We start from the raw sequence: 57,671 nt of genomic DNA on the forward strand, positions 1-57,671 counted from the left end.
CCTTCGCTACTTTGAGGAAAATCAATAGCTGTAGGATATTGAAACGACTTATAGTTCTCTATGGTTAGTTTGTTAAATTTCATACTCTTTATATTTGACCATTACCTCTTATTACTCTAATTCCGTTTTGATCCAAGTCTTTAAAAAGACCTTTTACTGCGTAAACTCTATCTATTTCTGCCAAAACTAATTGATCACCTTTAAAAACTTCGGACCATATAGAATAATGACCACTCAATAAAGCACAATTAGCAATAACTTTTGCCATTTGAATTATTGGTGCTTGTACCCAGTTGTTATAATTTTCTTTAGCCTTGTCCCACACTTCTTTTCTAGACCTCCATCTAGTATCTGCTTCAGTAGGACTTTTTATTCCTCCTGGTATTCTATTTAAACCCATAAGATTAATTGTAGAAACTGCTTTAATATTTAAAGCTGCAGTTAATATGCCTTTTGGCTTAATAACATCTACTTCTGAATATTCAAAAGCTAAATCTGTATTATCTATATCAGGCCAGATATAGTCCGTTGTATTGGCATTGTGATCACTCTTTATGGTATTACAGTACTTACAAGACAATAAAAAATTATTCCAATCTACTACTGCACCTCCTTGGTTTTGAGGCAAAATATGCTCTACTTCAATTGAATTAAATACTTTCATTTCGCAATAAGAGCAATAATAACCAAGTCTTTCCGCTAAATCGTGTCGTGCCTTTCCGTAATCCGTGTACACTTTAGGCGCTATTCCTTTATCTACAGGCCTCATTGTTTATTTTTTTTATATTCCTGTATAATTTTTTCTTGTTCGATAATGGCATAAAAGGCAGTGTCTAAAGAAAAAGGTTTCATAGCTTCATCTAATTCAGCCTTCATTTCTGCAGTATCAGTTCCTTCTTTAACTGCTTTATAATATTTACTAGCGACTTCAAACATTTCTTGTCTAGACTTACTCCATTGTGGATTGTCAACTTCTTGTAATTCTTCCGCTATATCTTCAATACTTAAATTTATTCCACTAGTAACTTGATTTACTGCGTTTTCTTTAAGTACTATTAATTCTTCTTCACCAGTTTCTTGAATTATAAAAGGCGAGTGTGTAGTTACTATAAATTGAATATCTGGAAATGTATCTTTTAAAACGTGTACAATTTTCCTTTGCCATTCTGGATGTAAGTGTAAATCCAATTCATCTATTAGTACAATTCCTTTTGTTTCTGTTAAAGCATTTTCTTGAAGATGAGGATTTAGTGTTACACATTTAAAAGCTATATCTGCCACTATCGCAAAGAAGTTACGTGTACCATCACTTAACATATTAAAAGGTAGTACGCGACCATCTTGTAATTCAATTTTTAACCCTTGTGGTTTATCAGGATCAAATTCAAAAAATATGTTTTTGCAATTAGGTATATTATCTACAATGGCTTTTTTTACAACATCTAAACTTGTTTCTGTTTGACCTCTTTGTATTCTTGCCAACTCTTTACCTCTAAACCATTTTTGAAAATCCTTGTGAGTAGATTTAGCTTCTAAACATCTGCTATAAGCCCTAAATCTAGAAGCAATAGGTGCTTTAATTGTTTCTGACTTCTCTTTACCATTCATATTTCTTGCTTCATCAAAAAGACGACCAGTTGCATAATATGTTAATAATGGTAAATTTTCTTGCTCTCCCTCTCTAACTTTAGCTTCTATGCGCTTTCCTATTCGTTTGAGTTCTTCTGCTTCTGTAGTAGTGGTCCTATTTTTTGTTCCATTTAATTCTCTAGCCCAATTAACATTGTTTTCTAAAACAATACCTGACGCTTCAACACGAACAGGAAATAAATACTCTTCACTATAGTCATAATTAGCAATATGTATATCTTTTTTATAGATACTTCGTGCATTAGTGTTTCTAATACCCAAGAAAAAAGATCCCATTGCAACCGTTAGAGCTTCTAAAAGTGCTGTTTTACCGCTACCATTTTCTCCAATTATTAAATTGAATTTTGGGTTGAAGTTTACTACAAACTCTTTATAGCCTCTAAAATTCTGAAGTTTTAATTCGCTAATTTTCATTGCTTGCTTTTTTAAGGTCTGACTTAATAATATCTTTTAAGGCATCATAAACCCCTCTACGGTTGTCTTTAAATTGATACTCTTTTACCGTAGCTAATAATTTTTCTACCTTATCAAACCCAACATTGTATTGGGTACAGAGTTCTTGCAATAATTCTTTGTCTGTTTGTGCCATAGTATATTTATTTTGTCGCTGCTACTTCTATTAATTCTTCAACTCTGTTTTTGGCTTTGAGCAATAACTCTTCAGATTTCGCAAGGGACTTTAATGATGTTCTTAATAAGTTTTCAATTTTATCTTCTTGTAAAGAATCAATTCTGGGAACAATAATTTTTCTTACATCTGACGGACTTAAATGTCCATTTGTAGAACCAGTAACCCATCTATTGAATTGTGTCTGCCCTATTGGACTTGATAAAACAGCTAACAAATACCAAGGTGAAATCTTCTCTTTATTTACAGACAAGCCTAATATATCACCAGAAAAACTAATAGAAGGATACCTATTAACAATCCCTATCTTACCAATGGTAGCTCCAGTAACAGCTAAAAGTAAATCTTCATTAATAGCTTTTGATAATGGAATAGAAACATTTCCTTTTGCTATTACATCTATCCCTGATATATCCTTAATACTAACATATGGCTTATCTCCTTTTGAACTAATAAACTGTTGATTACCTTTTAAGATTCTATTTAAAAGTTCTGATAAAGTATTGTGTTTATTATTTTCTCGTATAAATAACTCATACTGAAGAAATTCTGGCTTAAAACATTGAGCATCAAATCTTCTTGAACCACTTAGTTCAGTTAACCGAGTTACTCTAAATTTACTATCATCTTTTTGAAAGTCATTTAAACCTAATTCACTTTCTAAAATTTCAGATGATTTTTGTTTTTGTTTATAAGCTTCTTGTTGTAGCTCAAAAGCCTTTCTTAAATAATCTCCAATTTCTTGTTGATGCGGGAATAAACATTCTGGTATAACAAATTTAGAAATATCATAAGGGTAAATTTCTATTTGCCCACTTGAACCTCTAAAGTTTTGATCGAACTGTATTAAACCATATTTAGAGTTTAAAAAAGCTGTAATAAAATAAGGGTCAACACTACCATTTCTTAAAATAGTAATATGCCCATCACAATATGCTTTATCATTATAAAACCAAACACTTGTTCTGCCTAATGTTCCAACTCCTGTAGATGTAATTAATACATCTTCTTTTTGTACTTGACCTCTATTGTTAGTTTCAAAAAAAGAATCTGTTACGTATTCTTGTCTGGTTTCATTAAAATTCATAAAACCAACATTAACACTGCGCAATGCTTTTATAGTTCCATTATTAGAATATAGTGGTTGAGATCCTCTTTTAATATATTTGAATAATCGGCTAAACTTATAAGTATCACCTGTTTTTTTAAGATAAGAAAGGTTATCTTGATAATCTTTTCTAAAATACTCTGCATCAAACCTATCAGGCTTAATATCTGTGAGATTTACTGTGTTCCAAACTGCCATAGGTTCTTTTAATTTTTCCAAAAATCAAAACCTTGCTCCTTACAAAACTTAACAAATGCTTCCGCTATGTTTAAGTCTGCTTTTTCAAAATCAAAGTCTGGGGTTAATAAATCTTCTCTTGTAATGCTATGGTTTACTAAATCTTGATCTATCTCTGGGTTACCAAAAGTATCTTCTATCAGGTTGCCATCATCATCTAACATATATTCGTAATCACCACTATTGTTTTTACCACCTCTTTCGCTTACTGCCATAAAAATAGGGTAGTCTAATTGTTTGGCTACTTCTGCATCTATGTAGCGGTTTCTTATTTTTTCTATACTATCCTCATTATTTAAGAGTAATTGTAATTTTCCTTTGTTGGTTAACAAAAGTTTTTCTTCTTCTGCAAGTGGTATTTGTTTATCGTAGTTTTTAATCTCTGCTTTAAGTTGTTTTGCTTTTTCCTTTTGGCTGTCTTTTAGGGTTTTTATGGCTACTTTATGCTGTTCTTTAATAGGCTTAAAAGCTGCATTAAATTCTTTCATTGTGCCATCACGGTTTTCTTTAGCTATTTCAATTTCTGCCTTTTGGGTTAATTGCATAGCTTCTACAACATCTACTAAGCCTGATAATTTACCTTTTGCTTTTAAGAGACCATTTTTTAAATCACTTATTTTATCTTCAATGATTTCTAACTTATCATCTAAAGATAACGGTTCGTTGCTTTCTTCATCCTCTTCATCTGATTCTGTTTCGTCAGTTTCCTCTTCTTCAATTTCAGGTTCAGGATATTCTTCTAAGAGTAACTCAAAAATTTCTTCTGCAATGTTTTCTTCAGGAATATCTAACTCATCTTCAAACTGTGCTAATACCTCTTCTATTTGTTTTGCATAATCAGGACATTGGTTTTCGACTTCGTTTTGAACCTTGATAATATCAGCCAATTCTTCATCTGTATATTTCTGAATGAATAGTACTGATGTTTTAGTACCTGTGTGTGGTTTAAAAGAATTGCCGTGTAAACCAACAACCCCTAACAAACGAGCTTTACGCAATATCCATTCTCTAATAAACGCTAAAGAAGAGTTATTGAATTTACCTTGTGGCAATACAATTGCAGCTCTACCACCAGGGCGAAGCATTTTTACAATACGCTCTATAAATAAAACGTCTCGTTCTTCTTTGGGTGTTTTATCTTTTGCTCTTTTTAACGCTGGTTTTGCTAAATCGTATTGAATGAGCATTTTCCTTTCCTTCATTTCACCAGCAAACGGTGGGTTAGCAAGAATTACATCAAAATTCATTTCACCAAAGTACTCCCAGGCTTTATCACTATCAGTAAAATTTTCGCCTTGAGGTATTTTCGCTTTAAGTAGTTTTGTCTTACTTAACTCTGTCATTAAATATTGACCAGATTTATTGGTATACCAATCTCTTGGATCAAGACTGCTTACATCTGGACCAAAGATATTTGTATGGCCATCACCTGCAATTAACATTAATGCACGTGAGGTTTTGGCAGCTCTTGCTTCAATATCAATGCCCCAAAGATATTTTCCAGCATATCTTGATTTTCTCAATTCTAATTCATCAGTACCTGAAGCTGGATACGCCCAATCCATTGTATGTAATAAAAATCCTGCTGAACCACAACTTGGATCCATCACATAATCATCACTTTGTGGGTTTAGCATACGCACACACATTTCGATAACGTGACGAGGTGTAAAAAACTGCCCTTTCTTTTTCTTTGCTTCTGTAGGCAATAAATACTCGAAAGCATCATCCATAATACGCAAATTAGAACCCATCAAACGAACAGGTTCTATAGGTCCTATACATACTTGTAAGTGGTCTTGTTTTAATTCGATATTCTCATTATCCTTAAATATTCCTTGCCACTCAATACAAGCCTTCCTAAATAAGCCATTAATTGTAGCATAAGTCAATGAAGGGTCTTCAAACTTTTTGAACTCAACCTCTTTATGAGGTCTTGTTTTCTTGTTAGAATCAGCCTCTTTCTCGTCCCATATTTTTGCGAAAATAAGTTTAAATATCTCATTGAACTCGTCAGCTCCACTATTTGCTAAAACCAATTCTTCTAGGTCTTGAATAATTTTTTTGAAGTTGAATGATTGCTTTAATTGTGTTAATGTTCTTTTTATTTCAAGTACATCTTTTTCCTCTTCATTGACTTTGGGTACTTCTGAAAGGGTATCAAAATCTTTGCTTTGAGGTTTGTATAAAATTAAACGGTCTGTACCATTAGACCATATACCAATTGGATTTCCTTTTGCTCCTAAATAACTTTTAAGCTGCTCAATACCGTCTTTACGTTTTGGTTTTTTAATTTCAAAAAGTAGTTTGACCGTTTCCTTAGATTCGTCTCTATAAACTGCAATATCTGCGTGTTTTGTATTCACCTCTACGCCAAATTGAACTGGAATTTCACAAACTATTTGTTCAGGCTTATAATTGTAAAAATTGATTAATTTATACACCCACAATTGTCTTACAATTTCTTCAGCAGCAGATTTACCACCTTCTACATAGACTTGAATTTCTTCTTTTTCAGAATACATTGAAGCCAAAGGTTTGATGTAGTATATTTTTTTACCTGTTTGCTTTCCTGTTCCATTTTTAGAATAGATGTTAATCATATCGTGGATAGAAATGCCCAAACCTTCAAACTCTGAAAGCTCATATTTTACTGCTGGGTCTTTGAATATTTTATCTATTACTTGTTGTGTGGTCATTATTTCTTGTTTGATATTATCAATTCTTTTACGTCAATGTCAAGTATCACTGCAATTTTAATAAGTGTTTCTAATCTCGGTTGTTGTCTATTTTGCGCATAAGCATTAACCATATTGTAACTTTTCCCTAACTTCTCGGCAAGCCAAATCTGTTTTATACCTTTTTCTTCCAACACTTCCTTGATTCTGTTCATTTTCAGACGTTGTTTATTCAGGAACTAATGTAAGTAGATTTTTCATTTTATCTCATAAAGTTGTGAGTTTTATACTTTTTTTTCACTCTGTTTATATTTGACGTTAAGATAGTCTAAGTACTTTTATTTTTTTAGGATACATCCATCTACAAAATGTCTAATAACTAAGGATTAATCGTTAAGTAAAATTAAACAGGAAATTTTCATGATTACTTTAATGAAAAATAAAATACAACTCCATTAACAGTATTATTTTAACGATATGAACATAATAGTATAAGAATCTAATATAAAATAAAGGTAAAAATGCTAACTTAAGTAACAAGTTGTGTCTTCAAAAAAAATATTTTAAGTTAAATAGAAATAATGTTTGGAAATTAATAAACAGACATTAATTATACGATTAGTAAATTGCTTTTCCTTGAGCAATGAAATAATTAACTTTTAAAACAAACATTAAGAAGTGATTTTTTGAGGTTATCACTAAATTAATTTAGATAGGATGTGGTTTAGTAGAACTGTCAACGTTACTGTCAACTTAAAAAGCAAAGCCCCGTAAACATTACGTTTACGGGGCTTTTAGCGGAGAATGAGGGATTCGAACCCCCGGAGGTGTGACCCTCAACAGTTTTCAAGACTGCCGCATTCGACCACTCTGCCAATTCTCCAAGTGTCTCATCAAGTATGCCCTGATTGCGGGTGCAAATATAGAATCCTTTTTAGACTATTTCAAATAAATCTACGCCTTTTTTTATTTTATTTTATTTTTAATCATTATCTCCTTATTAATAAGTTAGTTATCGATTATTTTTCTAATTACATTATCTTTTAAAATAATCAAATAGTACTTTTGCACACTAAATTAAAGAGTAATGGAAATAATAGAGCAGTTAAATTGGCGTTATGCCACTAAAAAATTCAATAAGAATAAACAGCTTTCCGCTCAGGATATACAACAATTAAAAGAGGCGTTTAATTTAACCGCGACTTCTTACGGCTTACAGCCTATTAAATTAGTTATCCTTAGTAATAAAACACTGCAAAAGGAATTGGTAGCGCATACATTCAATCAGCCGCAAGTAGAACAAGCTTCTCATGTGCTTGTGTTTTGTATCGAAACTAAAATTGACACTAATTATATAGAAACGTATTTTAAAAGGATTAAAGCCATCAGAAACACGCCAGATGCGATTACAAATCCGTTTAAGCAGTTTTTAATTGAAGATTTTGATAAGAAATCGCAAGTGGACATTGAATCGTGGGCAGTAAAGCAAGTCTATTTAGCGATGGGAAACCTATTAACGGTTTGCGCCCTTCATAAAATTGATGCGTGTCCTATGGAAGGTTTTGTTGGCGATAAATACGATGAGGTTCTCGATTTGAAATCAAAAAATTTAAAATCTATATTAATAATGCCCATTGGCTTTAGAGCCGAAGATGATATGTTTGCTGACTTTAAAAAAGTGCGAAAACCACTGTCAGACGCTGTTATAGAACTGTAAAACAGTCACTAATGTTGTAATAGAAATACACTTTAAAAACCGCTGCAATTAAATGATGAGCGGTTTTTTTTATTAACGAATTTCAATTAATTTTGAGTTCACCTTAAAAGAAGAAAAATGCCAGGATTTGAACGCTTTGGAGAACAAGAACGCAAGCAAGTGCAAGATGTATTAGATAACGGTGTATTAATGCGCTATGGTTTTGATGGAATGCGAAACGGACATTGGAAAGCCAAAGAATTGGAACGTGAATTAGAACGCACGTTCAAAACACAACACGCTCAACTGGTATCTAGTGGTACGGCAGCAGTAACCGTTGCTTTGGCGTCGGCTGGTGTTGGAGCGGGAGATGAGGTGATTATGCCCACGTTTACGTTCGTAGCGAGTTTTGAAGCGATAATGATGCTTGGGGCAGTTCCTGTTTTGGTAGATATAGACGATACCTTAGCTATAGACCCAAAAGCGGTTGAAGCGGCCATTACACCAAAAACAAAGGCCGTTATGGTTGTGCAGATGTGCGGAAGTATGGGGCGAATGAATGAACTTGAAGCCATCTGTAAAGCGAATAATCTCTTACTAATTGAGGATGCTTGCCAAGCTATTGGAGGAACATTTAACAACAAACCTTTAGGAAGTATTGGGGATTTGGGCTGTTTTTCTTTCGATTTTGTAAAAACGATTACGAGTGGCGAAGGTGGCGCGGTCATTACAAATAATGACGCTTATTATTCACATTCCGATCAGTATAGCGACCACGGTCACGATCATATAGGAAGCGATAGAGGTGCCGAAACACATCCGCATTTAGGTTATAATTTCAGGATTTCAGAATTGCACGCGGCGGTGGGCTTGGCTCAAATAAAACGTTTACCAGAGTTTTTAGAGGTACAAAAAAATAATTTTACAGTATTACGTGAAGCTTTAGCTGAAATACCAGAAGTAACCTTTAGAACAGTTCCGGAAGGAGGGGAGGAAAGCTATGCCTTTTTAAACTTCTTTTTACCAGATTTAGAGAGTGCTAGAAAAGCGTCGAAAGCATTAAAAGAAAGTGGTGTAGATGGTTGTTTCCATTATTATGATAACAATTGGCATTACATAAGAGAATGGAGTCATCTTAAAAATATAAAATCGTTATATCCCATTTCTGCGGAAGTCAAAAACGGATTGAAATATTTAGAAACCAAAACCTTCGAACAGTCTAATCACTATATCGCAAGAAACATTTCGTGTTTAATTAAGTTAGCGTGGTCGCAAGAGGAAGTAAAGCGTAGAGCACAATTAATGGTGGATGCTATTAAAGCGTCTGTTTAAAAGGTTCTAATTAATTTAACTAATAGGCAAAAAAAAGCGCAAATTAACTTTAGTTAATTTGCGCTTTTTTGTATTTATATTTCAAACAAAATCTGGTGTCTTGTTTCTATATTTTTTCTCTCTTTCTTTCTCCTTTCAAACCAACTAGTAATTCACGTATTCTAAGATTTCTAAACCATAACCAATCATCCCTACCCGTTTTGTTTGTTGTGAGTTAGAAATTAATTGCAATTTATGAATATTCAAATCGTGTAAAATCTGTGCTCCAATACCAAAATCTTTTGCATCCATTTTTATTGCAGGAGCTTTTACTAAAGTCTTTTCTTGTTGTGTTTCTTTCAACACATTTAAACGCTGCAGTAAGTTTAAGGACTGTGCTTCTTGGTTTATAAACAAAATAGCGCCTTTACCAGCGTCGTTTATCACTTTAAACATACCGTCAAGCTTTTGGTCGGCATTATTAGTCAGCGTTCCTAAGATGTCATTATTTACTAATGTGGAATTCACGCGGGTTAACACAGGTTCATTGGTCGTCCACTCTCCCTTGGTTAACGCAATATGCACTTGATTATTAGTCGTTTGTTGGTAGGCTCTTAATCGGAATGTTCCGAAGCGCGTTTCTAAATTAAAATCTTCTTTTTTATCAATTAAAGAATCGTGATCCATTCTATACGCCACTAAATCTTCAATAGAAACAATTTTTAAATCGAACTTTTTCGCGACCTCAAAAAGCTGCGGTAAACGCGCCATCGTTCCGTCTTCATTCATTATTTCAACTATAACACCTGCAGGATTTAATCCCGCTAAACGTGCAAAATCTATTGCCGCTTCGGTATGTCCGGTACGACGTAATACACCACCTTCTTTTGCTACTAAAGGAAAAATATGTCCTGGTCGTGCTAAATCGAATGGTTTTGTCTTTGCGTCTACTAAAGCCTTTACTGTTAGCGCTCGATCTCCGGCCGAAATTCCTGTGGTAACCCCTTGCCCTTTTAAATCTACCGAAACGGTAAATGCTGTTTCCATAGGATCGGTATTATTCGTAACCATCATATGTAAACCTAAATCTTTACAGTGGTGCTCGGTAAGCGGTGCACAAATTAAGCCCCGTCCGTGAGTCGCCATAAAGTTTATCATTTCTGGAGTTACTAACTCGGCAGCAGCAATAAAATCACCTTCATTTTCTCTGTCTTCATCATCGACAACAATAATAACCTTACCGGTCTTTATGTCGTTAATCGCTTCTTGAATGGTATTTAATTTAAATTGTGTTTTAGCTTCTGTTGTTGTCATTACAATGCCGTTTTAATGTTATAAAGATAGTGCTAATCGGTATGTTTTAAGCAATATCTAATTTGAATTTTCTGCGTCTATTGAAATAAATGATGGGAAATAATATAAATCCGATAAGTAATATAGCAGGTGATTTTTTATGTCTATTAAAGTGTAAAGTCGTGGTGTAAGCGCGGTAACTAATATATGCTTTTAAGAAATGAATCGCGTAAACCACCGCCGAAATAGCGCTTAAATACAGTGCTGAGATCGCAATTTGAGGTAGTTTATTATTTTTTAATATAAAAAATGAGATAAAAAGAACAATGGCAATGCTGTACGCCGCCAGTGCTATTCTTGAAACTACTCTATAATTTAAGAGCGTACTGCTCGCAATCGCTCTGTTTTTGTCTGAAATAGCAACTGGTGTTATATCAGTACGAGTAACTTTCAAACCGTCGAGAGTTTCTGTTTCCTCTTCAGCTTTATTTAATTTGTTGTTTGGGAACTTCTTTTGAAACCATTTTTTTATAGGTTGGGTAATATGATCAAATTCAAATAAACCACGGTCGGCAGTTGCTCTTCGCGTTAAATAAATACTTAAGGGCAACATAATTAAAGTAGAAAACCAAGTGGCTATCACCGGACTAAAGCTACTGTCTTTTGCGCTGTTTTTGGCGAAAATACCTATAAAATGATAACTTAAAAAGAGTACAATGGCTATTATCATAGGTAAACCTAAACCTCCTTTTCTAATTAATGCGCCTAAAGGTGCGCCAACAAAAAACAGAATAACACAAGCGAATGCTAAGGCAAATTTTTCGTGAAAGGCAATAATATGTTTATTTAATGTAGTGGTCTTAGCTTTTAAATCGGCTTTTTTAGAAGTGATAATATTAGTGGTACTGCTTATTGAGTTTATAGCGTATTCAATAAGTTGAACTTGGCGTTTTGCACTGAATAAATCTAGGACATCTCCAGTAAATTCCAAATCTCTTGTGGTGTCTACGGTAAGATTTAGGGTTTCAATATTTGTGCGTTTGTATAAGGTTGTAGAAAAATCCGTATAGGTGGTTTGTCTGGCTTGAGCTAAGGAATCTGTAGTTTTCGATAAATCACTAATGTTAAGCATAGTGTACTTATCATCGTATGCTTTATCATCGAGATCGACTTCATTCAATTTCGATAAATCAATATTCATTGTGTATTTTTCGAACTCACTTTTTAGAAAAGGCTCTTTTCTTCGTTCTTGAATATCTTTTGGTGGCGTATCATTATAATAATACCCATCAAATAAAATCAATTTAAGAACATTGGAATCTATTTCGCTAACTAATTCTCCGTTTTTCGCAATAATAGTAGTATAATTTCCAATTTTATTAACTTCAGATTGGTGAATAACAACCTGTTCTAAATATTGTCCACGATCACCAGTTTTCTTTGAAACCTTAATATTAAAATTGTCTCCAATTTGATTAAACTGCCCTTCGGCTATAGCCATAGCGGGTTTAACCTTAGCAATGTTTTTACGTAAATTGTAACTGTTATACTCCGCCCAAGGAATTACGTTATTACTAAAAAAGAAAGTGGTTATGGCGAGTCCAACAATAAAAACACTTAAACCAGACATTGCGCGTTGTAGCGATATTCCGGTAGATTTCATTGCGGCAAACTCATAGTTTTCGGCGAAATTTCCAAAGACCATTATAGAAGATAATAAAATGGTTAAAGGTAAAATAAGCGGAATTAGAGTAGGGGTGATGTAAAATAAAAACTTGGCAACCGTAATTAAATCAAGATCTTTTCCTGCCAACTCCTTAATGTATAGCCAAATGGCTTGTAATACAAAAATCAGCATGAGTATAACAAACACGCTGATAAAAGTTTTTAGATAAGAGCTTAATATATATCTATCTAGTATTTTCAAGGGTAGCCTAGTCTAAGTTATTAATATAGTAGTCACTATACTTACTTTTGTCAAAAGTAAACAAGGTTTTCGAAATAGGCTCGTTTGTTTTAAAAGAATTAACAGTGAGTGTTGTGCTCGTAGTGTTTTTACCTGTTTCTATTAAATTATAGATATGTTTGGTTTGGACATCGATACCCAAAAGAATAAATTTTATCTCTGAGTTTGAATCGATAGGAATTAGTTTTACATATTGAATTTTTCGCCCTTTTACATTCTGAATGATATCCATTTTGTAGCTGAAACCATCCTCGTAAAACGATAACATTTTGCTAGGGGTAATGCTACCTTCACCTTGTGCGTTTTCTGAAGAAATAGTAACTTCTTCATCTTCAGGGCTAATCGTATATAATGTTTTACCATCGAATATTCTTGTAATGCCCAAAATATTCAATTTGTATTTCTCACCTAACATAGTAACATCTCCGCGTGTTTCTTGCTGAATGTTTTCGGCCGAATTGTTTAAAGCATATTTAAAATCGATAGCAATATTATCGTAGCTTTTTACTTTTTGCGACACTTCGCTTAAAAGTGCTTTGGCATCGTTAGCGTTCTGACTAAAAACTGATGAGCTGATAAGCAATAAGAGTAATACTAATTTTTTCATTTTAAAATCGTTTCGTTTAATTTATTGACCTTCGTTTTCTAATAGGGAATCTAAAGAAGCTAAATCGGTTACTAATACCTGTCGTGCTTTACTACCTTCAAAGCCACCAACAATTCCTGCGGCTTCTAATTGATCGATAATACGACCAGCACGGTTATAACCCAATTTTAATTTACGTTGTAATAACGATGCCGAACCTTGTTGTGCGATAACTAAAATCTCTGCGGCTTCTCTAAAGAGTTTGTCTCTTTCCGCGATATCTATATCAAGATTTGTGCCACCTTCTTCACCTACATACTCTGGAAGTAAATAAGCATCGGGATACGCTTTTTGCGATCCTATAAAATCGGTAATTCTTTCCACTTCTGGGGTGTCTACAAAGGCACATTGTATACGTATTAAATCGTTTCCTTGCGTATATAACATATCTCCACGGCCAATAAGTTGGTCGGCTCCAGAGCTGTCTAAAATAGTTCTAGAATCTATTTTACTAGTTACTCTAAAGGCTATTCTCGCCGGGAAATTGGCTTTAATAATACCGGTAATTACATTTACCGACGGACGTTGAGTTGCAACAATTAAGTGAATACCAATAGCACGTGCTAATTGTGCTAAACGCGCAATTGGGGTTTCTACTTCTTTTCCAGCCGTCATAATTAAATCGGCAAACTCATCGACCACTAAAACGATATATGGTAAGTAAGCATGGCCGTCGTTAGGGTTTAATTTACGCGCTTTAAATTTTACGTTATACTCGGCAATATTTCTACAAAAGGCATTTTTAAGCATTTCGTAACGATTGTCCATTTCAATACACAGTGAGTTTAAGGTGTTTATAACCTTGGTGTTATCGGTAATAATCGCTTCGGCGCTGTCGGGAAGTTTCGCTAAATAATGTCGTTCTATCTTATTAAAGAGCGTTAATTCTACCTTTTTAGGGTCGACTAACACAAACTTAACCTCTGCAGGGTGTTTTTTGTATAATAATGAGGTAAGTACAGCATTTAACCCAACCGATTTACCTTGACCTGTTGCACCTGCCATTAATAAGTGAGGCATTTTAGCTAAATCGACAACAAAGGTTTCGTTGCTAATGGTTTTTCCTAAGGCGATAGGTAATTCCATTTCCGATTTCTGAAACTTTTGCGATGCTATAACCGAGCGCATAGAAACAATAGTCGAATTTCTATTGGGTACCTCTATACCAATCGTTCCTTTTCCAGGAATAGGAGCAATAATACGAATCCCTAAAGCGGCAAGAGATAAGGCGATATCGTCTTCTAAGTTTTTAATTTTAGAAATACGCACGCCAGCATCTGGTACAATTTCGTAAAGCGTTACTGTAGGCCCAATTGTTGCTTTTATAGACTGAATACCAATTTTGTAGTTGTTTAAAGTTTCTACAATTCTGTTTTTCTTGTCTTCAAGTTCGGCTTGGTCAATTTTTATGCCTTCAATGTTATATTTTTTTAATAAATCTAAAGGCGGAAATTTAAAGTTTCCTAATTCTAACGTTGGATCGAATAATCCAAAGTCTGCTACTAATTTATCTGACAAATTATCGGTTTCCGATTGTTCTTCAACAATTTTACCAACTTCCATTTCTAATTCCTCTTCCTCGTCAACCTCTTCCTCCTTAGGGATTTCAATTTCTAAAGCGGTTTCAACTGACGGTTCTTGGGGTGGTACAGCTTTTGGTTCTTCCGCTTCAACTTCTGGAGCCTTTTGTAATGTAGGCTCTAAATCTTCACTCTCTAAATCGAAAGATGATTTCATATCTTCGGCTTCAGCACTTAAATTATTATCTACCGGCACCACATCATTTTTAGCGTCTTTAAAATCAGATTTAATTTCTTTTTTAGCTTTTTTAAACGCGTTACTGATACGTTCTGGCGTCACTTTAAAACGTATTGCTAAATAGATGATTAACCCAAATAATAATAATAATACAGTCCCAATTATACCAATAAAATCTTGAATGAAGGTATTGAGCTCAAACCCAATAGTACCGCTTAAAATATCGTTTTTATGACCTGCAAACCCGAACAAAGTTGACATCCAAAGTGCTATTAATGTGCCCCAAAACCAATGCTGAATTAATTGTGCTTTTTTTAAATCTAATAAGGTGAAAACACCCGATAAAAAGACTAATCCGGCAAATATAAAGGCCGAAAGTCCGAACCCACGCTGAATAAAAAAGTCGCTTAACCACGCACCAGATTGACTTGCCCAGTTTTCGGTTTCTACCGCTCGCGAAGGTAATTCGCTAAGAATACTTTGGTCTGCTTTTCCAGTAAATAAAAAAGACAAAAAAGCGATAAATAAAAGGATGCCTAAAAGCACCAAAAAACTACCAAAGATTAGCTTTTGCTGATTGTTTAAAACAAATAGAGGTTTCCTTACTCTTGGTTCTTTTGCTTTTTTTGCTTTAGGTTTTTTCTTCGCCATTATAGGTTTTTAGTGTGCAACAAAAATACAAATTACTAGGGTTTATCCTAATGGAGAATTACATTTTAAAATTGCTTTTTTATGAATTGATTTGGAGCTTTTTAAGTGTTTTTGTTATTTATATAGGGTTAGGTTAATGCTAATAGTTTAGGAATGTAAATAATACAGCCTGCAATTACTGCTGCGACAGCAAAAATAAATACAGCGCCTGCGGCTAAATCTTTAATTAAACCAATTTTAGGGTGGTGTTCTGGGTGTATAAAGTCGGCGATGGCTTCAATAGCAGTATTAACGCCTTCTAACGCCATGATAGTTGCAATTACTAGTGTTTGTATAATCCATTCGGTGGTACTTATTTTAAAGTAAAATCCGGCAATCGTTACTAAAACACCGATCCCAAACTGCACTTTTATACTGGCTTCGGTAGTGAGTAATAAAAAAGCGCCCTTAAAAGCAAAACGCACACTTTTAACTCTATTTATAAAAAAAGAATCTTTTTCACCCATAAGATTATACTATATAAGACGCTTGAAAGTTATAAAAAATAACATTAGCAAGCGTCTTAATTCTTTAAATGACCTGTGTTTTAAAGTGTTTTATTTATTTAATATAGCGCTTAAAGAGGCTTTGTAATTTGGTTCGTCTACAATATCTGATACTTGTTCGGTATACGTAACCACACCGTTTTCGTCTAATACAATTACACAGCGCGATAATAGCGTTTCCAATGGACCTGAAGTCATATTTAATCCATAATCTTTTCCAAAGGTGTCACTTTTAAAAGCCGAAAGCATTTCGACATTTTTTATTCCTTCGGCACCACAGAAACGTGCTTGTGCAAAAGGTAAATCTTTAGAAATACAGAGCACTTTAGTGTTTTCTATTTCTGAAGCTTCCGTGTTAAATGAGCGAACCGACTGTGCGCAAGTACCTGTATCAATACTTGGAAAGATATTTAAAATCACTCGACTTCCTTTATAGTCGGCAAGTGTTTTAGAGCCCATTTCGGGAGTCGTTAATGTGAAATTTGGTGCTTTATCTCCAACGTTAGGAAGAGATCCAGAAGTTTCTATTGGGTTGCCTTTTAATTTTATTGTACTCAAAATAATATGTTTTAGGGTTAAAGTATAAATTTAAGACTATTAAAATAGTTTTAAGAATAAAGCACTGTTTTTTTTTAGAATGAAGAACCCAGTTTAAACAAGAGTTTAGCAGTGATTGTGTTTTTTATATCTGTTAATAAAAAGTTAAAACCTGAGTTTTTAAAAACCGTAGCCAAAGGGCTTTCGTTAATATGCCTGAAACATAAAAACAATTAATAAACTTAAACTTTAAACTATGAAAACTTCAAATGTATTTAAAATAGCCTTAGTTGCTGTATTATTCGTTTCATCTCAAAGCATTTTTGCTCAAGGTATGATGAAAGAATCAACAAAAATGGTTGGTGGAGCTGAAATGTATCCATCAAAAAACATTGTAGAAAATGCAGTAAATTCTAAAGACCACACAACACTGGTTGCAGCTGTAAAAGCCGCGGAGTTGGTGGAGGTATTATCTAGTACTGGTCCTTTTACTGTCTTTGCGCCAACAAATGCAGCGTTTAATAAATTACCAGAAGGTACGGTAGAGACGTTATTAATGCCAGAAAACAAAATGATGTTGCAAACTATTTTAAAGTACCACGTCGTTGCAGGGAAATGGAATGCTGCAGACGTTGTAAAAATGATAAAAAAAGGAAAAGGTAAAGCTGAAATTAAAACCGTAAGTGGTGGTTTGATTACTGCTTGGTTAAAAGGAAAGGATGTCTATATTACAGACGCAAATGGTAATTCGGCAAAGGTAACAATCGCCGATGTAAACCAATCTAACGGAGTAATACACGTTATCGATACCGTTTTATTGCCAAAATCGTAACTACGATTGGTGCTACTTATTAAAACATCTATGAAAAAGAGAAAAACCACCTTGTAATGAGGTGGTTTTTTTAGGCCTAAAAATGAAGTGCTTATTTGTCTATAGAACCTAGAACACGCTTCATAAAGGTATTTAATGCTTCTTTTTGAGGGGTTCCCTCTTTAACCATTTTATGGACTTCGATAGCGCCGTACATATTAGAAATTAATTCCCCTATAACATCTAATTCTTCTTCTTTTAACGAAGGGACTTCTGTTAAGGCTTCAAGTGTTTCTATAGTTTCTACAACATAATCCTCGTCATTTTCGGCTATAAACTGTGTTAAATGTTTTATTACAGGTAATTTCATTTCTTTCTAAGTTATAATACTGGGTTAACTAATTCCTTTAAAACATCAAACTTATTAGTTTGAACTTGATTTAAAAATTCACCATCTTTAAATACGGCAAACGTTGGTAAATTATCAACAGTTGCCATTTTACGAGACTCTGGGAATTTTTCAGAATCCACAATAACAAAAGTTACATTTTCATTTTCTGAAGCTAATTTTTTAAATTTAGGCTTCATAATACGGCAGTTACCGCACCAAGTCGCAGAATACTGTACAATAACGGTATTGTTATTACTTACAACTTCTTTTAAATTATCTTGATCTAATTCTTGTATCATAATTTTTAGAGTTTAAATTAAACCACACGATTGGTACACAATCGTGTGGTTTTAAAATGAGTTTAGTGAGAAGCTAAATAAGCAGCAGTACCTTCTCTATTAGCCTGCATTCCTTCTTTTCCTTCTTCCCAGTTTGCTGGACAAACTTCACCATTTTTTTGTACGTGCGTATAGGCATCTATTAAACGTAAAAATTCGTTTACGTTTCTACCTAATGGCATATGGTTAATGCCTTCGTGAACAACCGTTCCTTCCTCATCGATAATGTAAGTTGCTCTATACGTAACATTGTCACCTTCTAGAATTACATTTCCTGTTTCTTCATCGTACTCTTCGTTAGTAATATCTAAAATACCCAAAGTAGAAGCTAAATTTCTATTAGTATCTGCTAAAATAGGATAAGTTACACCTTCAATACCACCATTGTCTTTAGGTGAGTTTAACCAAGCAAAATGAACTTCGGGAGTATCACAAGAAGCCCCGATAACGATTGTGTTACGTTTTTCAAATTCACCTAATGCTTCTTGAAAAGCGTGTAATTCTGTTGGGCAAACAAATGTGAAATCTTTAGGGTACCAAAAAAGTAAAACTTTTTTCTTGTTATTAATTGCTTCTTCAAGAACGTTCACTTTAAAAGTGTCGCCCATTTCGTTCATTGCGTCTACGTTTAAGTTTGGGAATTTTTTTCCTACAAATGCCATATTATATATATTTAATTGTTAATAATTTTATCTATTACAAAGATAGGTTAGAAAAGGCGTTTTAAACAAGAAATGAAATTCTTAATACTTATTACGTAATAGATTTAAGTTATAGCGTTTTAATAAAACGATAAATTTATCTTATTTATAAGTGAGCTCCTTAATTTTTATGTGGAAAGCGGCAAATAAAAGCGTTGTAAACGGACTCAGCCAATTAAATATGGCGTATATAAAATACTCGCCAACACCAACACCAAGAACGCCACTATGGTAAGCTCCACAAGTATTCCAAGGGATTAATGCCGAAGTTACCGTACCAGAATCTTCTAAGGTTCTACTTAAATTCTCGGGCGCTAAGTTTTTATCTTGATAGGCTTTTTTAAACATTTTACCAGGAATAACGATGGCTAGATACTGGTCTGAAGCGATTAAGTTTAGTCCTAAACAACTTACAACAGTGCTTGCAAAAAGTCCAAAGACACTAGACGCTAGTTTTAATAGTTCTTTGGTAATTCGCGATAATGCGCCAATACCATCCATAATACCACCAAATACCATTGCACAACATATTAAAAGGATAGTCCAAATCATTCCGCTCATTCCTCCAGAACTGAATAAATCGTTAAGTTTATCGTTTTCGGTTACAATCTGTACGTCGGATAAGATAGTGGTTACAATCGCTTCTGTTTTTGATGACGACAAACTATCTAAAATACCAGGTTGAAAAATAAAGGCAAATACAGCCGCTAATAAAACACCTACGGTAAGTGCTACTAATGGTTTTGTTTTAAAAAGTATCAGTGCTATAACGGCTACTGGAACTATAAATAACAAAGGCGTGATATTAAATGTGTTTTGTATGCTTCCTAAAAGCGACGTAACATCGGCTGTTCCTTTGGTTACAATAGTCGCACTCATTACACTAAAAACAATTAAAGTAATAATAAAAGTGGGTACCGTTGTTAGTGCCATATATCTAATATGAGTAAACAAATCGGTTCCTGCCATTGCTGGAGCAAGGTTTGTAGTATCACTTAGTGGCGACATCTTATCTCCAAAATAGCCTCCAGAAATTACCGCTCCGGCAATCATACCCGGATTAATACCCAAAGCACCACCAATACCTATTAATGCAATTCCTACGGTAGCAGAGGTGGTCCAAGAGCTTCCTGTGGCAATAGAGATTAACGCGCAAATAATAACAGAAGCTGGTAAAAAAATAGAGGGTTTTAAAACCTCTAAGCCGTAATATACCATCGCCGGAATAACGCCACTAACCAACCACGTTCCTGCCAAAGCGCCTACTAAAAATAAAATGAGTATCGGCACGAGAACACTTTTTAGATTCGACCAGATTTCTCGTATCATTAATGAAACGGTGACTTTATTAAATAAACCAACAACCGCCGAAACTGCGCCTCCTAATAATAATATAATCTGATTGGTATACGTGCCAAACCATTCTTGCCCGTCTACAAAAAAGATGTTATAAGCGAGTAAGCCCATAAGTATTACCACTGGAATTAATGCTTCAAATAGACTTAATTCTTTGTTATCTATAATAGTTTGGTCTTCTATTTCTATATTGGAAAGATTAGTATCGTCTTGCATTAAAGTTCGTTTTTAGGAGTGTAAGGTTACGATTTTCGATGTTGTTATGCAAATAAACAGAACTATCGAAGCCGATAAACTTTAGTTTTTAACATTACTGCAATAATTGTCTGTTTTGATTACGAATATTAAATAGTAAAAGAAGTGCTGCCAATAGAATATTCAATTAATGAGAAGTAGGCGTTAAAGAGTTTAGAGTCGGCGTTTATACGCTTTTTTTAAGTGTTTTTTTGCTCTAACTGTCACCTTTTTATTATAATTCACTCTTGGCTAGTGTGATAATTAATGCAATATATTACGAAGAGTAAAATTCTATTAAAAAGAATAGTGTCGGGATAATCAATATATTCTACAAGTCCATTTCCTTCGCGATGACCAGAAAAAAAAAGGATAATAAAACGCGCTGCTAAACACTCTAAAACAGCAATGGAATTGGTTTTTTCATTTTGCCTAACTTGAGTTGATTGGCTAAAAACACGCTCTGTTTATACTAGAGGCCCGATGATGTTAAGTGTCTTTTATTATTATCAATTTTATATTTTAAAAGAGTATTAGAAGAATCCTTCTCGTAAAATTAGTGAAACTATGAAAGGCGTAGGGGCTGAAAATAAATTGAGCCAGACTAAACAGCTGGCTCAATTAGAAGAGGTTAAAGAGACGCTTTAATCTCTTCTGTAGGTTTTAAAAACGAACGATTTAAATCACGTTTATTTCTTTCATACATGTTTTCATTATGTCGTAAGTCCGTTCAATATCGGCATCTAATCCAATAGAGAAACGAATTAAACCATCGCTTAATCCCATTTCTTTTTGTTCTTCTTCAGAAATTTCTGAAGATGTAGAACTTCCTGGTGCGCTAAATAACGTTTTGTAAAATCCTAAACTTACTGCTAAATAGCCTAAGTTTTTATCTTGCATTAATTCCATTAGTGCATTGGCTTTATCTAGCGATCCTACATCCACAGTTAGCATTCCGCCAAAACCGTATTGTTCGTTAATCATCTCTTTAAATATTTTATGAGAGGGGTGAGATTCTAAGCCCGGGTACACTGTTTTTAAACCTAAGTTTTCAAATTTTTCGGCTAAATACATAGCGTTTTTACTGTGCTGTTGTATTCTAAGGTGTAACGTTCTTAAGTTTTTTAAAACCGAAGCCGCGCGTAAACTATCCATAGTCGCTCCTAAAAGCATACAAGCTCCGTCATTAACACTTCTTAATTCGTTAATGAATTCTTGAGATCCGCAAACAACGCCACCAACAGTATCACTAGATCCGTTTATAAATTTTGTTAAACTGTGTATTACGATATCTGCGCCAAACTGAGTTGGCGAAATAGATAATGGCGAAAACGTATTATCTACAATCAATTGTAAGTTGTGTTTTTTTGCAATAGCAGCTAGGCCTTTAATATCGGCGACTTCTAATAACGGATTGCTTACCGATTCGCAATATAATACTTTTGTGTTTGGTGTGATTGCAGCCTCCACAACGTCTAATTTTGTGATGTCTACAAAAGAGGTTTTAATATTAAAACGGGGGGCAAAGTTTTTTAAGAACGCATACGTTCCACCATAAATAGTACGACTAGATACGATGTGATCTCCTGCACCACATAATTGCATTAAAACAGGAGTAATGGCGCCCATTCCAGAAGCGGTAACGTTTGCTGTTTCTGTACCTTCCATTGCCGCTAAAGCTTCACCTAAATATAAATTAGAAGGTGTTGTGTGGCGTGAGTATAAATGGCAACCGTCTGTGTTGCCTTCAAAAGTATCCATCATTGTTTTAGCCGATAAAAAAGTATAGGTTGAAGAGTCAGAAATTGATGGATTGACGCCTCCAAACTCACCAAAGTATTGCAAGTCCTGAATATTATTTGCGGGTTTAAATGACATAATTATTATATTTTATAGTGAATATGTTGTTTTATAATTACATCAAATGTGATAAATATTAGATAGAAAATCAATAGATAACTCATTAATTAGATTTATAATCTATAATAAGTTAATTTTATAGTTTAATTTTAATTTCAATCCGAATAAATAGCACTTCCGCTGAAAAATTTTCAAAATGACATTAGATACTATAGATAAAAAACTCTTAGGCTTACTCCAAAACGATAGTAAGCAAACCAATAAAGCTTTGTCGAATAAATTGAATTTATCGGTTACGGCCGTTTACGAACGGATTAAGAAACTAGAGAATCAAGGCGTAATTAATAAGTACGTAGCGTTACTAGCTAAAGAAAAAGCCGATAAATCGTTCGTTGCTTTTTGCCACATAAAACTCACGCAACACACGCAAAATAATATTGTAGAATTTGAAAATGCTATAAATAATTTAAACGAAGTTTTAGAGTGTTTTCATATTAGTGGTGATTACGATTATTTACTTAAAGTAATTGTAAAAGATATGGAGGCGTTTAGAGAATTTATGGTCGAAAAACTAACCACTATTAACCATATAGGGAGTACACACAGTATGTTTATGATTAATGAGGTGAAATATACAACGGCAATTTCAGTGTAAAAGGAGTTTGTAAACACTAATTTAGATATACTTTGTATCTTGTTTTAAGTAAAAATAATTAGAGCTGTAAGTAAATAGGAGCATTATTTAACCGTAGCGTTTCCGTTGTTAAAACAAATTAAAAATTCATCAGAAGTCATTGGCAAATCATCGTACAAAATTGTACTTTTGTCTAAATTTAATAGAGTACTATTTCAGCGAAGGCGAAATAATTTAAAAAATAATATACTTTTATGAGTAAATACGATGTAGCCGTTATCGGCTCAGGACCTGGAGGATATGTAGCGGCGATACGTTGCGCACAACTAGGAATGAAAACTGCAATTATCGAAAAATATTCAACACTTGGCGGTACGTGTCTTAACGTGGGGTGTATTCCAAGTAAAGCATTACTAGATTCTTCTCATCATTACGAAGATGCAGTAAAACATTTTGAAGAGCACGGTATCGAAATACCTGGCGAAATTAAAGTAAATTTAGAAAAAATGATTGCGCGCAAGCAATCGGTTGTAGACCAAACGACTGGTGGTATCGATTTTTTAATGAAGAAGAACAACATCGATGTTTATGAAGGTTTAGGTAGCTTTAAAGATGCTACTCATATTACTATAAAAGGAAAAGAAACTATAGAGATTGAAGCAAAAAACATCATTATTGCTACAGGATCAAAACCGGCGTCGTTACCATTTATTTCTATAGATAAGGAGCGCATTATAACATCAACTGAGGCTTTAAAACTTAAAGAAATCCCGAAACATTTAATTGTTATTGGTGGTGGAGTTATTGGTTTAGAGTTGGGGCAAGTTTACAAACGTTTAGGTTCTGAGGTGACGGTTGTAGAATATATGGATCGCATCGTGCCAACAATGGACAAAGGTGTTTCTAAAGAATTAAATAAGATTTTCAAAAAGCAAAAGCTAAAAATCAATACGTCTCACAAAGTAAAATCTGTAGAGCGTAAAGGGGATGAAGTTATTGTAAAAGCCGATAATAAAAAAGGCGAAGAAGTAGAAATTAAAGGAGATTACTGCTTGGTTTCTGTTGGTCGTCGTGCATTTACAGACGGTTTAAATGCTGAAGCTGCTGGCGTAAAACTTACAGATAGAGGGTTAGTAGATGTAAACGAACATTTACAAACTAGCGCCTCTAATATTTATGCGATTGGTGATGTTATCAAAGGAGCAATGTTAGCGCATAAAGCGGAAGAAGAAGGTGTTTTTGTTGCTGAAACGTTAGCGGGACAAAAACCACATATCGATTATAACCTAATTCCAGGTGTAGTTTACACGTGGCCAGAAGCGGCATCGGTTGGTAAAACCGAAGAGCAATTAAAAGAAGCAAAAATAGAATATAAAACAGGACAATTCCCAATGCGTGCTTTAGGTAGAAGTAGAGCGAGTATGGATTTAGATGGTTTTGTAAAAGTGCTAGCCGATAAAAATACAGATGAAATTTTAGGGGTACATATGGTGGGCGCTCGTGCTGCCGATATGATTGCGGAAGCAGTTGTAGCGATGGAATACAGAGCAAGTGCAGAAGACGTTTCTAGAATGTCTCACGCACACCCAACATTTACGGAAGCAATTAAAGAAGCGGCATTAGCAGCAACTGATGATAGAGCTTTACATATTTAAGTCACATTGAATAGAGACTGATTACGACTATACATAGCAAAAAAGCGAACCCCACGGTTCGCTTTTTTCGTTGTAGTCCCGATATTAGTTATAAACACGAGGTTTAAGTTTTTTCATTACATATATATACGCTAAATTTGTTACAAACTACGATTAAATAAAACGGAGAAGAATGATTATAGAACCAAAAACACGCGGATTTATTTGCTTAACATCACACCCAGAGGGCTGTAAAAGCAATGTTTTAAGTCAGATAAATTATATAAAAGACCATCCCACAGCAAACGGACCAAAGCGCGTTTTGGTTATAGGGGCTTCAACAGGATTTGGTTTAGCATCACGAATTACTAGTGCTTATGGTTCTAACGCCTCAACTATTGGGGTGTATTTCGAAAAACCACCTACCGACGGGCGACCGGCATCTCCGGGATATTACAACTCGGCAGCCTTCGAGACGCAAGCACACAAAGACGGTTTGTATGCAAAAAGCATCAATGGCGATGCGTTTTCTAACGCAGTTAAAGCACAAACCATAAAACTGATTAAAGAAGATTTAGGGAAAATAGATTTACTAGTGTATAGTTTGGCTTCTCCTGTGAGACAACATCCTGATACGGGCGAAAAATTTAAATCGACTTTAAAGCCTATCGGACAAACATTTACTGATAAAACGGTAGATTTCCATACGGGTGAAGTTAAAGAAATTACGATTGAGCCGTGTAACGAACAAGAAATTAAAAATACAGTCGCGGTAATGGGCGGTGAAGATTGGCAGTTTTGGATTAATGCATTACAAGAAAATGATGCTTTAGCCGAAGATTTTAAAACTGTTGCTTATTCTTATATTGGTCCTTCATTAACGGAAGCGGTTTACAGAAAAGGAACAATCGGTCGTGCTAAAGACCATTTAGAAGCTACTGCTTTTAAAATTAAAGACCAATTAAAAGCTATAAATGGTGAAGCGTATGTTTCGGTAAATAAAGCTTTGGTAACACAAGCGAGTTCGGCGATTCCTGTAATTCCTTTATATATTTCGTTGCTGTACAAAGTAATGAAAGAAGAAGGCATTCACGAAGGCTGTATCGAGCAAATAGAACGTTTGTTTAATGAGCGTTTATATGCTGAAAATATGACCTTAGACAGTGAAGGTAGAATTCGCGTTGACGATTTAGAAATGCGTGAAGACATTCAAGCAAAAGTATTAGAGCTTTGGAAAATTGCAACTACTGAAACGTTGCCTGAAATTGGCGATTTAGAAGGGTATAATACTGATTTCTTTAATTTATTCGGATTTAAAGTTGATGGGATTGATTACGATAAAGATGTTAATGAAATGGTTACTGTTCCCGGATTACAGGAGTAATTATTACATTAATAGTAAAATTATATAAAAAAAAAGAGAACCATTTGGTTCTCTTTTTTTTATACTTTTAGTTTCCGAATAAACGCTTTAAAAAGCCTTTTTCCTTGCGTTTCTCTCTCTTTTTAGCTTTTTCTTGTTCTTTTTCGAAGGAACTTTCCTTGTTTTTAAACAGTTCGAAGAATTTTTCAACACCCGTTTTTTCTTTGAAATCTTCGCAGTCCAATTGGTTGCGTTCTTCTTCGGTAAGTGATACAAAAGAAGCTGTGAGCTCTTTTTTTAAGTCGGTATTTCGTTCTGCTTTTTGTAATGTTTTGGCAACTAAAGGCAAGGCCAGTGAACTTCCTGCTCCTAAACCATTATTAAAATGAATTTTTGGCGAATTACAACCTACGCGACTAACCACCACAATATTTGGGTTGTACCCCACAAACCAAGCATCGGTGTAATCTTGAGACGTTCCTGTTTTTCCAGCTAATGGTAATGATATGCCGTATTGGTTGCGTATGCGTTGTCCCGTTCCTCGAGCAATCGCATTTTGTAATATTTCGTTTATGTAAGCTGTGGTACGTTTAGAAAGTACTTCTTTTGGCTCTTGGTTTTTATGCGCGTAAAGTATGTCTCCCGAAGCGGTTTCAATTTTCACAATAGCGTAGGGTGTGGTCGTTTTTCCTGAATTTGCGAATACACTATACGCATTTGCAACTTCATAAATACTCGCGTTTGTGGTTCCTAAAGCTAAAGAAGGCACATTTTGTAATTTAGAACTAAAGTTTAAACGTGACCAAATTGTATCTAGCTTCGTGAAATTCGTTTCTAAATATAAATTTATTGTCGGAATATTTTTAGAATTTAATAAAGCACCTTGTAAGGAATATTTTCCTCCAAAAGTACGGTCGGCATTAGTGGGATTCCAATTTTTATAATCGCTCAGTTTAATAGAATCGTTATCTAAATAATAGCACGGTTGTTTGCCACTTTCGAAAGCGGTCGCGTATAAAATCGGTTTAAAAGTGGAGGCCAATTGACGTTGCGAAAAGATTTGGTCGTAAGCATAACGTTGGTTATCAATACCGCCAACATAGGCTTTTACTGCGCCTGTTTTTGGCGACATCGCTAATAATCCCGCGTGAAGAATTGTGTTTTCTAGTTTTAAACTATCTACAATACTAATAGAATCCGTTTCCAAACCTTTCCAATTAAATACCGATTGTCGGCTTTTTAGTTTGGCAGAATCGGGATGTATTTTCATCTGTTTTAATTGTGCTTCAACCAATGTGTTTAAGGCACGCTTTTGTGACGCATTACTATTGTACTGTGCTCTTATTTTTTCTTGCATCACACTTAAATGCGACTTGAAAGCGTCTGCAGCATACGTTTGTAAGTTTTCGTTTAAAGTGGTGGAGATAATTAAACCATCTTTTTCTAAATTGTATTTTGTTTTGCTGTTTTTATTGATGGAATCAATAATTTTCGAAGCTTCTCCTTTTACATAAGTCAAAAAATGGCCTGCGTTATTTTTTGATGTCAAATTATTGTAATTCAACTTTAACGGTATTTCACTCAATGAATCTGCCGTCTTTTTATCTAAATAATCGTAGCGCTGCATCTGACTTAACACCACATTTCTACGCATTACAGCGTTTTTAGGATTTTTCTTAGGATTATAGTACGTGTTGGCTTTTAAAATACCGACAAGCACCGCAGCTTCTTCAATGGTTAAATCGCTTACTTTTTTGTTGAAATAGCGTAAAGCGGCACTTTCAATACCATAAATATTTTCACCAAAAGAGACCGTATTAAAATAGAGAGTCAGAATATTTTCTTTGGAGTAGATAGATTCAATGCGTTTGGCTTGAATAATCTCCTTAACCTTATTTACAGGAAGACTCAAAAAACCGTGGCTACTTCTTCCCGACATATTTTTAGCCAGCTGTTGCGAAATGGTGCTTCCACCGCCAGAGCGTTTGTCGCCTGTAAGTATCGATTTAAAAATAACCCGTAATAAACTTCGGGTGTCTACACCATCGTGTTCAAAAAAACGCGCATCTTCAGTGGCAACTAAAGCATCTATTAAATGTTTAGGGAACTGCTCATAACTAGCGTTCGTTCGGTTTTTGTCGAAGTATTTTCCTAAAACCACACGATTTTCAGATAAAACTACCGATGCTGTTTCGTTTTTGTAGTTGATGAGTTCGTCTTCGGTATATATTTTACCGAAAACATTCCATTTTACAGCAAGAATAAAAAGGATAAGTATTAGGAATAAGCCAATTGCTATTTTTGCAATAAGGAGTAAAATGCGTTTCAAATATATTGAGGTTTTAAAAGCGGGAAATTATAATTTCTGAAGTTGCTAAGCAGTACACTTAACAAAAATTTATACCTTATTGAGATTCTATAAAAGGAATTATGTGTGGAGCAAGTCTCTAACTCGTAGTCGTTTGCCGTAGTCTAAATCGTTAACATCTCTAATAAAACAATGCACACTTACGTCTTTGTCTTTAGCCTTAGCCACAAGTTCTTTAGCGGTAAATGGTCCAAACTCTTTGAAGTTTTCGATGTAATAAAATTCGTGATCGTTAATGAGTGCTTTTGCTTTTTTATGATATTTCGATTTTAAGAAATGGGTAACGTCTTCTATAGAATTGATACCATCTTTAACCTTATCTTCATTAATAAATAAGGCATAATCGTCCTTATCTTGATGTTCTAAAACCAAGACATCCGTATCTTTAAAATAGGCTTTAACGGTTATATTTCCATCTTCAGTTTCAATCGAAAAAATATTCTTAAAATGTATCGACCAAGAAGTTTCACTCACAATATCGTTATCTTGAATAGTGAGAATATCTTCTTCTTTAAAGACGTAAGTGGCTTTTTTCTCTGAAATACCATTTACCAAAACCCAATTCTGATTGATAAATAAGGAATCATAATGAGTCTCGTAATTAAACGAAATAAGATTGGGAAGCAGTTCTAAAATTGGTGAAGGCATTAGTTTGGCGCATATGATTCAGAATAAAAATAACGAAAATAAATTACATTTATTTTAAATTTGTTGAGAATTATAACGCGAAATACCACTAAATTTTACTTTTTATTACGTTTGTTGTAATTTTTATCACCTCGAGTTTTTGGCTTTTTATACTTGGCAGCAATTTTAAATTTATAAGAACCTCCTAAGTTTTCTTTAGAGTTTTTTGCCGATCTTTCGTGGAAAGCTTCCCCGCGCTCTTCTAACGTTTTACGTTTATGAGGATTATTTCTTTCTTTTATTTGCGGACGTTCCTCTTCGATGAGTTCGGTAGAAATCTCTACGGTTTCAGGAATTTCTAATCGCTCGATTTTCATTTGCATTAAATCTTCAATCGCTTCTAAAGATTCCTGCTCTTTTTCAGTTGAAAATAAAATAGCCTTTCCTTCGCGTTCTGCACGACCGGTTCTACCAATTCTGTGCATATAGTTTTCAGGGTATTCTGGCGTATCAAAATTAACAACGTGTGTAATATTATCAATATCTAATCCACGCGCCATAACATCGGTAGCGACCAAAATTCTGTTAAATCCTTCTCTAAATTGTTCAATACTTCGCAGTCTGTAATTTTGTGTTTTGTTAGAGTGAATCACACACAATTCGTCGTGATAAAATGCGTCTAAACTTTCGAATAGACGATCGGCCATTTTTTTGTAAGCCACAAACACCAACACTTTATTATAGGTCTCTTTATCTCGAAGTAATTCTTTTAATAAATTAAATTTCGTGTAGTAATTGGGTACATCATAACGTGTTTGGTTAATGTTTTCTAATGGTGTCCCAGAAGTCGCAACCGATACTTTTTCAGGATGAATAAAGAAATCTGAAATTAACTCATCCACATCTGTCGTCATCGTTGCCGAGAACATAATATTTTGACGACGCTCTGGTAAAATATCGAAAATATTAATGAGTTGGTGTCTAAACCCTAAGTCGAGCATTACATCCACTTCATCAATCACTAATTTTTTAATCGATTTTAATTGTAATACACGGCTTAATGCCAAATCGTATAAACGCCCAGGAGTCGCCACAATAATGTCTTGACCTTGCGCAATCGCTTGTTTTTGCGTATTAATATTGGTGCCTCCATAAACACCAAGCACGCGCGTATTAATATATTTCGCTAGTTTTTCGATTTCGTCTACTACTTGCACCACCAATTCTCGGGTAGGCACTAAGATTAAAATACGCGGGTTTTCTTGCTTAGAATACGGTAAACTTTTAAGAATAGGCAGCATATACGCAAAGGTTTTACCCGTTCCGGTTTGTGCAATTCCCACCATATCTTTCCCGCCAGCGATAACGCCGTAAGCTTCGGACTGAATGGGCGTTGGCGTGGTAAAGCCTAAGTCGTTAAGTCCGTTGTATAATGAGGTATTTAAATTTAAATCTTGAAAAGTCACGCTATTATATTTTAATTATGCTGCAAAGGTAACTTTTAAAACTTAATCTGTTTTACATTCTTGCGTTTTTGGTGAAAATGGTGTTAAATACTATTTAAAATGGTAGTATGCGTTGTATTCTATTCCATTTAAAACCCAAAATAAGGCAATCTCTAAACGGTTTAGACCTACAAATATTGAAACGATTATACCATAAATCACAAATGTCCGATTTTAAATAGTTTAATTTTATTAATCTTAGTAAAATCCGGGAGTGCTAAGCTCTTAAAAGAATAACTTTCTTAGTAGTAATTGATTTAAGTAGGATGGCGTGCACATTTTTTAAAAATTCTATTTACTTTTTGGAAATTTAGAACCCCGTCGTCATTCTTGATTTTAAAAGTGAAGCGGTATTGTGTCTTTTATTGGACAATAATGAGCGTAAATAGCTTAATTCTTAATAAATTTGTCATCAACAGTTATAAAATAGTAGTATTGAGGAATAAGTCGGTATATAATAAGGAGGACATAGCTGCCTTTAAGCGTAAACTTTTAGTATGGTCGCAACAATTTGACGATGTCGTTTGGTTAGATTCTAATAACTACACGCAACAGTATTCTAGTTATGACGCCGTTTTAGCGGTCGATGCGTTTACAGCCATCCAAACCGATTATCAAGAGGCCTTCAATACTTTAGATGAGTACCAAAAAAGTACTAAAGATTGGATTTTTGGCTATTTAACCTACGATTTAAAGAATGATACCGAAGCGTTACAATCTCGTAATTTCGACGGATTAGGCTTTCCTGATTTGTATTTTTTTCAGCCGAAGAAACTCTTTTTAATCAAAGGAAATACCGTAGAAACACAATATTTAAAGGCTGTTGAAGACGAGCTGGAAAAGGACTTGTTAGCGATTGAAGACCAAAAAGAAAATCCAACAACTTCCGAAACGTCTACGCTAAAAATGAAGCAACGCATTCCTGAAAAGGCTTATTACGATAAGTTAAACACACTGTTAACTCACATTCACCGTGGCGATATTTACGAGGCTAATTTTTGTCAGGAGTTTTATGCCAAAAATGCCACCATAAATCCATTAGAAACGTATTTAAAACTGAATGCCATTTCAAAACCACCATTTGCAACCTTCTTAAAATCGGGAGATAAATTCTTACTATCGGCAACACCAGAGCGGTATTTAAAAAAGGAAGGCACTAAAATAATTTCGCAACCTATAAAAGGAACTGCAAAACGAGAGCAAGAGAGTACCAAAGATGAAGCTTTAAAAAACGCATTAGGGTCCGATGAAAAAGAACGCAGCGAGAATATAATGATTGTCGATTTAGTACGTAACGATTTATCGCATACCGCAAGGCGTGGCAGCGTAAAAGTGGAAGAATTGTGCAAAATATATTCTTTCGAGCAAGTGCATCAAATGATTTCTACCGTAGTTTCAGAAGTTGAAGAAACCACAAGCCCTATAAAAATTCTTCAAACGACGTTCCCAATGGGAAGTATGACAGGCGTTCCAAAAATTTCAGCCTTAACTATTATTGAAAAACTTGAAGAAACTAAACGGGGATTGTATTCTGGAGCCGTAGGTTATATTACGCCAGATGGTGATTTTGATTTTAATGTGGTAATAAGGAGCATTCTATATAATACAACCAAAAAATACGTCTCCTATTCCGTTGGTGGTGCGATTACTGCAAAAAGCAATCCTCAAAAGGAATATGAAGAGTGCGGTATTAAGGCTAAAGCAATGCGCGACGTACTCGAAAACTAGTTTTACTATATTTACGGTTTAACTTACAATGCTTTCTTACATTTGTAATAGGGATTATTAATTCAAATATTTAAAATCCATACTGTGCAAAACACCTTTAAAAACCATATAGACAAACAGCTCCCTTTTTTAAAAGACAGCCGCCTATTAATCGCTATTTCTGGGGGATTAGATAGTGTGGTACTTACACATTTGTGCAAAAATGCAGGATTGAATCTCGCTTTGGCACATTGCAATTTTAATTTACGACCCGGAGATTGCGACCAAGACGAAACTTTTGTGATGGCCCTTGCCGATGCCTTGGATACAGAAGTGTTTGTACAAAGTTTTGATACCAATGCGTTTTCCGAGGCACATAAAATATCGACGCAAATGGCAGCGCGTGACTTGCGTTATACGTGGTTTAACGAACTCATTACGTTGTTAAAATTCGATTATGTATTAACTGCGCATCATGCGGACGATGCTCTAGAAACGGTTTTGATTAATTTATCTCGGGGTACTGGCTTAGATGGTTTAACGGGAATCCCGGAAGTTAATGAGACTGTTGTAAGACCATTATTACCCTTTTCAAGAGCTGAAATTGAAAATTATGCTAAAATAAATAATATAGAATGGCGAGAGGATAGCAGCAATGCATCTACAAAATATCTACGCAATAAATTACGTCACGATATTATTCCACAGTTAAAAGAAATTAATCCGCAATTTTTAAGCAATTTCAAAAATACGTTGTCGCATTTAAAAGCGAGTCAGGCGATTGTAAACGAGAGTTTAGATTTAGTATTAAAAGAAGCGGTGTTGTTTTCGGATGCTGTTACCACGAAATTCAGTATTTCTGTTTTACAAGACTTAAAGTCTACAGAAGCCTTCTTATATGAAATATTTAAAGATTTTGGGTTTAATAGTGGTGCTGCAATTGGCGATTTAATGACAGCGCAATCTGGAAAGCAATTATTAAGCGACACACATCTCCTTTTAAAAAATAGAGCGGAATTAGTATTGACGTTAAAATCGGAAAGCGATGGCGAAGATTGTATTACAATTACACAAGGTGTCGAGCGGATTAAAATAAATAGTGGAACTTTAGTTATTACGGAAGTCGCTTCTATTTCAGAGCATAACGCAAACACTGTTTTTGTTGATAAAGACTCACTTCAATTTCCATTAACTGTTAGAGCTTGGGAAAATGGCGATTACTTTTATCCTTTAGGAATGCAAGGGAAAAAGAAACTGAGCAAATTTTTTAAGGATGAAAAACTATCTGTTTTAGAGAAAGAAAGAGCTGAATTATTGTGCACTAACGACGACATTGTCTGGGTGATTAACAAGCGCTTGGATAATAGGTTTAAAGTGACAGAAAATACAACCCAGATTTTAAAAATAACCATTGAAGCGTAAACAATACTGCGCATTTATAGACACTGTCTTAGTCTAAACGGCAGTAATAACATAAAAATTACCAAAAATGACACTACAAGGGCAAATCGTCGATATACAAAATAAACGCATATACAAAGGAGAAATTACAATTGAAGGGGGTAAAATAGCAGCGATTGAAGCGAAAGATCACGCCATTGAGACTTACATTTTGCCTGGCTTTGTAGATGCGCATATTCATATTGAAAGCTCGATGCTAGTGCCTAGTGAGTTCGCAAAATTGGCAGTGACACACGGTACCGTTTCTACAGTTTCCGATCCTCACGAAATCGCCAATGTGTTGGGTGTTAAAGGTGTGGAGTTTATGATTGAAAACGGAAAGCAAACGCCCTTTAAATTTAATTTTGGCGCTCCGTCTTGTGTGCCAGCAACCGATTTCGAGTCGGCTGGCGCCAGTATCGATGCCGATGCGATTAAAACCTTAATGGCGAATCCAGATATAAAATACCTCGCCGAAATGATGAATTATCCGGGTGTTTTATTCGATGATGCGCAGGTTTTAGAAAAAATAAAGTGGGCAAAACACTATAATAAACCCGTCGATGGACACGCGCCAGGTTTAAAAGGAGAGGCGATTACAAAGTATATTGCGGCAGGAATTTCTACCGATCACGAATGTTTTACGTACGATGAGGCTTTAGAAAAACTTCAAAAAGGAATGACAGTGATTATTCGCGAGGGGAGTGCCGCTAAAAACTTTGAAGCTTTAATCGATTTGCTACCAGAGCATTTTGAAAATATGATGTTTTGTAGTGACGATAAGCATCCGGACGATTTAATAGTGAGTCATATTAATGCGTTGTGTGCTCGCGCGGTGGCAAAAAAAATGGATCTATTTAATGTTTTGCAAGTGGCATGCATTAATCCGGTGAAACATTACAATCTTGATGTTGGCTTACTTCAAAAAGGCGATGCTGCCGATTTTATAGTAGTCGAAGATTTAAAGGACTTCAAAACAGTAACGACTTACATTAATGGAAACGCCGTCTTTTCAGAAGGTGTCGCACATATTAAAGACGTGGCCTTTCAAAATCTGAATAACTTTAATACCGACCCTAAAACGGTTCAGGAATTTAAATACACGTCTTCAGCAAAAAAAATAAGAGTTATTGAATGTTTAGATGGCGCATTAGTCACCAACGAAATTATTGCCGATGCCGTAATTGAAAATGGAAATTTGGTGTCTAATACCGAAAATGACGTCTTAAAAATGACAGTTGTTAACCGGTATCAAAATCAAAAACCGGCGATTGCGTTTATAAAGAATTTTGGATTAAAAGAAGGAGCGATTGCGAGCTCCGTGGGGCACGATTCTCATAATATAATTGCAGTTGGCGCTACAGATGCCGCCATTTGCGAAGCGGTAAATGCTATTATCGACGCCAAAGGTGGTATTTGCGCGGTTAAAAACGATACTGTTAAAACCGTCGCTTTACCCGTAGCGGGAATTATGAGTGATAAAGATGGGTACACGATTGGTAAGCAATACGCAGCACTGGATGCGATGGCAAAAACAATGGGGTGCACGCTAAATGCACCATATATGACCTTATCTTTTATGGCGTTGTTGGTTATTCCAGCTCTGAAATTAAGTGATAAAGGCTTATTTAACGGCACCGATTTTAAATTTACACCATTAGAAGTGTAAGCAAATAGTAGTATCTTAACCGTTTTAAATACAGGAGTACAATGCCCATTATTACCTCGCAATACAAGCCGCCATTTTTTACTAAAAACCCGCATATAGCGACCATATATTCTGGCCTATTTCGCAGGGTTCGTGGTGTTGTACAAAAGCGTGAACGCGTGACGCTTGCCGATGGCGATTTTATGGATTTAGATTGGAGTTTTTCAAAACAAAAATCTAATAAATTAATTGTTTTGCTTCACGGTTTAGAAGGTGATGCTCAACGACATTATATGTTGGGTGCCGCAAAACTGTTTAATGAAGCGGAAGGCGATGCGGTTTGCGTCAATTTTAGAGGATGCAGTGGTGAGGAAAATAGTAAATTTCGCTCGTACCATTCTGGGGTTGCCGAAGATTTAGAAGAAGTTATTCAATTTATTTTAAATGAAAAGCAATACACTCATATTTACTTAAATGGCTTTAGTTTAGGTGGTAACGTTATCTTAAAATACTTGGGCGAAACCCCTAATATACCGTCTGAAATTAAAGGAGCTGTCGCCGTTTCTGTGCCTATTCATTTAAAAGGGTCGATGCTAGAGCTGCACACCTTTAAAAACATCTTGTACAACATTCGCTTTAAACAGCATCTTTTAGATAAATTGAAACGGAAACATAAATATTTTCCCGAAGAATTATCCGCAAAAACCATTAAGAAAGTGAAAACACTAAAGGATTTTGATGATGTTTATACCTCTAAAGCACACGGTTTTAAAGATGCTTACGATTATTATAAAAAAAGTAGTAGCCTTCAATTTTTGCCAAATATTTCGGTACCTACGTTATTGCTAAATGCCTTAAACGATTCTTTTTTATCTTCCGAATGTTATCCCATTAAAGAAGCAAAGGCCAATCCGAATTTATACTTAGAAATGCCTGATTACGGAGGACACGTTGGGTTTTATGAAAAAAACAGCTTGTATTACAGCGAAAAACGCACATTAGAATTTATTCAATCTATTTAAATCTTATTTTTTACTAACTTTAAGGGAATCAATACGTTTCGCTATGTTAGTGCTTTTAGATAATGGTCACGGCGGTCTTATAAATGGTGTTTACCAAACTGCTGGTAAGCAAAAAGATTGGGGTGAAAATGGTGTGTTTTATGAAGGTGAATTTAATCGCGCCATTGTAAATGGTATTATCGAACAGCTTACACGGTTAACTATTTCTTACGTTAATATTGCTCCCAAATATCGCGATGTCACCTTACGAACACGCGTAAATAGAGCGAATGTCTATAATTCTAATAACGCTTTTTTATTAAGTATTCACTCTAATGCTGGAGGAGGTTCCGGTTTCGAAGTATTTACCACGCCCGGAGAAACACGCAGCGATCCTATCGCGACTATTTTTGGTATTGCTTTTAAAGAAGAATTTCCAGAGCAAACGCTTCGAACCCACTATAACGATGGTGATTTAGATAAAGAACACCGCTTTTATCTTTTAAGGAAAACCAATATGCCTGCGATATTAACCGAAAATTTCTTTATGGATAACGTTAAGGATTTTCAGACTTTTTTAAATACTAGAGAAGGTCGGCAACGCATCATTAATTTTCACGTCAATGCGATAGTAACCGTTAAAAATAATCTATACAAAACCTAAATAGTATGCTTTTACAAAAACAATATTCCCGGTCTCTCTTACTAGTTGTCTTCACCTTTTTAGCGGTGTCGTGTCAGAGTTTAAAAACCGCCGTTTACGACCAATATTCGTACCAACAAGCGATTTCCTTAAAAGTAGAAAGTGATGCGTTATTAAACCAGGCGACGACTTCTTTTTTGGAACACGAAGAAGCAGTGACTACGTTACGTTTAGAATTGAAGAAATTAGTAGAGTACGAGAAAAATAAACCGAGTAACTCGATTTCGTATGCTATGCTTCAGTTAATGGCTAATAAAGACAGAAATCTTTTAGCCGGTTTTTTAAAACGATGGGAAGATGAAGAGCAATTGTCTGAAGCTTTTACTACTGAAGCTAAAGCACAAATTAGGGAAGCTTTCGATTTAATTATTAAGTACGAAGCTGATAAAAATAAAACCAACACGACCAATATTCTTGATTTTTTAGAAGACTAACCGCATGTAAAATACTTCATTTAACACCTTAAACTTATGGATTTCGAAGAACTATTAAAACTGATAAAAGAAGAATTGATTCGCGTTTTAGGTGAAAGCTATTCAGAATATAAAGAAGAAACAAAGGAAGATATTGAAGCTTTTTTGGCCGCTTCACGCGTAAAATTAGAACGTTGGACAACACTTTTAGTGTCTGAAGATTTAACCGTTACGGATTATGAATGGTTAGTGAAAAGTCAAAAAGACATTTTAGTATTGGAAGCTTTGTATAAAGCAGGCGCTTCAAAACGCAGATTGGGGCATTTAAAAAATAAAATAATTAAAACGGTGGTCGATACCGTTGTTCGTGCAGTATTATAAAATTTTTCTTACATTGTTATCAAAACCAACCGTTTATGCTGAAAAAAGTTTTTGGAAGTGCCGTTTTTGGTGTCGAAGCGACAACAATTACCGTAGAAGTTAATGTGGATGGCGGCATTGGCTATCATTTAGTAGGCTTGCCCGATAATGCCATTAAAGAAAGTAATTACCGTATTGCTGCGGCACTGCAAAATAACGGCTATAAAATACCCGGAAAGAAAATAACAATTAATATGGCGCCTGCCGATTTACGCAAGGAGGGAAGTGCCTACGATTTAACGTTGGCTATTGGCATTCTCGTAGCGTCTAAGCAAATTAAAGCCGACGCTTTAGGCGATTATATCATTATGGGAGAATTGTCTTTAGATGGCGGTTTACAGCCTATTCGGGGTGTGTTACCAATCGCTATTAAAGCAAAAGAAGAGGGGTTTAAAGGGTTTATTTTACCCACGCAAAATGCTAAAGAAGCAGCCATTGTAAATGGACTCACGGTTTACGGCGTGGATAATATAAATCAGGTCATTCAGTTTTTTGATAAGAATGAACCGCTGGAGCAAACCATAATAGATACGAAAGAAGAGTTCGAAAAGAATTTAAACTTCCCTGAATTCGATTTTAGCGATGTTAAAGGTCAGGAATCCATTAAGCGTTGTATGGAAATTGCGGCTGCTGGCGGACATAATATTATTTTAATTGGACCGCCGGGTGCAGGAAAAACGATGCTAGCGAAACGCTTACCCAGTATTTTACCACCAATGACATTAAACGAAGCATTAGAAACAACCAAAATACATTCGGTTGCTGGGCGTATCAAAGCAAATATTGGTATTATGGCGCAACGGCCATTTCGGAGCCCACACCACACAATTTCTAATGTAGCCCTCGTCGGTGGAGGAAGTTATCCGCAACCCGGAGAAATATCATTATCGCACAACGGCGTTTTATTTCTTGATGAATTACCCGAATTTAAACGCGAAGTCCTCGAGGTAATGCGGCAACCGCTAGAAGATAGGGAGGTGACAATCTCTAGAGCGAAATTTACGGTAACCTATCCCTCGTCTTTTATGTTAGTAGCGAGTATGAACCCGAGTCCCAGTGGTTATTTTAACGATCCTAGTGCGCCGGTCACTTCTAGTCCTGCCGAAATGCAACGGTACCTTAGTAAAGTTTCTGGGCCGTTGTTAGACAGAATAGATATTCATATTGAAGTGACGCCAGTGCCGTTTGAAAAATTAAGTGACGAGCGCAAAGGGGAATCTTCAGTAGAGATTAGAAAACGCGTTACACTGGCGAGAGCACTGCAAACACAACGTTTCGAAGACTCTTTAACGGTGCATTACAACGCGCAAATGAATACCAAACAGATTAGAAAACATTGCGAGCTAGACGAACCGTCCAAAGGGCTCTTAAAAACAGCTATGGAACGTTTAAATCTTTCTGCTCGTGCGTACGACCGTATTTTAAAAGTATCGCGAACCATAGCCGATTTAGAGGGCGCTACTTCAATTAACGGCGCACATATAAGTGAGGCCATCCAATATAGAAGTTTAGACCGCGAAGGCTGGTTAGGATAAAAGCGTATTAAACTAGAACTGTTAAAAAAAACTTTTCTATTTTTGGTATCTAACTAATTAACAATTAAACGCTATTAATCAATTATGTTGACATTAGGGATTTTAGTACTCGGTATTATTATAGGAGGAGGAATTACTTACCTATTATTAAAAAACTCATTAAGCTCTCAAGGTCCTGGAGTGCCTATTGTTCCTGCGGGAGTAATTACGCCAGTACAAGCAAGAGATCTTGACGAAAACTGGACAACATTAAGAAAAGTAGCAAACGATACCGCTGCAGCAAAACCAGACAATCGCTCGTCGTGGTATTCGTTGGCAGATATGGAAAACTTTATTACGCTTACAAAATCTGAAAACGCAAAAACAAATGGGTTTCGTATGTATTTAGGTGTTAAAACCACAGAAACTGACGAAACAGGTTACACAACAATTTTTATGGTAGCTACCGAAGATGATCGCGGTGCAAATAAAGATATTCCAACCGCTAAAGTTCTAGATATGGGTGGTGCTGGTTACCCACCACAAGCTAATTACCCACAATAATTTAATTTTGGAAGATTTTATACTAAAAAATTACATCTCTTTAGTTTATTTTTTTGAAGCAACGGTGATTGTAATAGGATTAATAAATTTCAAGAAATATAAGGGTACTGCGGCTAAATATTTTATATACTTTACAATCTACGCTTTAATTGTAGAGTTATTAGGGCTTTATACGGAATGGATTGAACAAAATGATTCTTTATGTTGGATTTATTATCTTGTAGAAGGCACTATTTTTAGTAGAAACTATTGGTTCTTTCAATTTTTTTGGATTATTGTTAGTCCTTTATTTTATTCTTTTTATTATTTCAAGGTTGCTAAAAACGTTCTCTTAAAAAAAAGCATTAAATATGTCGCTCTTATTTTTGCTGTAGTATCGATAGCATTGCTTTTTATTAACTATAAGGTGTTTTATACTAACTTTTATTCCCCAATAAGTTTATTAGGGTTGCTTATTATTTTGTTTTTAGTGTTCTCTTTCTTTATAGAACTTATACAATCAGATTCGATTTTGGTTTTCTATAGGTCGTTGTCTTTTTATATAAGTGTAGGGATTTTAGTCTTCTGGTTATTAACAATACCACTAGAATTTTATGAAAAGTATTATAATATTTATGACTATGGTTATATTTATTTAAAATTTAAAGTGTATCTCTTTTCAATTTTATTTATGAATTTAAGTTTTGCAGTAGGTTTAATTGTTTCAAATACTAAAAATGAATAACGTTTTACTTTTTTTTATAAATCAAAATGTGTCTACTGCTTCCGAGCGATACTTGCTCGTTTATATGATTGGCGTTTTGTTTACCGTCTGTGCACTTATTATAATCTTTTTTATAGTGTTTCAAAAGCGGAAAAATAAATTGCTTTTAGAAAAAATAGAACGTGAGCAAGCATTTCAAGAGGAGATTTCTATTACCCAAATTGAAATTCAAGAGCAAACACTAAAAAATATAGGTCAAGAATTACACGATAATGTGGGCCAAATTTTATCGGTTGCGAATATGAATATGAGTATTTTGGCGATGCAAGTACCTGCAGAGCTTAAAGGATCATTTTCCGATACTAAAAATGCCGTAAAAGATAGTTTAAGCGAATTACGTGCCTTATCTAAAACCTTGAATAGCGATGTCATTTCTAATCGAGGATTTCAAGAGTCTATTACAGGTGAAATTAACCGATTAAATAAATTAAAATTAGTAAACGCCACTATAGAAATTGTGGGCGATCCAATGCTTTTTACGGAAGGGAAACAGAGTATTATCTTATTTAGAATTCTTCAGGAATGTATTTCGAATACCGTAAAATATGCCCAGGCAACAGTCTTTAAAGTGGTTTTAAACTATACTGAAGAAGCGCTGCTAATTTCAGCAGAAGATAACGGAAAAGGTTTCGACATGGCTTCCGCGGAAAAAGGATCGGGTTTAATTAATATGAAAAATAGAGCAGAACTTATAAATTCAGAATTTAAGTTAACGTCTTCTGAAGGTAATGGAATGCAATTACAATTAGAATACCCGTATCAAGAAGCTTTTTTAAATGTCTCGAAAAGATAAACGCTCTTTTGCAAAAGATGCAAGAGTGCTTTGCATTTAGAGTCAAGAATCAACATTTTTATAAGACACAAAATAGTTTTGCATTTAGAGTCAAAATGTAACTAGCTTAAAATAGTGTCTACGCTAGCGCAGTTGGGAGATTTTTAAAGACGAAAAATACTAATGTATCGCTGAAGACTACAACCATTTTAGAATTCGTTTTATAAAACTAAGCTTGTTTTTATAGGGCGCATAACGCAACGGTAAATCCAGCCAATTCGATTTTTTAACAATCGCTTTTTGATGCGAAAAAGTATCGAAAGATAATTTACCATGATAGGCTCCAATACCGCTATTTCCTACACCTCCAAATGGCAATCTGTGGTTTATAAAATGGATAATCGTATCGTTAATAACCCCGCCACCAAAACTGTATTTAGCAATAATTTCTTTGTAAAAAGCAGTGTTTTTGGTAAATACGTAAAGCGACAGCGGTTTATCGTAGCTTAAAATAATAGCGTCTAATTCTGAAGTCTTTGTATACGAAATAACCGGAAGAATAGGGCCGAAGATTTCATCTTTCATCACTTCGCTACCCAAAGTCGGTTCGTCGATAATAGTCGGAGAAATGTATAATGCCTCACTAGAGGTTATTCCGCCAATAACGCAGTTTTCATTTTTTAGCATTGTGTTCAACCGCTCAAAGTTTTTAGCATTAATAATGCGTGCATAATCGTGAGACGCTTGTGGGTTTTTAGAATATGCTTTTTGTATTTCGGCTTTTAGTGCGGTGTAAAACGCCTCTTTTTTGGAGTGATGGATTAAAACATAATCGGGAGCAATACACGTTTGGCCTGCATTTAAAAATTTACCCCAAACAATACGTTTTGCCGTTAATGCGATAGGAGCGGTTTCGTCTATAATACTTGGGTTTTTACCACCCAGCTCTAAGGTGGTAGGCGTTAAATGATGGGCAGCAGCTTTAGCCACAATTTTACCCACGTTTACGCTGCCGGTAAAAAAGATATAATCCCAACGCTGTGCCAGTAATTCTTCCGAAACGTCTACGCCACCTTCAATCACTACCACGTGTTCCGGTTTAAAGACTTTAGAGACGATCTCGTTAAGTAATGCTGAGGTGTTTGGCGTGAGTTCGCTAGGTTTTAATACGGCAGTGTTTCCGGCGGCTATTGCAGCAATTAACGGTGCCATTGCCAATTGATACGGATAATTCCACGGCGCGATGATTAAAACGGTACCGTAAGGCTCAGAATAAATTTTATCGGTAGAAGGGAAGTTCAATAACGATGGGAACACGCGTTCCGGTTTTGCCCAGCCGCTTAGCTTTTTCAACGTCATATCAATTTCTGAAATGACAACAGCAGTTTCAGATAATACACTTTCAAACGCAGGCTTATTAAAATCTTTTTTTAAGGCTGAAATTATGGCGTCTTCCCGTTGAATTAATGTCGTTTTTAAAGCTTTTAACTTCTCTTTTCTAAAGGAAACAGATTTGGTTTCACCCGATAGAAAATAGCTTTTTTGAGACTGCACACTGTTTGAAATCATACTCGTTTTATTAACTGAATTAATTGTGGTAGTAATCGCTGTTTTAACTGAGGAAAAGATACTGATTTAAAGTTTAATGTGCTTAAAAGGAACAGAAATCAAAACTATTCACCAATAACCATTCACTTTTAAAGCTTCTAGTGTTTCGCAAAAGCATTCAAAATGAAGAGGAAATTAAATAAAAAAAGAAACTACAAACACGCGTTCCAAATCGGATCGTTTGGTAACGGTGCTTCAATAGTTAAATCGACATTAGATACCGGATGTTTAAAAGCAATCGCTCTAGCGTGTAAACTAATGCTCGCATCTCTATTACTGCGATCAAATCCGTATTTTAAATCGCCTTTTATAGGAGAACCAATACGCGACAATTGCGAACGAATTTGATGATGACGCCCGGTTTCTAGATTCACTTCCAATACATAATAATTATCTAAAGCTTTTAAAATGGTGTAATGTAAAATGGCTTTTTTACTTTCTGGCACTTCCTTAATATAGGCCGTAGACTTATTGTTTTTAGGATTCTTTTTAAGATAATGAATTAAGGTATCGGCCTCTTTTTCGGGTTTATTCTTTACTAGAGCCCAATACGTTTTGGAGATGTCTTTAGAAACAAATAACTTGTTTAGTCGTGGTAATGCTTTCGAGGTTTTCGAAAAAATAACCAAACCCGTTGTTGGTCTGTCTAAGCGATGCACCGTGCCTAAATACACCTTGCCGGGCTTATCGTGCTTTATGGCAATATATTCTTTAACGACATCGCTAAGCGGTTTATCGCCCGTTTTATCGCCTTGTACAATATCTCCCGCGCGCTTATTAACCACGATTATATGGTTGTCTTCGTAAAGCACTTGTAAGTTGGAGGCGTTAGATAAAATTTTGGACACTACGTAAATAATTTAGAAAATCAATAGACCATAAAAAAGCAAACTATTAAAGTTGAATAGCGCTTTTAAAATTAATACTGTTCGGTATCGTTAGGGAAATCTCCGCTTTTAATATCTTCTTTATAGTGCTGGAAAGCAGAAGTCATCTCTTCATAAAGATTCATATAACGACGTAAAAATCGCGGATTGAATTCGTGTGTCATCCCGATCATATCGTGCGTTACTAGCACTTGTCCGTCTACACCATTTCCAGCACCAATACCAATAACAGGAATCGAAACACTCTCGGCAACTTCTTTCGCTAGCTTTGCAGGGATTTTCTCTAAAACAATGGCAAAACAGCCCGCTTTTTCTAATAAAAGAGCATCTTCTTTTAAGCGCTCTGCTTCTTCATCTTCTTTAGCACGCACGGTGTAGGTACCAAATTTATAAATAGATTGCGGCGTTAAACCTAAATGGCCCATAACCGGAATACCGGCGTTTATAATACGCTTAATAGATTCTTTAATTTCTTTACCACCCTCAATTTTCACGGCGTGTCCGCCACTTTCTTTCATAATTCTAATCGAAGAACGCAGCGCCTCTTTCGGGTCACTTTGGTAACTTCCAAAAGGCAAATCGACTACCACTAAAGCGCGTTCTACGGCTCTCACCACCGATGAGGCATGATAAATCATTTGGTCTAAAGTAATAGGTAACGTCGTTTCGTGACCCGCCATAACATTACTCGCAGAATCGCCCACTAAAATAACATCTATACCCGCGCCATCAACAATTTTTGCCATAGTATAATCGTAGGCCGTAAGCATCGATATTTTTTCGCCGTTAGTCTTCATATCGACTAACGATTTTACGGTAATTCTTTTGTATTGTTTTTTAGCTACAGACATAGTCTTGAATATTGTGTTTTAATTGTAGTGTAAAAGTAGTAAATTATGAATAACCAGTTGCATTTATTTATTTGCGCAAGCGGAATCGCTAATCGTTCAATTTACAAGTGATTATACTTTTTGAATAGGTGAAACGAGTTTCAGCATTTTTAAAAACCTCATTTTTCTGAAGCTTTATGGGCTAGTTTACATAATTCCGACCCTTAAAAATGGCGCTTAACAATCTGATAAATTCACACGAACTGCCAGTCCGCCTTCGCTAGTTTCCTTATATTTTGTGTTCATATCTTTTGCGGTTTCCCACATAGTATCGACTACTTTATCCAACGGCACTTTTACGTTTTTAGGATCGGTTTCTAGCGCTAATTCGGCGGCATTAATCGCTTTAATAGCTCCCATAGAATTCCGTTCTATACACGGTATTTGCACCAAGCCACCAATAGGGTCGCAGGTTAAACCTAGGTGGTGTTCCATTGCAATTTCGGCAGCAATCATAACCTGTTCTGGCGAACCTCCTAACAATTCACATAGTGCTGCGGCAGCCATTGCCGACGATACGCCAATTTCTGCTTGGCAACCGCCCATTGCGGCACTAATCGTTGCTCCTTTTTTAAAGATGCTTCCAATTTCTCCAGCAACCAATAAGAATTGTTTAATTTCTTTAAAACCAGCATTGTGGTCTTCAATAACTAAATAGTACATCAATACCGAAGGAATAACACCCGCGCTTCCGTTTGTTGGAGCTGTTACAACGCGACCTAAAGACGCATTGACTTCGTTTACACTCAACGCAAAACAGCTTACCCATTTTAGTATTTGTCTAAACTTAACTTCACTCTGTCTAATGCTATGCATCCATTCGGTAGCGTTAACATAAGGCACTTCAATATTTAAGTTTTTATGCATATCGAACGCACGACGACGTACATTTAAACCACCCGGTAAATGCCCCTCTGTATGGCAGCCTAAAAACATACACTCTAGCATAGTGTCCCAGATTCTGTTAAACTCAAAATCTATCTCTTCATCGCTACGCAGTGAGCGTTCGTTTTCTAAAACAATTTCAGAAATCGATTTATTTTCGGCAATACAAAACGCTAAGAGTTCGGTTGCTTTATCAACAGGAAACGGGAAATCTTTCTTTAATTCCTTCTTTTCTTTATCAACAGTACGTTCTTCTTTCACTACAAAACCACCACCAATAGAGTAGAAGGTAGACTGGTGTAATACTTCGTTTTGTGCATTAAAAGCCGTAAAACACATACCGTTAGCATGAAAAGGTAAGAACGATTTATTATAAACAATATCCGTTTCCGGATTAAAATTAATAGCGCGCTCGTTGTTTAAAATCAGCGTATGTGTACTCTTAATGGAAGCGATTATACTGTCCATAGTATCTGTTGGTATAGATTCTGGATCAGAACCATTTAAACCAAGCATTGTTGCTAGATCTGTAGCGTGGCCTTTTCCTGTTAAAGACAAAGAGCCATATAGATCAATTTTAACGTGGTCAATTGAGCTAAAAACATCCTCCGATTTTAATTCATAAATCCATCGTTCACCAGCACGCCAAGGGCCTAAAGTATGCGAACTTGATGGTCCAACGCCTATTTTTAACATGTCAAAAACCGAAATGCACTCCATTATATTAAATCCTTTTACAGTTATAAACACAAAGATAGATTTTAGATCTGTAGAAACTAATTATTTTGGTTAATTACTACTTATATATGGGCTGTATTTTAGGGCTACCTAAATGGGCTAAAAAAAATAACTGACACGATGTCACATTTGTTTTGTTGGCATAATCATTGTTTTAAACAGACCGTAACATTTACAAGGCAAAATAAAAAAATATAAAATTATGAGTAAGATTATTGGAATCGATTTAGGTACAACCAACTCTTGTGTTTCTGTAATGGAAGGAAACGAGCCAGTTGTAATCCCAAACGCAGAAGGTAAACGAACAACACCTTCAGTAATCGCTTTTGTTGAAGGAGGCGAAATTAAAGTTGGTGATCCAGCAAAAAGACAAGCAGTAACTAACCCTACAAAAACAGTTTATTCTATTAAACGTTTTATGGGAACTAAGTTTTCTGATGCTAAAGAGGAATCAGGTCGCGTACCTTACAAAGTAGTAAAAGGAGATAACGATACACCAAGAGTAGATATTGATGGTCGTTTATACAGTCCTCAAGAATTATCTGCAATGATTCTTCAGAAAATGAAGAAAACTGCTGAAGATTATTTAGGAACTACAGTAACTGAAGCTGTTATTACAGTACCAGCATATTTTAACGATGCACAACGTCAAGCAACTAAAGAAGCAGGAGAAATTGCAGGTTTAAAAGTACGTCGTATTATCAACGAGCCTACAGCAGCAGCTTTAGCTTATGGTATGGACAAAAAAGGAACAGATCAAAAAATCGTTGTATTCGATTTTGGTGGAGGTACACATGATGTGTCTGTCTTAGAATTAGGAGATGGCGTATTCGAAGTATTGTCTACAGAAGGAGATACACACTTAGGTGGTGATGATGTTGATAATAAAATTATCAATTGGTTAGCAGACGAGTTTAACGCAGAAGAGTCTATGGATTTAAGAAAAGATCCTATGTCACTTCAACGTTTAAAAGAAGCTGCTGAAAAAGCGAAGATCGAATTATCATCTTCAGAGCAAACAGAAATCAACTTACCTTATATTACAGCAACTGCAAGCGGACCAAAACACTTAGTACGTACTTTAACACGTTCTAAATTCGAGCAGTTAATTGATGATTTAGTAAAGAGAACTATCAATCCTTGTCAATCCGCTTTAAAAGCAGCAGGATTATCAAAAAGTGATATCGACGAAGTTATTTTAGTAGGAGGTTCAACACGTATTCCAGCAGTACAAAAAGCTGTAGAATCGTTCTTCGGAAAAACACCTAGTAAAGGAGTAAATCCAGATGAGGTTGTTTCTTTAGGAGCAGGAATTCAAGGTGGTGTATTATCAGGAGATGTTAAAGATGTTTTACTTTTAGACGTAACACCTTTATCTCTTGGTATTGAAACAATGGGTAACGTAATGACGAAACTTATTGAAGCGAATACAACTATTCCAACTAAAAAATCACAAGTATTCTCTACGGCAGCCGATAATCAACCATCGGTAGAAATTCACGTATTACAAGGTGAACGCGCTATGGCAGCAGATAACAATACAATTGGACGTTTTCACTTAGACGGTATTCCACCATCACAAAGAGGAACACCACAAATTGAAGTAACATTCGATATCGATGCCAACGGAATCATTAAAGTTTCTGCAACAGATAAAGCAACAAACAAGTCACAAGATATTCGTATTGAAGCGTCTTCTGGTTTAACTGAAGAAGAAATTAAGAAAATGAAAGCAGATGCTGAAGCTAATGCTGAATCTGATGCTAAAGCCGCAGAAAATGCTAAGAAATTAAACGAAGCAGATTCTATGATTTTCCAAACGGAAAAGCAATTAAAAGAATTTGGTGATAAATTATCTGATGATAAAAAAGCACCAATTGAAGACGCTTTAGAGGAATTGAAAAAAGCATACGAATCTAAAGATCTTGCAGTAATAGATCCAGCTTTAGAAAAAATTAATGAAGCTTGGAAAGTAGCAAGTGAAGAAATGTACAAAGCACAGGCAGATGCTGAAGGCGGAGCGCAACCAGGACCAGATACAAATGCAGAAGGTAACGCAGACGAAAGTAGCGATGTAGAAGATGTAGATTTCGAAGAAGTTAAGTAAGCAGAGAACCAAATTTTGCATAGCAAAAATTGAGTAAATCGCTTATCTCAAATTTATTTTGGGAGATTAACGAAAGCACATTAAATATTAAAAACGCAATCATTAATTTGATTGCGTTTTTTTGTTTGATTTTTTTTAAATTGTAAGAGAACCAATTCCTTCGTAAGCAGGACTCTAGTGAATCACTAATGCTCAGTTTAACTAAGTATCTTTTTAAAATAACGTTCTCTTTTTTTAGAATAGTAGGTTACTGAAAACGCAATCATTAATTGGGTTACGTTTTTTTTATTCCCAAGCTAGGATTCAACATAAAACTATGCACGCATAATAAATTATTAGTTATATTTGTGATAGCTTTTTTAAAAGGAAGTAACATATTTCGTTTAATTCAATAAAATTTCTAATTTCTCAGGACATAAATATGCAAACAAAACTCACACAACTACTAAATATAAAACACCCAATTATTCAAGCACCAATGTTTTTAGTGTCTAATGTAGCTATGGTTACAGAAGCTATGAAAGCTGGAATTGCAGGTTGTATTCCTGCTCTAAACTATAGAACTTTAGAGGAGTTAAAAACAGCGGCACAAGAATTGAAAGCAGCAAAAGTAGAGGGTGGTGCGTTTGGTTTTAACTTAATTGTAAACAAATCTAATCTAAAATACAAAGAGCAACTTCGGGTGCTTTGCGAAGAGGGATGCGATTTTATTATTACCTCATTAGGAAGTCCGGAAGAAACTATAAATGCAGCGCACAAAGTGGGTATAAAAGTGTTTTGCGATGTCACCGATTTGCATTTTGGAGAGAAAGTACAGCGTTTAGGAGCCGACGCTGCAATTGCTGTAAATAATGAAGCTGGTGGTCACCGAGGCGATCTATCGCCAGAAGAACTTACCCGCTTATTAAGCGACACGTTAACTATCCCTGTTATTTCTGCTGGAGGTGTAGGGCATAAAGCAGATATTGATAAAATGCTTAGCTATGGTGCCGAGGGGGTGTCTGTAGGGAGTCCGTTTATTGCTTCGGTTGAAGCAGGAGTAACAGACGACTATAAACAAGCGTGTGTAGATTACGGTGCAAAAGATATTGTAATGACGCAACGTATTTCTGGAACACCTTGTACCGTAATTAATACACCTTACGTTCAGAAAATAGGAACTAAAGAAACGTGGTTAGAATCGGTTTTAAATAGAAATAAAAAGCTTAAGAAATGGGTTAAAATGATTCGTTTTGGAATAGGTATGCGCGCCACAGAAAAAGCGGCGACGCAAGCAACCTATAAAACCGTTTGGGTAGCAGGACCAAGTATAGAACATACCAAAGCCGTATTACCTGTAAAAGATATTATCTATAAATTGACTAATAATTAAGTGTTTCAACGTTTTTTTTCTCTTATGATTTGATAGTTTTACAAATTAATAGTACTTTTTAATTCAACTTAAAAAAACGTTTGTAATTGAATGAAGAAATTATTAGTTGTTCTCGGGATTCTTATCGCTGTTTTTATGGCGTTATTGTATTGGTCTGTCTTGAGTACTAATAACACTAATCAGCACGGGATAGTAATAAACAACCGCAATTTAGAAACTATAAATTTTAAAGATTACGACTCTGTTGAAATCGCAGCAAGTTCTTTATATAAAGCCAATACATTAAAAACGGTAATGCAAGGTGAGCAATACAGGAAAGCTTGGGAAACGCCAATAAAGGTGCCCGTAATTTTTCTAGATACGCTTTTTGGAGGAGTGACCATTACTAAAGAAGGGGGCGGGAAACAAACCCACTCCTTAAAATTAAAGTGTAAAAATAATATTCAATATACACTACGCAGTATAAATAAAGATCCCGAAGCACTTATTCCCGATCTATTAAAAACACTCAGTCTGGAGAATATTGTAGTCGACGGTATTTCGGCACAACACCCCTATGGAGCTATTTTAGTAGCTGAATTAGCAACTTATGCTCATGTTTTAAATACACATCCTAAAGTGGTTTTTGTACCCAAACAAAACGTTTTAGGGAAAGAGTATAACGAAAAATATGGAAATCGACTTTTTCTATTGGAATACGAAACCGAAAGCGATCACAATTGGACAGACCTAAATGATGTTGAAACAATATTAGAAACCGACGACCTTCAAGAGCTTAAGCAAAAGCACAAAGAATCTATCCTTATAGATGAAAGACAATTAGTACGCGCACGACTTTTCGATTTAATTATAGGGGATTGGGACAGGCACGCTAAACAATGGGGATGGGTAATGCAGCGCACTGACGGAAAGTTAAAAGGGGTTCCAATTCCTGGGGATCGCGATAATGCCTTTTTTAAAGCAGAAGGGCTAATTCCAACACTTTTATCTAATGAAAACGTAGTGCCTAGATTACGACCTTTCGAAGAACAAATTAAATTTATGCCTGGTTTAGTATATCCATTCGATCGCTATTTTTTATTGAAAACCCCGAAATCTGTTTTTGTTGAAGAAGCTAAAGCGCTTCAAAGTCTGTTAACTGATGCTAATATTGAAGCGGCTTTTAAAGTTTGGCCAAAAGCAATTTCAGAATTAGATAAAAAAGAGATTAAAGACAAACTCATTAAACGCCGAAACGATATAGTTAAATACGCCATAGAATTTAAAAAAGAAATAGAACGTAAAGGCGGGTTAACCGAGCCCTTAAAAGGATCGGAAGATGTTGAGCTTTCAGAGAATTTAAAACACTGTTTTAGTTGTGAATAATCTATATCTATGCTTAGACTAAGGCATTAATAAGTTTTATACTAACCACGTGCTTTCCTTTAAACGGAAGAATTTGTAATCGGTTGCCAAAAAGGGTTTCGGCTTTGTGCAGCTCTTCTTTAATTCTTGTTTCGTTTAAATATTCATCTTCTGTACCGTAAATTAAAGTAACCCGAGTGTTTTCATCTAAATAAGAAAAGTCATCTGGCGTTAATTCTTTTGGTATGCCTCCAGAATGTAGTACCAATTGCGCACATTGTAATTTATTCTTTACAAGATATCTAGCAGCTACACTTACGCCTTGGGAGTAGCCAAAAAAGAGGAGGTTTATGTTATCTGGCAGTTGTTCTGCTTTTAAAACAGCATTAAAATAGGCGTATATATTTTCGGTTTCTATCGCTGTATTTTCCTTCGTTAACCAACTTGCACCAACGTGTTTAAAATTTTTACTTTGGTAATATTTACTTTGCGCTTGTGGTGCGATAATGTAATTTTCTTCCGGATTTAATTGTGAAAAATATTTAATAAAATAACGACTTAAATAGCCCATCCCGTGGCAAACAAACCATACGTTTTTAGTGTTTTCGGTTAACGTGTTTAAAGTGGAATAAGAATTTTTAGAAACGTAAGAAATTTCTTTTTCAGTAGAATTCATTTTAGGCTTAGGTTTTGTTTCGTATTTTTACAGAACAAAAATACTTTAATTTGATGAATTTATCAAAAGCTGAAATTTTAGCGCAAGCAAATGCGGCGTCTAAGAATACATTAATGGAAACATTAAACATTGAAATGGTAGATTATGGTCCAGATTTTCTAGTGGCGAGGATGCCAGTAGATTCTCGAGTGTATCAACCAGACGGTGTTCTACACGGTGGTGCAACGGCAGCTCTAGCTGAAAGTGTGGGGAGTTTTGCATCGCATATTTTTATGGACGTCGACAACAAATTTGTTCGAGGTATTGAAATTACCGCGAATCATTTAAAAAGTGTTACCGAAGGTTATATCTACGCCAAAGCCACTTTTTTACACAAAGGAAGCACGACGCAACTACTGGATATTAGAGTCACCGATGACAATGATAATTTAGTGTCTATTTGCAGGCTTTCAACTATTTCTTTACCTAGAAAGAAGTAAACCTTAAACTAAATTCAATGACTTTTAGCTCGCTTTTAAATAGTGCCGAAGTATATTTTAACGACGCGCTACCATTTGTTATCTATAGAGAGCCCAATGCTACAAATGTAAAAGGGTTGTTTCAAAACAATGATACTGTTTATAATACCATAGATTATAGCGAGAGAGGTTTTGTATTTGCTCCTTTTGATACTATCGAAAAATCTATTCTAATTCCTTTTGATAATTCTGAATTTTACGCGGTTCCTGTAGCCTACGCTGAGGTCTCTTTGAATACAACAATAAGCGATTCGACCACTAAAATTGATAAAGAAGTACATATTAATCGTGTTAAAAAAGCGATTGGAGCGATGCAGTCGGGAGCTTTACAGAAAGTAGTCATATCCCGAAAAGAACGTGTAGATGTTAAAGCAGCCGATTTTATTTCTATTTATAAACGGTTACTCAATAATTACAAAACGGCTTTTGTATACTGTTGGTACCATCCCAAAGTAGGTATGTGGTTGGGTGCAACTCCAGAAACTTTATTAAAGACTCAAGGGAATAGGTTTACAACAATGTCTTTAGCCGGCACCCAAAAATATGAAGGCACTGAAGCTGTAGAATGGCAAGCCAAAGAAAAGGAAGAGCAACACATTGTTACCCAATTTATAACTTCCAATTTGGAGGCGGTCTCAAATAATTTAAAGGTCTCCGAGTTACAAACAGTTAGAGCAGGCGGTGTATTACATTTAAAAACGGAAATTTCAGGGAGCGCAAACACTCGTTTTTTAGACCTGCACGCGGTACTTAACGCACTGCATCCTACACCGGCGGTTTGTGGAGTTCCTAAGTTATTGGCAAAACGTTTTATTTTGGACAACGAAAACTACAACCGCGAATTTTACGCCGGTTTTTTAGGTGAATTAAACTACCAGGAAAAAACCAATAGAAACCCCAAATTACGCAACGTAGAAAATAGCGCGTATGGCACGGTAAAAACGGTTTCTAATGTCTACGTTAACTTGCGCTGCATGCAACTAAAAGAATCCGAGGGCTTTATTTATGTTGGGGGAGGCATCACAGCCCGTTCTAATCCAGAGTTAGAATGGGAGGAAACGATTAATAAATCTAAAACCATTAAAAATAGCTTGTAAACATTTTAAATCGTTGCCCTTTTCCGTAAATTTACACAACGATTTATTGTGATATGAAATACCCGAAAATTCCGTTAGCTCAAACGGTTCTTGCGCTTTGCAAAGCTAAAAATATTAAGCACATTGTCTTATCTCCAGGCAGCCGAAACGCCCCATTAACTATTGGGTTTACGCACGACCCTTTTTTTAAGTGTTATAGTATTGTAGACGAGCGCTGTGCTGGTTTTTTTGCATTGGGAATTGCTCAGCAATTACAAGAGCCCGTGGCTGTAGTCTGTACGTCGGGGAGCGCTTTGCTTAATTATTACCCAGCGGTTTCCGAAGCTTTTTATAGCACTATTCCTTTGGTGGTTTTATCTACGGATAGACCGCAATCTAGAATAGGCATCGGCGATGGACAAACGATTAATCAGCAAAATGTTTACGCAAATCATATTTTATATTCGGCTAATTTAACCGAAGATAGTAATGAAAATATGTCGGATGCTGAAAAAACGTCAATTAAAGACGGTATCTATGAGCAATCTATTATTCAGAAAAAAAATGAAATTGGCATTAATGAAGCGCTAAATAGGGCGATTTTAAAACAAGGCCCTGTTCATATTAATATTCCATTCAATGAGCCGTTATATGATATAGTTGAAGAATTATCGGTAGCACCAAAAAATAGTATTCCCACTGAAAGCACTGCGAAAGATGAAGATTTATCGTCTTTTGTAAATGACTGGAATACAGCCAAGCGTAAGTTGGTGTTGGTGGGTGTAAGTGCACCAAATATAGTCGAACAACAGTACTTAGACCAATTAGCAGCCGATGAAAGTGTATTGGTTTTAACGGAAAGCACATCGAATATTCATCATAAAAATTTTATTCCGGGAATCGATAAATTAATTGGCGCACTAACTTGCGAGGAGTTTGAAACGCTTCAGCCAGACCTATTATTAACTTTTGGAGGTCTGGTCATTTCAAAAAAGATAAAACAATTCCTACGTAAATATCAGCCAAAACAACATTGGCATATTGGCGAACATACTGCTAATGACACCTTTTTTATCTTAAATAAAGTGTTTAAATACCCAGAAAACGAGTTCTTTTCTAAGTTTTTAGGTGCAACAAAATCAGTTGAAAGTAATTATCAGTTGGTTTGGTTACGTGAAATGGAAAGCAGACGAGAGAAGCATAGTGCATATGTAAAAGCGATTCCGTTTTCAGATTTTAAAGTTTTTGATTCTGTTTTAGAAAGTATTCCTAGTCATAGTCAGTTGCAAATCGGGAACAGTTCGGCTATTCGCTACGCACAATTATTCGATTTGGACCCTACTTTAAAAGTGTTTTGTAATCGCGGAACGAGTGGTATAGATGGAAGTACGAGTACCGCTATAGGTGCCGCAGTGGCTTCGAAAGTACAAACGGTTTTTATAACAGGAGATTTAAGTTTTTTCTATGATAGCAATGCGTTATGGAATAATTATATCCCAAACAATTTCAGAATAATTATTATAAATAATAGTGGTGGCGGAATTTTTAGAATTTTACCGGGACATAAAAACACAGAGAATTTTGATACTTATTTTGAAACTAAACACCATTTAACGGCTAAGCAGTTGTGCGAGATGTACCATTTAGATTACCAGTCGGTTTCTAATAATGATGAGGTGCAAACAGCATTAAAAACTTTTTACGAGCAAACCGATAAACCACGGGTGCTAGAAATTGCCACACCGAGTACACAAAACGACGAAATTTTACTAAAATATTTCAGTGCAATCAAGTAAATTAATGTTTATGTACATTTTTAGCTTTTATAAAAAAAGCATCGTAAAATATTGTATATTTAACACATTAAACAACTAAAAATCAATAATTATGAGTAAACGTGACGAACTAATCACTAAATATGCCGCAGATTTAAAAGACAAATGTGGTGTTAGTCCAGATATGGATTTTTTAACCAAGGTAACTATTGGCTGCGGACCTTCAATTTATAATAAAGATGCAGCGACTGTTTCCGGTACCGATGAGTCGGAATTATTAACGGTTAAAAATAACTTCTTAATTAAAAAATTAGGTCTTAATGACAATCCAGATTTAGATAAAGGTATAGATTCGGTTATGGAAACGTACGGGCGTTCTAACAGAAACAAGTACAGAGCTGTGGTTTACTATTTATTGGCAAAACACTTTAAAAAAGAATCTGTTTACAAATAAAAAATATAATAATTTGTTATAAGCGGTGCAACATTTGTTGTAGCGCTTTTTTTATATAACTATCTTTGCAAAATGATACAAGTAGGAAAATATAATACTCTAGAAATATTAAGAGACACAGAACCGGGATTGTTCTTGGGCGATGAAGATGATAATGAAGTGTTGTTACCCAACCGATATGTTCCAGAAACCTTTGAATTAGGAGATACTTTAGAGGTTTTTATCTATTTAGATAATAATGAGCGATTAGTTGCTGTAACCGATAGACCCTATATTTTAAGAGACCAATATGCAGTTTTACGTTGTAACGCTGTAACGCCGCATGGTGCGTTTTTAGATTGGGGAATGGTTAAAGAATTATTCTGCCCGTTTAAAGAGCAGGCGTTTCCAATGAAAAAAGGAGGATGGTATCTTGTACACTGTTATTTAGATGAAAAAACAGAGCGATTAGCAGCTTCAAGTAAAACAAATCGTTTTTTAGACAATACAGAATTAACAGTTGCTGAGTTTGATGAAGTCGATTTAATCGTTTCTCATCCTAGTGATATCGGGATGAATGTTATAGTAAATAACAAACATACGGGCTTAATTTATAAAGATAATATTTATAAAGAGTTAAGTATTGGCGATAACATAAAAGGAATCGTTAAAAAAATTAGACCAGGTAATAAAATTGATATCGCTTTAGGGCAAATAGGGTATAGAAACATAGAGCCAAATGCACAACGAGTTGTTGAAGAACTTCAAAATAATTCTGGATTTATTGCTTTAACTGATAAATCTACTCCCGAGGCTATAAAGGACGTACTTCAAATGAGTAAAAAGAATTTTAAAAAGGCTGTCGGATCTTTATACAAAGAAAAAACAATCACTATTAAACCCGATGGTATTTATTTAAATGAAAACCAATCATAAATCGCTAGTTTGTGAATTTTAGTGTTCAAAAAAACAGAAAGTAATGAGCGAAATAAAATGGATAAAAGTTAAAGACTTTGAAGACATCACTTATAATAAATGTAACGGAGTAGCACGAATAGCGTTTAACAGACCTAATGTAAGAAATGCATTTAGACCAAAAACAACAAAAGAATTATACGAAGCTTTTTACGATGCGCAAGAAGATATAAGTATAGGTGTTGTTTTATTATCTGCGGAAGGCCCTTCAACAAAAGACGGAATTTATTCGTTCTGTTCTGGAGGCGATCAAAAAGCGAGAGGTCACCAAGGCTATGTTGGCGAAGATGGTTACCATCGTTTAAATATATTAGAAGTACAGCGTCTTATCCGTTTTATGCCAAAGGCAGTTATTGCTGTTGTTCCGGGTTGGGCCGTTGGAGGCGGACACAGTTTACACGTGGTTTGCGATTTAACGTTAGCTAGTAAAGAAAACGCTATTTTTAAACAAACGGATGCCGATGTTACGAGTTTTGATGGCGGTTACGGTTCTGCCTATTTAGCAAAAATGGTAGGACAGAAAAAAGCACGTGAAATTTTCTTTTTAGGTCGCGACTATTCTGCTCAGGAAGCTTACGATATGGGAATGGTGAATGCTGTAATTCCTCATGACGAATTAGAAACGACGGCTTACGAATGGGCACAAGAAATTTTAGAAAAGTCCCCAACGTCCATCAGAATGCTTAAATTCGCTATGAATTTAACAGACGATGGTATGGTAGGACAACAGGTATTTGCAGGCGAAGCAACACGTTTGGCCTATATGACAGAGGAAGCTAAAGAAGGAAGAGACGCCTTTTTAGAGAAAAGAAAGCCTAATTTCCCGAAACAGTGGATTCCATAGTCGGTTATTTATGAATAGATTTTCCATTTGGTTATCTGCAATTAGATTAAGAACGTTACCACTTTCTATTTC

Annotated in this window: 53 protein-coding genes and 1 tRNA gene (2 of these 54 cut by a window edge); 27 read left to right on the plus strand and 27 right to left on the minus strand. The window is 35.3% G+C overall.

Features of this window, described 5'->3' with window-relative positions; all coding sequences use genetic code 11:
• From dndD to ES677_RS05355, 8 genes are all read right to left on the minus strand, one after another.
• Nucleotides 1–83, minus strand: partial view of a DNA sulfur modification protein DndD gene (dndD, locus tag ES677_RS05320; protein WP_148380663.1) — the 5' end (the start) only. 1,906 nt of this gene lie to the left of the window's left edge; 83 of the gene's 1,989 nt are visible here — the first part of the coding sequence; the start codon lies at nt 81–83; the stop codon falls past the left edge of the window.
• 5 nt (nt 84–88) lie between these two features.
• Nucleotides 89–769, minus strand: a complete 681-nt coding sequence (locus tag ES677_RS05325; RefSeq protein ID WP_148380664.1) for an HNH endonuclease — start codon at nt 767–769, stop codon at nt 89–91.
• A complete protein-coding gene (locus ES677_RS05330) occupies nt 766–2,064 on the minus strand; it encodes an AAA family ATPase (protein WP_148380665.1) in 1,299 nt (432 codons plus the stop codon). The genes ES677_RS05325 and ES677_RS05330 overlap by 4 nt, the downstream gene beginning before the upstream one ends.
• Complete coding sequence (locus tag ES677_RS05335; protein ID WP_148380666.1) at nt 2,054–2,239, minus strand: DNA modification system-associated small protein; 186 nt, start codon at nt 2,237–2,239, stop codon at nt 2,054–2,056. The genes ES677_RS05330 and ES677_RS05335 overlap by 11 nt, the downstream gene beginning before the upstream one ends.
• A gap of 7 nt (nt 2,240–2,246) precedes the next feature.
• Nucleotides 2,247–3,605 carry a restriction endonuclease subunit S domain-containing protein gene (locus ES677_RS05340; RefSeq protein WP_148380667.1) on the minus strand — a complete coding sequence of 453 codons (1,359 nt, stop codon included), beginning with the start codon at nt 3,603–3,605 and terminating at the stop codon, nt 2,247–2,249.
• A complete protein-coding gene (locus tag ES677_RS05345) occupies nt 3,593–6,322 on the minus strand; it encodes a restriction endonuclease subunit M (protein WP_148380668.1) in 2,730 nt (909 codons plus the stop codon). The genes ES677_RS05340 and ES677_RS05345 overlap by 13 nt, the downstream gene beginning before the upstream one ends.
• Nucleotides 6,322–6,516: a helix-turn-helix domain-containing protein gene (locus tag ES677_RS05350; RefSeq protein ID WP_148380669.1), complete on the minus strand. Its 195-nt coding sequence runs from the start codon at nt 6,514–6,516 to the stop codon at nt 6,322–6,324. Before ES677_RS05350 ends, ES677_RS05345 begins: the two co-directional genes overlap by 1 nt.
• 583 nt (nt 6,517–7,099) lie before the next feature.
• A tRNA-Ser gene (locus ES677_RS05355) sits at nt 7,100–7,184 on the minus strand.
• A gap of 204 nt (nt 7,185–7,388) precedes the next feature.
• Here ES677_RS05355 and ES677_RS05360 point away from each other — a divergent pair.
• Both ES677_RS05360 and ES677_RS05365 read left to right on the plus strand, forming a co-directional pair.
• Entirely contained in the window at nt 7,389–8,018 is a 630-nt protein-coding gene (locus ES677_RS05360; protein WP_148380670.1) for an NAD(P)H-dependent oxidoreductase, read from the plus strand.
• A gap of 117 nt (nt 8,019–8,135) precedes the next feature.
• On the plus strand, nt 8,136–9,329 hold the full coding sequence (locus ES677_RS05365) for a DegT/DnrJ/EryC1/StrS family aminotransferase (protein ID WP_148380671.1): 1,194 nt from the start codon (nt 8,136–8,138) through the stop codon (nt 9,327–9,329).
• A gap of 144 nt (nt 9,330–9,473) precedes the next feature.
• On the opposite strand, the gene ribB is transcribed toward ES677_RS05365, so the two are convergent.
• The 6 genes from ribB to tpx form a co-directional block, all read right to left on the minus strand.
• Nucleotides 9,474–10,622: a 3,4-dihydroxy-2-butanone-4-phosphate synthase gene (ribB, locus tag ES677_RS05370; protein ID WP_148380672.1), complete on the minus strand. Its 1,149-nt coding sequence runs from the start codon at nt 10,620–10,622 to the stop codon at nt 9,474–9,476.
• Nucleotides 10,623–10,668: 46 nt separating this feature from the next.
• On the minus strand, nt 10,669–12,474 hold the full coding sequence (locus tag ES677_RS05375) for an LptF/LptG family permease (RefSeq protein WP_246124377.1): 1,806 nt from the start codon (nt 12,472–12,474) through the stop codon (nt 10,669–10,671).
• A gap of 61 nt (nt 12,475–12,535) precedes the next feature.
• Complete coding sequence (locus ES677_RS05380) at nt 12,536–13,174, minus strand: LolA family protein (protein WP_148380674.1); 639 nt, start codon at nt 13,172–13,174, stop codon at nt 12,536–12,538.
• A 21-nt stretch (nt 13,175–13,195) separates the two neighbouring features.
• Nucleotides 13,196–15,622, minus strand: a complete 2,427-nt coding sequence (locus ES677_RS05385; RefSeq protein ID WP_148380675.1) for a DNA translocase FtsK — start codon at nt 15,620–15,622, stop codon at nt 13,196–13,198.
• A gap of 128 nt (nt 15,623–15,750) precedes the next feature.
• Entirely contained in the window at nt 15,751–16,128 is a 378-nt protein-coding gene (locus ES677_RS05390; RefSeq protein ID WP_148370152.1) for a diacylglycerol kinase family protein, read from the minus strand.
• Between the two features lie 90 nt (nt 16,129–16,218).
• Nucleotides 16,219–16,725 carry a thiol peroxidase gene (gene tpx / locus ES677_RS05395; protein WP_148380676.1) on the minus strand — a complete coding sequence of 169 codons (507 nt, stop codon included), beginning with the start codon at nt 16,723–16,725 and terminating at the stop codon, nt 16,219–16,221.
• A gap of 235 nt (nt 16,726–16,960) precedes the next feature.
• On the opposite strand from tpx, the gene ES677_RS05400 reads away from it, so the two are divergent.
• Nucleotides 16,961–17,536 carry a fasciclin domain-containing protein gene (locus ES677_RS05400; protein WP_148370154.1) on the plus strand — a complete coding sequence of 192 codons (576 nt, stop codon included), beginning with the start codon at nt 16,961–16,963 and terminating at the stop codon, nt 17,534–17,536.
• 91 nt (nt 17,537–17,627) lie between these two features.
• On the opposite strand, the gene ES677_RS05405 is transcribed toward ES677_RS05400, so the two are convergent.
• The 5 genes from ES677_RS05405 to ES677_RS05425 form a co-directional block, all read right to left on the minus strand.
• Entirely contained in the window at nt 17,628–17,885 is a 258-nt protein-coding gene (locus ES677_RS05405; protein WP_148370155.1) for a DUF6952 family protein, read from the minus strand.
• An 11-nt stretch (nt 17,886–17,896) separates the two neighbouring features.
• Entirely contained in the window at nt 17,897–18,205 is a 309-nt protein-coding gene (locus ES677_RS05410; protein ID WP_148370156.1) for a thioredoxin family protein, read from the minus strand.
• Nucleotides 18,206–18,267: 62 nt separating this feature from the next.
• Complete coding sequence (locus ES677_RS05415) at nt 18,268–18,906, minus strand: peroxiredoxin (RefSeq protein ID WP_148370157.1); 639 nt, start codon at nt 18,904–18,906, stop codon at nt 18,268–18,270.
• A gap of 141 nt (nt 18,907–19,047) precedes the next feature.
• Complete coding sequence (nhaC, locus tag ES677_RS05420; RefSeq protein WP_148380677.1) at nt 19,048–20,517, minus strand: Na+/H+ antiporter NhaC; 1,470 nt, start codon at nt 20,515–20,517, stop codon at nt 19,048–19,050.
• Between the two features lie 696 nt (nt 20,518–21,213).
• The gene (locus ES677_RS05425; protein ID WP_148370159.1) at nt 21,214–22,413 is read right to left on the minus strand and encodes an aminotransferase class I/II-fold pyridoxal phosphate-dependent enzyme; all 1,200 of its coding nucleotides are present in this window, start codon (nt 22,411–22,413) and stop codon (nt 21,214–21,216) included.
• A gap of 178 nt (nt 22,414–22,591) precedes the next feature.
• Between ES677_RS05425 and ES677_RS05430 the strand changes: the two genes are divergently transcribed.
• The 3 genes from ES677_RS05430 to fabV all read left to right on the plus strand — a co-directional run bounded on the left by ES677_RS05430 (nt 22,592) and on the right by fabV (nt 26,047).
• Nucleotides 22,592–23,050 carry an Lrp/AsnC family transcriptional regulator gene (locus ES677_RS05430; protein WP_148370160.1) on the plus strand — a complete coding sequence of 153 codons (459 nt, stop codon included), beginning with the start codon at nt 22,592–22,594 and terminating at the stop codon, nt 23,048–23,050.
• A 233-nt stretch (nt 23,051–23,283) separates the two neighbouring features.
• Nucleotides 23,284–24,684 (plus strand): dihydrolipoyl dehydrogenase, encoded by a 1,401-nt coding sequence (lpdA, locus tag ES677_RS05435; protein WP_148380678.1) that lies wholly within the window; start codon nt 23,284–23,286, stop codon nt 24,682–24,684.
• A 172-nt stretch (nt 24,685–24,856) separates the two neighbouring features.
• Nucleotides 24,857–26,047, plus strand: coding sequence for an enoyl-ACP reductase FabV (gene fabV, locus ES677_RS05440; RefSeq protein WP_148370162.1), 1,191 nt, complete (start codon nt 24,857–24,859; stop codon nt 26,045–26,047).
• Between the two features lie 67 nt (nt 26,048–26,114).
• Here fabV and ES677_RS05445 read toward each other — a convergent pair whose 3' ends face one another.
• From ES677_RS05445 to ES677_RS05455, 3 genes are all read right to left on the minus strand, one after another.
• On the minus strand, nt 26,115–28,355 hold the full coding sequence (locus ES677_RS05445; RefSeq protein ID WP_148380679.1) for a transglycosylase domain-containing protein: 2,241 nt from the start codon (nt 28,353–28,355) through the stop codon (nt 26,115–26,117).
• Nucleotides 28,356–28,454: 99 nt separating this feature from the next.
• Nucleotides 28,455–29,042, minus strand: coding sequence for a hypothetical protein (locus ES677_RS05450; RefSeq protein ID WP_148380680.1), 588 nt, complete (start codon nt 29,040–29,042; stop codon nt 28,455–28,457).
• 95 nt (nt 29,043–29,137) lie between these two features.
• Entirely contained in the window at nt 29,138–30,487 is a 1,350-nt protein-coding gene (locus ES677_RS05455; RefSeq protein ID WP_148370165.1) for a DEAD/DEAH box helicase, read from the minus strand.
• 414 nt (nt 30,488–30,901) lie between these two features.
• On the opposite strand from ES677_RS05455, the gene ES677_RS05460 reads away from it, so the two are divergent.
• The 11 genes from ES677_RS05460 to ES677_RS05510 all read left to right on the plus strand — a co-directional run bounded on the left by ES677_RS05460 (nt 30,902) and on the right by ES677_RS05510 (nt 41,492).
• The gene (locus tag ES677_RS05460) at nt 30,902–32,254 is read left to right on the plus strand and encodes an anthranilate synthase component I family protein (RefSeq protein ID WP_148380681.1); all 1,353 of its coding nucleotides are present in this window, start codon (nt 30,902–30,904) and stop codon (nt 32,252–32,254) included.
• Between the two features lie 84 nt (nt 32,255–32,338).
• On the plus strand, nt 32,339–33,655 hold the full coding sequence (gene tilS / locus ES677_RS05465) for a tRNA lysidine(34) synthetase TilS (RefSeq protein WP_148380682.1): 1,317 nt from the start codon (nt 32,339–32,341) through the stop codon (nt 33,653–33,655).
• Between the two features lie 67 nt (nt 33,656–33,722).
• Entirely contained in the window at nt 33,723–35,342 is a 1,620-nt protein-coding gene (gene ade / locus ES677_RS05470; protein WP_148380683.1) for an adenine deaminase, read from the plus strand.
• A gap of 41 nt (nt 35,343–35,383) precedes the next feature.
• A complete protein-coding gene (locus tag ES677_RS05475) occupies nt 35,384–36,343 on the plus strand; it encodes a YheT family hydrolase (protein WP_148380684.1) in 960 nt (319 codons plus the stop codon).
• 43 nt (nt 36,344–36,386) lie between these two features.
• Entirely contained in the window at nt 36,387–36,986 is a 600-nt protein-coding gene (locus ES677_RS05480; protein ID WP_148380685.1) for an N-acetylmuramoyl-L-alanine amidase, read from the plus strand.
• A 5-nt stretch (nt 36,987–36,991) separates the two neighbouring features.
• Nucleotides 36,992–37,459, plus strand: coding sequence for a hypothetical protein (locus ES677_RS05485; RefSeq protein WP_148380686.1), 468 nt, complete (start codon nt 36,992–36,994; stop codon nt 37,457–37,459).
• 36 nt (nt 37,460–37,495) lie between these two features.
• Nucleotides 37,496–37,819 (plus strand): hypothetical protein, encoded by a 324-nt coding sequence (locus ES677_RS05490; protein ID WP_148370172.1) that lies wholly within the window; start codon nt 37,496–37,498, stop codon nt 37,817–37,819.
• A 35-nt stretch (nt 37,820–37,854) separates the two neighbouring features.
• Nucleotides 37,855–39,393: a YifB family Mg chelatase-like AAA ATPase gene (locus ES677_RS05495; protein WP_148380687.1), complete on the plus strand. Its 1,539-nt coding sequence runs from the start codon at nt 37,855–37,857 to the stop codon at nt 39,391–39,393.
• A gap of 84 nt (nt 39,394–39,477) precedes the next feature.
• Nucleotides 39,478–39,936: a hypothetical protein gene (locus ES677_RS05500; RefSeq protein ID WP_148370174.1), complete on the plus strand. Its 459-nt coding sequence runs from the start codon at nt 39,478–39,480 to the stop codon at nt 39,934–39,936.
• A gap of 7 nt (nt 39,937–39,943) precedes the next feature.
• On the plus strand, nt 39,944–40,660 hold the full coding sequence (locus ES677_RS05505) for a hypothetical protein (protein WP_148380688.1): 717 nt from the start codon (nt 39,944–39,946) through the stop codon (nt 40,658–40,660).
• The gene (locus tag ES677_RS05510) at nt 40,653–41,492 is read left to right on the plus strand and encodes a sensor histidine kinase (RefSeq protein WP_246124378.1); all 840 of its coding nucleotides are present in this window, start codon (nt 40,653–40,655) and stop codon (nt 41,490–41,492) included. Before ES677_RS05505 ends, ES677_RS05510 begins: the two co-directional genes overlap by 8 nt.
• A 177-nt stretch (nt 41,493–41,669) precedes the next feature.
• Here ES677_RS05510 and ES677_RS05515 read toward each other — a convergent pair whose 3' ends face one another.
• The 4 genes from ES677_RS05515 to ES677_RS05530 all read right to left on the minus strand — a co-directional run bounded on the left by ES677_RS05515 (nt 41,670) and on the right by ES677_RS05530 (nt 46,461).
• Nucleotides 41,670–43,040 (minus strand): aldehyde dehydrogenase, encoded by a 1,371-nt coding sequence (locus tag ES677_RS05515; protein WP_148380689.1) that lies wholly within the window; start codon nt 43,038–43,040, stop codon nt 41,670–41,672.
• A 191-nt stretch (nt 43,041–43,231) separates the two neighbouring features.
• Complete coding sequence (locus ES677_RS05520) at nt 43,232–43,927, minus strand: RluA family pseudouridine synthase (protein ID WP_148370176.1); 696 nt, start codon at nt 43,925–43,927, stop codon at nt 43,232–43,234.
• 71 nt (nt 43,928–43,998) lie between these two features.
• Nucleotides 43,999–44,817, minus strand: a complete 819-nt coding sequence (gene panB / locus ES677_RS05525) for a 3-methyl-2-oxobutanoate hydroxymethyltransferase (RefSeq protein WP_148370177.1) — start codon at nt 44,815–44,817, stop codon at nt 43,999–44,001.
• A gap of 216 nt (nt 44,818–45,033) precedes the next feature.
• On the minus strand, nt 45,034–46,461 hold the full coding sequence (locus tag ES677_RS05530; RefSeq protein ID WP_148380730.1) for an L-serine ammonia-lyase: 1,428 nt from the start codon (nt 46,459–46,461) through the stop codon (nt 45,034–45,036).
• 220 nt (nt 46,462–46,681) lie between these two features.
• Here ES677_RS05530 and dnaK point away from each other — a divergent pair, with 220 nt between their 5' ends.
• From dnaK to ES677_RS05545, 3 genes are all read left to right on the plus strand, one after another.
• Complete coding sequence (dnaK, locus tag ES677_RS05535; RefSeq protein WP_148370178.1) at nt 46,682–48,586, plus strand: molecular chaperone DnaK; 1,905 nt, start codon at nt 46,682–46,684, stop codon at nt 48,584–48,586.
• A gap of 421 nt (nt 48,587–49,007) precedes the next feature.
• Nucleotides 49,008–49,958, plus strand: coding sequence for an NAD(P)H-dependent flavin oxidoreductase (locus tag ES677_RS05540; protein WP_148370179.1), 951 nt, complete (start codon nt 49,008–49,010; stop codon nt 49,956–49,958).
• Nucleotides 49,959–50,048: 90 nt separating this feature from the next.
• Nucleotides 50,049–51,323, plus strand: coding sequence for a hypothetical protein (locus ES677_RS05545; protein ID WP_148380690.1), 1,275 nt, complete (start codon nt 50,049–50,051; stop codon nt 51,321–51,323).
• Nucleotides 51,324–51,336: 13 nt separating this feature from the next.
• Here ES677_RS05545 and ES677_RS05550 read toward each other — a convergent pair whose 3' ends face one another.
• On the minus strand, nt 51,337–51,978 hold the full coding sequence (locus ES677_RS05550) for an alpha/beta hydrolase (RefSeq protein WP_148370181.1): 642 nt from the start codon (nt 51,976–51,978) through the stop codon (nt 51,337–51,339).
• A 53-nt stretch (nt 51,979–52,031) separates the two neighbouring features.
• Between ES677_RS05550 and ES677_RS05555 the strand changes: the two genes are divergently transcribed.
• The 7 genes from ES677_RS05555 to menA form a co-directional block, all read left to right on the plus strand.
• Nucleotides 52,032–52,457, plus strand: a complete 426-nt coding sequence (locus ES677_RS05555; protein ID WP_148370182.1) for a PaaI family thioesterase — start codon at nt 52,032–52,034, stop codon at nt 52,455–52,457.
• A 17-nt stretch (nt 52,458–52,474) separates the two neighbouring features.
• A complete protein-coding gene (locus tag ES677_RS05560) occupies nt 52,475–53,593 on the plus strand; it encodes a chorismate-binding protein (RefSeq protein WP_148380691.1) in 1,119 nt (372 codons plus the stop codon).
• Between the two features lie 53 nt (nt 53,594–53,646).
• Complete coding sequence (gene menD / locus ES677_RS05565) at nt 53,647–55,368, plus strand: 2-succinyl-5-enolpyruvyl-6-hydroxy-3-cyclohexene-1-carboxylic-acid synthase (RefSeq protein ID WP_148370184.1); 1,722 nt, start codon at nt 53,647–53,649, stop codon at nt 55,366–55,368.
• Between the two features lie 91 nt (nt 55,369–55,459).
• Nucleotides 55,460–55,801, plus strand: coding sequence for a DUF2853 family protein (locus ES677_RS05570; RefSeq protein ID WP_148380692.1), 342 nt, complete (start codon nt 55,460–55,462; stop codon nt 55,799–55,801).
• A 72-nt stretch (nt 55,802–55,873) separates the two neighbouring features.
• Entirely contained in the window at nt 55,874–56,716 is an 843-nt protein-coding gene (locus ES677_RS05575) for a CvfB family protein (protein WP_148380693.1), read from the plus strand.
• A gap of 43 nt (nt 56,717–56,759) precedes the next feature.
• A complete protein-coding gene (locus tag ES677_RS05580; RefSeq protein WP_148380694.1) occupies nt 56,760–57,599 on the plus strand; it encodes a 1,4-dihydroxy-2-naphthoyl-CoA synthase in 840 nt (279 codons plus the stop codon).
• 10 nt (nt 57,600–57,609) lie between these two features.
• Nucleotides 57,610–57,671, plus strand: the beginning of a protein-coding gene (menA, locus tag ES677_RS05585) for a 1,4-dihydroxy-2-naphthoate octaprenyltransferase (RefSeq protein WP_148370188.1). Its footprint extends 841 nt past the window's final position; 62 of the gene's 903 nt are visible here — the first part of the coding sequence; the start codon lies at nt 57,610–57,612; the stop codon falls past the right edge of the window.

It is taken from the genome of Bizionia gelidisalsuginis (genome assembly GCF_008086185.1).
In the GTDB taxonomy this organism is placed as follows: domain Bacteria; phylum Bacteroidota; class Bacteroidia; order Flavobacteriales; family Flavobacteriaceae; genus Bizionia; species Bizionia saleffrena.

Excerpts from the sequence above, each read along its gene's own strand:
- ES677_RS05425 (WP_148370159.1), bottom strand. The coding sequence starts at position 22,413 with ATGTCATTTAAACCCGCAAATAATATTCAGGACTTGCAATACTTTGGT.
- ES677_RS05550 (WP_148370181.1), bottom strand. The coding sequence starts at position 51,978 with ATGAATTCTACTGAAAAAGAAATTTCTTACGTTTCTAAAAATTCTTAT.
- ES677_RS05430 (WP_148370160.1), top strand. The coding sequence starts at position 22,592 with ATGACATTAGATACTATAGATAAAAAACTCTTAGGCTTACTCCAAAAC.
- ES677_RS05575 (WP_148380693.1), top strand. The coding sequence starts at position 55,874 with ATGATACAAGTAGGAAAATATAATACTCTAGAAATATTAAGAGACACA.
- ES677_RS05325 (WP_148380664.1), bottom strand. The coding sequence starts at position 769 with ATGAGGCCTGTAGATAAAGGAATAGCGCCTAAAGTGTACACGGATTAC.
- ES677_RS05530 (WP_148380730.1), bottom strand. The coding sequence starts at position 46,461 with ATGGAGTGCATTTCGGTTTTTGACATGTTAAAAATAGGCGTTGGACCA.
- dnaK (WP_148370178.1), top strand. The coding sequence starts at position 46,682 with ATGAGTAAGATTATTGGAATCGATTTAGGTACAACCAACTCTTGTGTT.
- ES677_RS05560 (WP_148380691.1), top strand. The coding sequence starts at position 52,475 with ATGACTTTTAGCTCGCTTTTAAATAGTGCCGAAGTATATTTTAACGAC.
- ES677_RS05380 (WP_148380674.1), bottom strand. The coding sequence starts at position 13,174 with ATGAAAAAATTAGTATTACTCTTATTGCTTATCAGCTCATCAGTTTTT.
- ES677_RS05400 (WP_148370154.1), top strand. The coding sequence starts at position 16,961 with ATGAAAACTTCAAATGTATTTAAAATAGCCTTAGTTGCTGTATTATTC.
- nhaC (WP_148380677.1), bottom strand. The coding sequence starts at position 20,517 with ATGCAAGACGATACTAATCTTTCCAATATAGAAATAGAAGACCAAACT.
- ES677_RS05385 (WP_148380675.1), bottom strand. The coding sequence starts at position 15,622 with ATGGCGAAGAAAAAACCTAAAGCAAAAAAAGCAAAAGAACCAAGAGTA.
- lpdA (WP_148380678.1), top strand. The coding sequence starts at position 23,284 with ATGAGTAAATACGATGTAGCCGTTATCGGCTCAGGACCTGGAGGATAT.
- ES677_RS05540 (WP_148370179.1), top strand. The coding sequence starts at position 49,008 with ATGCAAACAAAACTCACACAACTACTAAATATAAAACACCCAATTATT.
- ES677_RS05500 (WP_148370174.1), top strand. The coding sequence starts at position 39,478 with ATGTTGACATTAGGGATTTTAGTACTCGGTATTATTATAGGAGGAGGA.
- ES677_RS05405 (WP_148370155.1), bottom strand. The coding sequence starts at position 17,885 with ATGAAATTACCTGTAATAAAACATTTAACACAGTTTATAGCCGAAAAT.
- ES677_RS05335 (WP_148380666.1), bottom strand. The coding sequence starts at position 2,239 with ATGGCACAAACAGACAAAGAATTATTGCAAGAACTCTGTACCCAATAC.
- ES677_RS05345 (WP_148380668.1), bottom strand. The coding sequence starts at position 6,322 with ATGACCACACAACAAGTAATAGATAAAATATTCAAAGACCCAGCAGTA.
- ES677_RS05450 (WP_148380680.1), bottom strand. The coding sequence starts at position 29,042 with ATGCCTTCACCAATTTTAGAACTGCTTCCCAATCTTATTTCGTTTAAT.
- fabV (WP_148370162.1), top strand. The coding sequence starts at position 24,857 with ATGATTATAGAACCAAAAACACGCGGATTTATTTGCTTAACATCACAC.
- ES677_RS05510 (WP_246124378.1), top strand. The coding sequence starts at position 40,653 with ATGAATAACGTTTTACTTTTTTTTATAAATCAAAATGTGTCTACTGCT.
- ES677_RS05485 (WP_148380686.1), top strand. The coding sequence starts at position 36,992 with ATGCTTTTACAAAAACAATATTCCCGGTCTCTCTTACTAGTTGTCTTC.
- panB (WP_148370177.1), bottom strand. The coding sequence starts at position 44,817 with ATGTCTGTAGCTAAAAAACAATACAAAAGAATTACCGTAAAATCGTTA.
- ES677_RS05495 (WP_148380687.1), top strand. The coding sequence starts at position 37,855 with ATGCTGAAAAAAGTTTTTGGAAGTGCCGTTTTTGGTGTCGAAGCGACA.
- menD (WP_148370184.1), top strand. The coding sequence starts at position 53,647 with ATGAAATACCCGAAAATTCCGTTAGCTCAAACGGTTCTTGCGCTTTGC.
- ES677_RS05390 (WP_148370152.1), bottom strand. The coding sequence starts at position 16,128 with ATGGGTGAAAAAGATTCTTTTTTTATAAATAGAGTTAAAAGTGTGCGT.
- ES677_RS05580 (WP_148380694.1), top strand. The coding sequence starts at position 56,760 with ATGAGCGAAATAAAATGGATAAAAGTTAAAGACTTTGAAGACATCACT.
- ES677_RS05515 (WP_148380689.1), bottom strand. The coding sequence starts at position 43,040 with ATGATTTCAAACAGTGTGCAGTCTCAAAAAAGCTATTTTCTATCGGGT.
- ES677_RS05555 (WP_148370182.1), top strand. The coding sequence starts at position 52,032 with ATGAATTTATCAAAAGCTGAAATTTTAGCGCAAGCAAATGCGGCGTCT.
- ES677_RS05460 (WP_148380681.1), top strand. The coding sequence starts at position 30,902 with ATGAGCGTAAATAGCTTAATTCTTAATAAATTTGTCATCAACAGTTAT.
- ES677_RS05490 (WP_148370172.1), top strand. The coding sequence starts at position 37,496 with ATGGATTTCGAAGAACTATTAAAACTGATAAAAGAAGAATTGATTCGC.
- ES677_RS05350 (WP_148380669.1), bottom strand. The coding sequence starts at position 6,516 with ATGAACAGAATCAAGGAAGTGTTGGAAGAAAAAGGTATAAAACAGATT.
- ES677_RS05360 (WP_148380670.1), top strand. The coding sequence starts at position 7,389 with ATGGAAATAATAGAGCAGTTAAATTGGCGTTATGCCACTAAAAAATTC.
- ade (WP_148380683.1), top strand. The coding sequence starts at position 33,723 with ATGACACTACAAGGGCAAATCGTCGATATACAAAATAAACGCATATAC.
- ES677_RS05330 (WP_148380665.1), bottom strand. The coding sequence starts at position 2,064 with ATGAAAATTAGCGAATTAAAACTTCAGAATTTTAGAGGCTATAAAGAG.
- ES677_RS05365 (WP_148380671.1), top strand. The coding sequence starts at position 8,136 with ATGCCAGGATTTGAACGCTTTGGAGAACAAGAACGCAAGCAAGTGCAA.
- ES677_RS05410 (WP_148370156.1), bottom strand. The coding sequence starts at position 18,205 with ATGATACAAGAATTAGATCAAGATAATTTAAAAGAAGTTGTAAGTAAT.
- ES677_RS05475 (WP_148380684.1), top strand. The coding sequence starts at position 35,384 with ATGCCCATTATTACCTCGCAATACAAGCCGCCATTTTTTACTAAAAAC.
- ES677_RS05570 (WP_148380692.1), top strand. The coding sequence starts at position 55,460 with ATGAGTAAACGTGACGAACTAATCACTAAATATGCCGCAGATTTAAAA.
- ES677_RS05415 (WP_148370157.1), bottom strand. The coding sequence starts at position 18,906 with ATGGCATTTGTAGGAAAAAAATTCCCAAACTTAAACGTAGACGCAATG.
- ribB (WP_148380672.1), bottom strand. The coding sequence starts at position 10,622 with ATGACAACAACAGAAGCTAAAACACAATTTAAATTAAATACCATTCAA.
- ES677_RS05545 (WP_148380690.1), top strand. The coding sequence starts at position 50,049 with ATGAAGAAATTATTAGTTGTTCTCGGGATTCTTATCGCTGTTTTTATG.
- ES677_RS05480 (WP_148380685.1), top strand. The coding sequence starts at position 36,387 with ATGTTAGTGCTTTTAGATAATGGTCACGGCGGTCTTATAAATGGTGTT.